We start from the raw sequence: 40,885 nt of genomic DNA, 5'->3' as shown, positions 1-40,885 counted from the left end.
ATGAAGGTCGTTCGCGAAGACCTCCACGGCACCCAAGTCCAGCGCCTCGTCGCCTCCGAATCCCATCCGCCCGACTACGTCGAGGGCGAGGTCGTCGGCTACTATTGCGCGGAGTGCCGGCAGACCGACGAGACCCGCGACCAAATCTGGCACGAGAAGACGTGTTCGCTCGCCGGCCAGCACGGCCGCGAGCACTACGACGGCCTCGAGCCAGCACCAGACGACCCAGCGCCCGAGCTCGACCCAGATACCGAGTTCATCGTCATCGAGAGTGCGGAAACCGAAGGCCGTGGCGGGCTCTGCGAAGGCGAGGTCCTCGGCTTCGTCTGCACCTGTGGAAACGCCGACGAGGACCTCTTCGAGATCGTCCACGACGAGACCTGCGCGCTCGCTGGCGTGCACGACCGCGTTGCGGCGAGTGACTGACCCTCGCCCGTTCAGTCCAGCGCGTCGCCTCTGTTCTGTTCTGTACCCGGAAATCCAACCTGTCTTTTTATACTGGGATTGCGTCACGTCACCACGAATGATAATTAAGCCCGAGGTGTTCGACGACCGCCGACTCCCCAGGGACCTCAAATACCGGGAGCCCGAGGTCGAAACTCTCTCGCGCGCCCTCGACCCCGCACTCGCAGGGCAACCCCCCGAGGACGTCCTCCTCGCCGGCCCCTCGGGCGTCGGCAAAACCGCGCTCGCCCGCCACACCCTCAGCCGGCTCGACGAGTTCACAGCCGTCGCTCACACCCACGTCCGCTGTCTCGGCGAAACCACCGGCGAAATCCTCCGCACCGCACTCCGCGAGTATCCCGGCACTCGCTCGGTCCCCGCGACGCTGTCGCTCAACGACACTCGACAGCAACTCGCGGACACCGTCGACCAGCCGTTCGTGCTCGTGCTCGACGAGGCCGACGACCTCCCCGAGACGGACGTCCTCGACACGCTCGCGTCGATCCCCTTGGTGTCTGTCGTCGCCATCTGTCACGAGCCCCAGCCGTGGCTCGCCCGCGCGCCCGACGACGTCCGCCGAGACATCATCGGGCCGGTCACCGTCGAGCGGTTCAGCGTCGACGAACTGGCGTCGATTCTCCGCGCTCGCGCAAATCAGGGCCTACGGCCGGACGTCGTCGACGACGAGCAGTTGCGCCGGATTGCTGACGAGGTTGCGGGGGTGGCGCGCGAGGGGATTCAGGCGTTGCGGGCGGCCGCCGAACTCGCGGGCGAACGCGGCCACTCACGGATTCGAGACGTTGATATCGCGGAGTCGTTCGCGCGCGCTCAGCACGAGATTCGGCAGGCGAATCTTTCGTCGCTCGCGTTCCATCATCACGTCCTCTACGCGGTGGTGTTCGAGGCCGGCGAGATCGGGGCGACGGAGCTGCACGACCGATACGATGACCTCGCGTCGAGCGTCTACTACGGCCGGCCACAGCAGGCGGTGGGGCGGCGTGCGCGTCGGTACAAGCTCTCGAAGCTCCGCGAGTACGACTTGATCGATTGGGATGACGACGCAACACCACGGACGTATCGTGTCGTCGACGAGTCGGTTGAGCCCCGGCTCGATCTGTCGCTGCCGTCGGCGTGACGTGGGTCGAGTTACGCAGCGGCGGGGTCTGCGCTCTCGGTGTCGAGCGAGACGTTGATGTCGATCTCATCGAACCGAACGACGGGACGCTTCGCGCGGCCGTCTTGCTCGAATTCGATGACGTTCAGGGCTTCGAGTTCGGAGAGGTTGCGATGGACTTCCCGGAAGTCGCGGTCGACGAGGTCGGCCGCAGCGCGCATGCTACTGGGGTCGTGTTCGCGGATCGCGCGCAAGAGCGCGAGGTTTTTTGGGCTGAGGAGTCGCTGCAGGTCGGCCCCGTCGTCGAGGACGAGGACGTGGCGGTCGGGGACGTCCTCGCCGCGTTCCATCGCGCGGACGTCGTCGAGGAGCTGGTCGTGTTCGTGGTCGGCGTCGCCGAGTCGGACTTCGAGCGTGGTTTTGGACATGGTGTATCACCGTATGGCACCCGATGACACTGGTTGCGCTCCCGTGGGTTACGGTGGGAGGGATTCGATTTCGCGTTCGAATCGCCGGATGAGGGCTTCCATTCCGGGGAAGTCTATTTGTTCGACCCCGTCTGGGGTGTGGCGTTCGTGGCCTTTGTGGCGTTCGTGGGCGTTGTCGTACCGGAGTAGGGTGTCGCCGTCGAGTGTTCCGTAGTGGAGTGCGTAGTCGTATCCGCACGGGTATTTGTCGTCAGTGGTCCGGCGGACGCGAATGTGTTTGATGTAGTCACCTGTTTTCTGGGTGAGTTCGCGTTCGGTGTCGTAGGGTGCCATCTACACTTGATGGTATGAGGCCCATCATAATAAAGGTGGTGGTCTTTACCCCATCATAGGGGGTCGGAAATACAAGGCCTTTTTAAGCGAGTTCGGCCCCTCGACCGACGTGTATGCCACAGACTGCACGAAAACTCGAAACGGTCGATGGCACCGAGGTCACCGTCGAACCCATCCGGCGACTCTCAGACGGCGAGTCTCGAATCGACATCGAGTCCGAAGACGGCCGGAAGTGGCGGCTCGACGTCACTCGCGCAGGAGAGTTCGAGGTAGTGGCGAGTTGGAACGTGGCCGGAGAGCTGGCAGATGTCGAGCGTCCGGACTGGGTCGAGAACATCGTTGCGAGACTCCAGCGAGCATAGGAGAGCGTGATGTCAGTTCGAGTCGTCGACCGGGTCGAGCGTGCTCGCGTCCAGTTCCTCGTCCAGATACGCTTGTCCCTTGTCGGTGATTCCGAAGAGCCCCTTCTCGATTTTGCAGAGGAGACCGTATCGAGCGAGTTCTCGGCACCGTTCTCCGGCATATTTCCGGCCGATATCGATACGCTCCTCTTTCCCTTCGCGGGAGAGAGCAAGCGGGGTCATGTTCCCCTTCTCTCGAATCACTTCGAGAATCCGGTCGTCCGTCGAAGGGGACATCCAATCGGCCGTTTTCCGCATCTGGTCGCCCAATGGGTGGATTGCACTCATATTAACACCGGTCTTGTTTCCACTAACATCCGAAGGGGTATATTTGTAACCCAACGGCAGCCACTAACTGCCGTTGGGTGACAAAATATAAGACGGTGGGGTGTCACAGTCCGGATTGGAAGCCAGTCCTCTCGGGGTACCGTCAAAAGGTGCCCGACGTGTTGGAGCACGTCAGGCTGGCTTCCGATCCCCTCACACGGGAATTACGAAAGCCATGTCGAACGACACTATCAGGGGTCTTAAGAATAAGGCCCATACGACAGCGGAATCAGAATCAGCCGGTCCCCGTGACCGAGACACCACCGACTCCTCCACGGAGTCCTCGCAGAAAACGCGTTCGCGCTGTCACGCGAGCGCACAGACGGGAGGTTGTTCACACCCGAGCCCCCGTCCAGTCGATACCGACGCATCCCGGCCGGAAAACGCTGCCGGCACGGAGAAACGACTCGTTACCGACGGCGGACGCGTCGGCACGTGGTGCTCGCACCCACGCGTCCGACGGTACGGCCGCACCGACGCACGCGGCGAGGCCGTGATCGAAGAGCGCTGCACGCTCTGCGGCGCGACCGTCTCGATGAGTGGAGGTGGGCGGTGATGCTGGATTGCAGTAACGAGGACTGCGACGAAGAATTTAGCTACGACGCTGGCTTCGACGACCCACCGGAAGGAGCCGGTCACATCGAGGTCACCCACAACCCGCCGGACGACCCCTCGTGGATGGTCGCAGAAACGTTCCACTACTGCTCGGTGTCGTGCCTTCGAGAGGACGGTCGAGCACCCGACTATCTCCTCGATAGCGACGAGGACGGTGATGCGTGATGGCGATTGTCGAGTTCAAAATCGCCTTCGACGACATTCGGAACGTCGAGGCAAAGAGCGAATCCGAACTCGAAGAAGAGATCGCCGAGCGAACTGGGATGCCGGTCGAACACGTCGACCTCGGGAGGATTATCGGATGAGTACGTACGGGCCCGAGGTCACGTTCGACCTGCCAAGCGGTGACGACCGCGTCCAGCAGCTCGTCGACGCGGCCGACCTCGACCACGGCGACACCCAGCACTACCGCGACGGACAGGCCGTCGACGACGACCTCCACGACGCGCTCGCCGGGGTGATCACCACCGCGACCCACGACCGCGTCGACCTCTCCGGGTTCGAACTCCACACCATCGACGTCGGCACGCGCGTCGAGATTACGGGCAGCTTCAGCCTCTCCGAGCCCGCGAGTGACTTCGAGACGTTCGCAACGGAGGGAGCGACGTGAGCGTCGCGAGCGAGTCGAGTGACTCGGACGCCGCAACGGCAGGTGGTCGCGATGACTGAAAGCGTCCCCAGCCTCCTCGCCGAGGGCGCGAGCGAGAATGCGCCCCTCGCGAGAGTCCTCCGGCACGTCCAGGACAAGCCCGTCGAACCCCGGCCCGAGGACTTCTACGCCGCGCTCAAGCTCGACGACCATCTCGTCGTCCGACTGCGCGAGGACATGCCCGGTGAACGCGAGATTCCCATCGACACGCGCTGGCGGAACGGCGCGGTCGAGTTCACCACCAAGTTCCGCGACGTCGGCCTCACCGGCCGCCGCCAGTTCCTCGACGACGTCTGGGACGCCGACGAGATCCGGGTCATCCTCTACGAGCACAGCCAGTTCGACGACGAATACCACTGCCCCACGTGTGGAGCACTGTCCCGCGACCCGGACTCCCGCGTCTTGGAGGGCGCGAACGAAGTCCGCGTGCGGTGTCCCGAGTGCGGCGTGGTCGACTACATCCCGCAGGGCAGCGAACCGCAGCGGGAGCCCCGGCACGACGATGAGGTGCTGACCGACGGCGGGACGTCACCGAGCGGAACTTCACGCACTCGTGGTACTCGTCGTGAACTCCCGACTGACGTTCCGGTTTTCGTTCACCGCGTCGGTGGTCGTGATAGTGACGGGTCTCAGGCGACGATTTCACGATGGACGTTTGAGGCTGAGCAGGTACGTTCGGTCGCTGAGGAGCATCTGCAGGGGCGCGTGCTGAACGCGACGGCGGGGAAGACGCGGCTCTCGCACGACGGCGACGTGGTGCGGAACGACATCAACCCGGAGATGCCCGCAGACACACACGTAGACGTGCAGGCCGCCGACGAACACTGGCCGTCTGAGTCGTTCGACAGCGTTGTCCTTGACCCGCCGTTCGACGCGGGACAGGCAGAAGCGCGGTACGGGGGCTGGCACGCGTCGGACTTCTCGGTCGCTCGCGATGCGCTTGAGCCACTCGTCCGGCCGGGCGGCATCGCTATCAGTCTCGGATGGACGACCTACGCGTTCGCAGAGCAATTCGCGCCCGACTGGGGGCGCGAAGAACTCCACATCTACCAGCGCGGCCCGGTCCATCCCGACGTCTTCCTGATGGTCGACCGGAAGACGCAGACGACACTCGCGATGGACGGCGGTAAGTACGACACGGAAACTGACCGCGACGAGGAGGTGGGCGATTGATGCAGACGACGAACATCAGCTGGGCGCACTACACCTGGAATCCCGTCACTGGCTGCAGTCACGCGGGCCCAGAATGCACGAACTGCTGGGCCGAGACGATGGAACACCGGCAGGCCGCTCGCGACGACCCACCCGAGCACGTCACCGGCGAGGACTGGACGCAACCCAACGCTCCGTCGGTGGTTTCCTGCCACGACGACCGCCTCCACGAGCCCGACACCTACACCTATCCCGATGGGCCCGGTCGCGTGTTCGTCGTGTCGATGGGCGACCTCTACCACCGCGAGGTCGGCCCCGAGTTCGCCCAGCGCGTCCTCGACATCTGCAGCGAACACCCCGAGCACGTCTGGATTAGTCTCACGAAACGCCCCGAGAACGCTCGCGACTGGAATCTCGACTTCCCCGAGAACGTCTGGCTCGGAACCAGCGTCGGCAGCGGCCCCGGCGGCGCGTTCCCAGATACCACCCATCGCATCGACCAGTTGCGCGACATCGACGTCGAGACGCGCTGGGTCTCGTTCGAGCCCCTCATCGAGCCCATCGGCGACGTTGACCTCTCCGGAATCGACTGGGCGGTCGTCGGCGGGGAGACCGGCTCCAAGGCCGACCGCCGCAAGATGGAGCACGCGTGGGCAGCCGATCTCCTCGAGCAGTGCCGCGATGCCGATGTCGCCTACCACTTCAAGCAGTCCAGCGCGCGGTATCCCGAGCGCGGGACCGAGCTCGCGGTCGAAGTTGGGCCCGGTATCTTCGAGCAACGCGAGATCCGGGAGTATCCTGACTTGCCGGAGATCGTCGAGCAGGCACGGTCACAGGAGGTGACCGCTTGATGGCGGCGACAGACTGGACCGACCAGCGGCGCGAAGACTGCGAGGAGTGCGACCGCCAGACGCCCCACGTCGTCCGCATCGAGATGCGGACCGAAAGCGAGAAACAGGAGAACGCGGCGTTCTCCCGCGAACCGTACCGCGTCACAGAATGTCGCGTCTGCGGAGCCGAGACTACGCGGAGGATGAACAATGCCTGAGGTAATTCCAGTCGCTAGCTACGGCGACCTCGTTCGGGACGACCAGCTCGACCTCGCGGCGGCCGACGCCATCGTGAGTGCGCTCGCCCAGTCCGGCGACGCCGTCGACGTAATCCATCTCCCCCGGCCGCTCGCCGAGGAGAACGTCCTCGACTCCGAAGAGGGCACCGACTCGGTGTTCGTCGTTGACCTCGACGCCGACCGAGAGACAGGCGACGCCTACTACGCCCGACAGGGCCGCCGGACCGCGTGGCTCCCGAAGGGCGCGACCAGAGTCTACGTCGAAGCGCGCGATGCAGACATCCTCGTTCCTGGACACGAACAGGAGGGGTCAGCGTAATGGAGCCCTCTGACATCGACTTCGACCAGTTCGACTCGGTCGAAGATGGCGGCGAGCGGCCCGACGGTGCCTTCTCGAGCCTCCTCTACGATTATAGCCGCCGACTCGCCGCCTGCCGGAACCACGGTTACGCCGAAGGCCACGACGTTCCCCCGCGAGCCGTCCTCGTGGGGTACGACCGCGCTCTCCACCCGTGGAGTCGCGGCTGGCGGCCCGGCGAGATACGGAACACGCTCCGCGCGAAGTATCGCTCTCTCAAGCAACGGCTGGCGGATGGTGAGACTGATGAGTAAAGCTGATTCCCCCTCTGACGATCCACGAGACGAACCGACCACAGCACAGGACGTCTACGACGAGTACGAGCACGCCGTCGACGCAATGGCCGAGCGCGACGACGAGATCGGCGCAATCATGCGCGCGGTCCAGCGGGCAGGAGGTGACGCCGATGGCGAGTAGGTCAGTTGAGGTCCTGGAGCTCTTCGAAGAGAATCGCCGCGAAGTCGGCGTCGTTCTCTGCGGCCTCGGCCGCCGCTGCTGCAGCACCACGCTTCGACCCGTCGCGTTCGTCGACCATGAACTCGCGGACCGTCCCGGACACGTCTTCCGAGGCGTCTTCTGCAGCCTGTGTGAGCGGCGCGGCACAGCCAGGGCAGAAGAGTTCCTCCCCTCGGAGGGACGTCCGGCACTGGGGGCAGTCGTCGAGGTCGGGGCCCGTCGACTTCTCGTCGTCTTCGGGATCTCCGATGTCGTAGTGGTTGAAGACGACGTCGTTGAACTGCTCGTCGGTCACCCGCGAGTAGACGCCGAACATCCGAGAGTCCTCGCTCCAGTCGGCCCGGTGCTTAATCGTCTGGTCACTCATTTCGTCGCGAATCCACTCGGAGATCGCGGTTCCCCGGAAGAGATGAGCATGGATTCGGTCCGGATCCAGACCTGCGGTCTCAGCAATCTCTTGGATTCGCCGGCCAGCGTACTGCTGGCGGAGTGCCCCGTCTTCGTCGTCACCCCACTGGCGGGTCTTGTGGATCAGGGCGGCCTCGGGGTCGTCCGGTCGAGGATGAACGTCGAGCCAGTTCGCCACGTACCCACGCGACCACGTAACGGGCTTGGGACCGTCGGCATCCTTGACGTTCGCGTCCTCGTTGATGGAGATCGTTCCGCGCCGGCCCTCGAAGTCGACGTGCTGGATTTGGAACGACAGAATCGCGCCGATGCGGAGGCCGGTGTCCCGGAGGAGCGCGATCAGCGCTTTGTCTCGCGCCGCGCTGTCGAACTCGCTGGCGGCGTCGAGCATCGCGTTCAGGTCGTCGCTCGTGATCTCCTCGTCGGGGTCGTGCTTGCGCTCGGGCGGACTACCGACTTTGACTGCTTCAGTCCACGGTTCGTCGTGATACCACTGGAGGAACTTCCGCATCGACTTCATGTAGTTGCGGATGCTGCCCTCGCTGAGGCCGTGGACGTCTTCGAGGTGGAGTTTGAAGGCGTCGACGTCCTCGATGTCGGTCATCTGGGTGATGGGGATGTGGGCGCGCTCGGCCGAGAGACGGCAGCGGTTGAGGTGGCCGACGACGGTGCCGAGCGAGTCTACATCGGGGTCGCTGGCGCGGAGGTGGACGACGAAGCGTTCGATGGCGTCGCGGTCGGCTTCGTCGATCTCGGCGTCTTCGAGGAGGGCTTGTTGGTTCTCGAATTTGGTTTGGTAGCCCTGGACGTCAGTGGTGTCGACCATCGTGAACTATCGATGGGGCGTTTGGATTATAGGGTTTTGCACAGTAATCCTGGTGGGACTACTCACTTTCCTCGGCCGTTCGCTCCGGATTCTCACCCGTTCACGCTCGTACGACGCAACCCCTTCGTTTCGACTGGAGATTCCCGGGCGGGCACCGGGAGTCAGCGCGAACTCGCGTCGGACTCGGCGTCGGCGTCGTCGTCGAGTTCCCCGAGGTCGCGCTGGTCGTTGTACTCCTCCGGTCCGGCGGCTTCGCCGGTGACCTCGTTGTAGATGGCCTCGCGGGCCGCCTCGGCCGACTCGAAGCGCTCGTCGACCAGTCGGTCGAACACGCTTCCGAGGCTCTCGGTCTCGTTCCCGAGGTCGAGCGGTTGGTCGCCGTACTCGGCCGCGAGTTCCTCGCTGGTCGTGGGGTACTTGTGTTCGCCGAGCATCCGGCCCGCCTCGCCGAGCATCCCCTCGACGCTCTCGGTCCGTTCGCGCTGGCGCTCGCGGGCGCGACGCTGTTCGCGTTCCGGGTCGGGGTCGTCGGGCATGGAACCGGGTACGGCGCTCACGTCCGTAACCCTGCTGGCTGGGTCGGTATGGTGGAGTCCCGTGAGAAGTCGAAGGAAATCACAGCGGTCGTGGGCGGATAGACTACGGCGGTGGGGCGTGGTATCTCCGCGTCACCACACGCGACTGACGCCATTTTTCGGAAAACGACCGCTTCGTCCGGTCACTTCTGGACGTCGAGCAGCGCGACTCGCTCGCGGACGAGGTCCGCGAGCGTCGCGTCGGTCGCGGCCAGTTCGGCCTCGCGCACGTCGAAGAAGTCCAACACCGCCTCGCGGTCGATGCGGTCGGCCGACGCCGCGTTCGAGTCGGCGACGTCGAGCAGGTCACGAACTGGGCTCGCGGCCTCGCGCTCGGCCGCGTCGTCGCCCGCCGACGAGTGGACGACCACCACCACGCGATTCTCGCCCTCCGAGACGCCCATCCGGAGCGCGCGGTTTATCTGGCGGCGACCGGCGGCGTACAACAGCATCTCGACCGCGCGCTCGCGGGCCACGTTCTCGTCGCGGTCGAAGGCGCGGTCCGCACGCTCGACGGCGGCCCGGAGGTGGTCCGGTCCGACGACGTAGTCGCCGTCGACCGCCTGCACCGCGCAGTCGAACTCGTCGCCGACCGCCCCGAGGTCGTCGAGGAAGGCGTCGAGGTCTGTGATTTCGGCGCGGCCCTCGACCAGTTTCATCGGCGACCACCGACCGGACTCGCCCTCACTCGAAATCACCCAGACTCTGCTGGCCGCTCCCGTCGTCTCCGCTCGCGCCGGCCGCGTCCTCGCTCGCGTCGCCCTCGGCCTCGACGCCGGTCAGGTCCGGGTCCTTGCGGCCGACGTTCTCGAGGATGGACTCGGCGGTCTTGCGCCGCCCCCGGAGCGCGCCGAGGACGACCGACTTGTCGGCCTCCCGGAGGTCAGCCCGGTTCTCGACGCCCGCCTCGTAGAGCCGGCGCGCGCGCTTGCGGCCGACGTTCCGGACGCCGGCGAGGTCGAGCAGCTCCTCGGCGACGCCGTACTCGACGCGCTTGCGGGCCTCCCGGATGGCGGGCCCCCACTCGAGGTCGAGTTCGCCGGCGAGGCGCTCGGCCGCGTTCAACAGCCACTCGGCGGTCTCGACCTTCCCCCGGATGTCGCCCGGCCCGACGCCGTACCGGTCGGTGATCGCGTCCTCGTCCAGCTCGGACGCCCAGTCTTCGAGCAGGCGGGCGGTCTTGAGCGCCGAGAGCCAGTCCTCGAACGCCGAATCCTCGAACTCCGAGGGCATCGAGCCGAGGAACTCGGTCTCGCGCTCGTAGGCGAGTTCGGTGTACTCCTCGCGGTCGCCCGACCGGAGGTAGAGTTCGTACATGTCCGGCGTGCGCGAGACGAGGTGGTAGAGGCCGAACGCCGTCGGGCGGTCGTCGGCCGCCCGGAGGCCGTGGACGATTTCGGCCGCGCTCATCGGGTCGACGTACAGCTGTGAGACGCGGTGGCCCAGCCCCGTCGCGCGCAGGTCGCCGTCCTCGCGTTCGAGGAACTCGTTGCGTTCGAGGTACTCCAGCACGTTCTCGGTCACGGTTTCGAGCCGGCCGGTCTCGTCGGTCTGGGTCGCGTAGAGCGTGCGTTCGAGGAACGAAACGAGTTCGTCCTCGGTGTCGGCGAAGCCCGAGGCCACCGTGGCGAGGATGTGAGTCCGGAGCGCGGGTTCGGCCGCCAGCTTCGAGCGGACCGGCTCGGGGTCGGCCCAGACGTAGCGGTCGAACAGTTCGTCGAGTTCGTCGTGGCTGTTGGCTATCAGGACCGCCTCGCCGTAGGGGTCGAGGCCGGGCCGGCCCGCACGACCGAACATCTGGTGGACCTCCAGCACGTCCAGCGGGGCCATTCCGCCGACGTCGCCGTCGTAGCGCCGCCAGTCGCGCACGATGACCCGACGGGAGGGCGTGTTGACCCCCGCCGCGAGCGTCGGCGTGGCGGCGATGACCTTCACCAGCCGGTCGCGGAACGCGTCCTCGACGAGTTCGCGGTGGTCGCTGGCGAGGCCCGCGTGGTGGAACGCCGCGCCCTTCGCGACCGCGTCGGCCAGGTCGTCGCTGGTCTGGGTGTCGCTGGCGTCCCGGATTCGGGCGGCGACGTCCTCCAGTCGCTCGCGCTCCTCGGGGTCGAGGTGGTCGCGGGTCACGTCCGAGAGCCGGCGGGCGGCGGCCTCGGCGTTCCGCCGGGAGTTGACGAACACGAGGCTCGACCCCTCGTCGGTCAGGGTGTCCTCGACCAGCGCGGCGGTCGCCTTCTCGTTGCCCCGCGATATCTGGGTCTGCGAGCCGTCGTCGAGGTGGAGCGCCTGTCCGTACAGCACCCCTTTCCGGAGGTCGATGGGTCGCCACGTCGAGTCGACGAGCGTGGCGTCGAGCCAGTCGGCGATCTCGTCGGCGTTGCCCACCGTGGCCGAGAGCGCGACCGTCTGGAGGTTCGCGTTCAGCTTGCGGAGCTTCGCGAGGGTGACCTCGAGCGTGGGGCCGCGATGGGAGTCGTCCACGAGGTGGACCTCGTCGGCGACCACGCAGGTCAGGTCGTCGACCCACTGGGCACCGTTCCGGACGAGCGAGTCGACCTTCTCGCTGGTCGCGACGATGACGTCCTTCTGGGCCAGCCAGTCGCCGTCGCTGTCGTAGTTGCCCGTCGAGACGCCCACGTCGACGCCGTACTGCTCGAAGGCCTCGAACTCGGCCTTCTTCTCGCTGGCCAGCGCCCGCAGGGGGACGATGTAGAGCGCCTTGCCGCCGCGAGCGACGCTGGTGAGCATCGCCAGCTCGGCGACGAGGGTCTTCCCGCTGGCGGTGGGGACGCTGGCGACGACGCTCTCGCCCTCGGCGACCCCGGCCTCGACCGCCTCGGCCTGGGGCGGGTACAGCTCCTCGATGCCCTGCTCGCGGAAGTGCTGGGCTACGCCCTCGGGGAGGTCGGGTACGTCGGCTATCTCGACGCTCACGCCGACCACCTCGGGCGCTGGCGGGCGAACTGGTTCATTACCCCGTCATTGGCTCGTCTTCTGGTTTAAACTGTCGGGTCGGGCGACGGGGCGAGTTCGACGTGTTCCGAACGATACACCACTCACGCCGGCGTCCGCCCGGTGATTTTTCGGGCTGGCGCGTGCTGGCCCGCGCGTTCATGCGCGGGCCAGCACGCGCGAGGGACGAGCATCGCAACGAAGTGAGAAGCGCAGGAGGCTGGGGAGGTTCGAGGCTCTCGCGACGCGGTTGCGGTGCCGTGGGGTGCGGATGGTTGCGGTCGCGGTACTCAGTGGCTCGAACAGAAGCTAGCTCCACGACTCCGAAGTTCCACGGATTCCCGCAAACCGGTGGTCCACTCCGGCAGGGATTAGGTCCCGCCCGCCGAATCCGGTCGTATGCGAGTCGAGTTCGACCGCGACACCTGCACCGGGATGTTCCAGTGTACCGCCGAGTGGGAGGCGTTCGAGGAGAACCGCGACGACGGGAAGGCCGACCTCCGGGACTCGGAGGAAGCCGACGACGCCGAGGACGTGTTCGTGCGCGAGGTGCCGGAGGACGCCGAGTTCGACGCCAAGATGGCCGCGCGCGTCTGTCCGGTCGACGCCATCGCGGTCTACGACGACGACGGCGAGCAGATAGTCTGACTCGGAACGCCGGCCGGACGAATCGAAGGAGACGGGCGTGGCTACGTCGCGTTCGGTTCGAGATTTCCAGACGAAACCGAGGCGTGTCGAGAATGCGTAGCGGTCCGCTCACTCGGTCGTCGGTTCCTCGACGCCGTCGTCGTCGGCGTCGGGGTAGAGCTGTTCCTCCCAGCCGTGGTCCGCGCGCTGGTTCCAGTTCACGGTGACTCGCCCGGTCGAACGTTCGACGTCGAAGGGAAAAACCGTTGTGTGAGACGCGAACGCACGGCTTGGACCGAGCTATCCTCCACGCGAACGTCGTCCGCGACGCCAGCGTCGTCCGTCATGCGAGCGTCGACCGCTACGCGAACGTCTTCTCGGCCCACGTCACCGCGTACTCCGCGCCGTGGTCGCGGTACGCCTCGGTGTCGAGCGCCGCGAACGGCGCGGGGAGTTCGAGCGCGTGCTTGACCGCCGCACAGGCGAACTCCGCCGCGTCGGGGAAATCGGTCTCCTCGCGGGCCATCGACCCGGCGAGTCCGTCGAGTCGGGGTTCGATTCGCTCGCCCGCGTCCTGCCACGCGTCGAACAGGCGCGGTCGGTCGTCCGCCCAGTCGGCGAAGGTCTCGCGGGTGTGAAGCCCGAGATAGGCGTCGTACAGCGCGGCCGCGACCTGATACGTGCCCCCGGCGTCGAACGGGAGCGCGGCGTCGAGGTCCCGGTAGCGCTCCGCGAAGAAGCCGAGGAACTGTTCGGGCTGGCCCGTCCCGACTTCGACCAGCGCCTCCGCGACGAGGAAGTCCACGAAGTCCTCGGGCGACCCCTCGACGCGGGGCTTGACCAGAACGGTGGGCGGAGTCGTCTGACGGGTCCACGCCACGCTGCCGTCGCCGGGCATCCCGACCGCGAAGTCGGGCGAGGCGAACCGCCGGAGGAGTTCCGGCGCGTCCTCGGGGAGCCACTCGTCCGAGTACGCGAGCGGAGCCAGCGACTCGACGACCAGCCCGAGGTTCTCGGCGCGCTCGGGGGCCAGCGTCTCGAAGTCCGAGTCGGCGTCCAGCACCAGCGCGTCGGGCGCGTGGGTCCTGCGGACTCCGGCCACCTCGTCGGGGAGCGACTGCTCCTCGAACATCAGGCCAGCAGCCACGCGTTCGCCACGAGCCCCACGCCGAGGACCGCCGCGATGCCGACCGTCGTAACCACGATTTTCGTTGCCGTGCTCATGGTCGGGGATTCGAGCGCGAGGGGTTAAAGGTCACGCGACTCGCGCTCCGCCTCGCACGCTCGACTCGCTCTCAGCTCGCCCCGGTCCCGGCACCGATGCCCGACTCGCGGGCGACCCGCGTCCGCTCGCCGGTCCAGAACCGGAAGCCGTTGACCGCCGCGCGGACGTACGTGTCGGCGACGTACACCGCGAGCAGCACCCAGCCGAGACAGGCGGCGAACCGCCAGCTACCGACCGTGAACAGCACCGCCGCGACGTGCAGTTGGGCGACCAGCGCCGCCAGGAAGAGGACAGCGCCGCAGAGAAGAGGACCGCGACGGCCTCCACCCGATGCTTGGCGGCGTCCAGCATCGGATAGGTCCGGTCGTCGGGAGAGGCGGTCACGGTCGTCTCGCCGCGCCGACTACCGCTCGACCGCGTCCCACGCGTCGGGCACCTCGATGACGTACTTGCCGTCCTCCTGGAGCGAGATGATGTACTCCTCGCGCTCGTACAGCTCCATCAGGTTGAGTTCGTACTGGCCGGGCTCGACGATGCGGATGCTCTCGAACTGGCTGTTGAGCTCCTCGCGGAGCTCCGCCAGTCCGGGATCGTCGTCGGGCGCGTCGACGGCGTCGGTCTCGTCCTCGCCAGTCCCGGACGCCCCGGGGACGCCGTCGGCCGCGGTCGGGGACTCGGTCGAGGTGGACCCGCCGGACGACCCCGAGACGTCGGTCGGGTCGGAAGTGTCGGTCGGGACGGGAGTGTCGGTCGAGGTGGAGGTCTCGGTCGAGCGCGGACCGTCCGGTAGCTCGGACCGGCTCACGACGTCGCTACGGGCGCTGGCCTGTGCCGAATCTTCGAGTGCCTGCGACGGGCCGTCGTCGGGCAGCTCGGACGGGCCATCGGGGTGCTCGCGCGGACGGTCCGAGCGGTTCCGCACGTCGTCGTCGCCGTCCGAGCCCACCCACTCACGAACCGTCGCCGCCGCGCGGTTCACCGCGCTACTGCCGTCGGTCGACTGGTCGCCTCCGTCATCGGTCGGGCGGCCGTCCCGGTTTCCGGGTGGGCCGGCGCTCGACGCGTCGGCGGGCTGTTTCTTCGCGGCGGTCGCGCCACCAGCGCCGCCTCCTCCCGGACCCGAGTCGGCGTTCCCGCCGTCGCCGTCGGCGGCGGGCCTGAACTGGAACTTGTTCCCGCCGCAGTCCGGACAGCCCGAGAGCATCTCCTTGGAGCCGTCCGCGAACGTCCGTCCGCAGGAAGTACACTGGTGGGGCATTGGTGGGAGCGGTCCTACTTCCGCGAGACGAGCGCGCTGATGAGGTTCTCGTCCTTGTGGAGCGTCTCGATCTGGTTCGCCGGCCCGATGACGGTTAGCTTCTGGGTCGACTCGTTGCCCATGAGCCGGTCGAGGAAGCTCCGGTCGGCGGTCTCCGAGCGCGGGTACGTCTCTATCTCGATGCCGTTGAACTCGTCGGGGCTGATCTCGGTCATCGTCACCTCGATGAGTTTGCTCTCCTCGTCGGGCGAGAGCCCGGTCTCGAGGATGACGATGTTGCCGTCCCGCACCCCGTCGAGTATCATCCGTATCTTCTCCATCGCGGCCATGCCCGACATCCGGTCGGCCCCGATGAGGTCGATCTGGACGCCGTCGTCCCCACCGTTTCCGGTCGAGCCGTCGCCCGGTGGCCCGTCGTTCGGCGAACCGTTACCGTTCGGAGTGTCACCGTTGGGACCGTTCCCTTTCACTTCCGGCATGATATCACCCGAAGTACTCCGCGATCTTCCCGTACACCTCGTCCATGTTGTCGCCCTCCAGCGCCGACAGCGGGATGGTCTCGTGTTGCGGGAACGCGTTCTGGATGCGCTGGACGCTCGACTCTTCGAGGTCCGTCTTGTTGGCGAGGATGAGGACGGGGAGGTCCTGGCTCTCGATGATGCCGATGAGCATGGTGTTGACCTGCGTGAACGGGTCCGTGGTGCTGTCGAGCACGTATATCACCCCGTCGACGTCCTCGCGGAGCCAGTGCATCGCCTCCGCGACGCCCTCGGTGGCCTCGCGCGAGCGACGCACGGCGTCGTCTTTCTCCATGTCGTGGTCAAGGAACTCCTCGTAGTCGACCTTGGTCGTCACCCCCGGCGTGTCCACGATGTCGATGGTCACCGTCTTGCCGTCGCGCTCGATCTCGACGTTCTCCTTTCGGCGGGCCCGACGCGTCTCGTGCGGGATGTGGCTCTCCGGACCGACGGCGTCGCCGGTCCAGTCCCGGGCGATGCGATTGGCGAGGGTCGTCTTGCCCGCGTTCGGCGGGCCGTAGATACCGATACGCTTCGGTTCCTGCGCGGAGAAGAGCTTGTCCGTCACGCGGGAAACGCTGTCTTTCAGGTTAGTGAACAATCCCATCCTTTCCTCCCAGACCCCATAACGGGAGTCGCGGCCGATACTGGGGCTGTTGGACTGACAACTATATCCCATCTACTTAAACCTACGTCAGACGCGTCCCGTCGGGCTACGTCGGACGTGCCGGGACGGAGTAGCCGGACGTGCCGGAGCAGCCGGACGTGCTGGGACGAATATCTGGACGTGTCGTGAGGACCACGACAATCGAGAGGACCACGAGAAAACGTTCGACGGTGCCACGTCGAAATATCCGACGCCGGGAGACGACGCCACGAGGGAGACGACGACGTCCTCGGCGTCGAGCGGCGACGTCACGGCGATGCGAGAGCTCGACGGAACCTGTCGAGTCTACCGGCTGCTCGCCACTCGACGGACAGTTTCGTGTGGAGAGCGTCCACGGTGAGTGGACCGCATGCGGCCGGAGTACCGCCAGAGGCAAGGTTTCCACTCGAAACGGCCGGGTACGACGACACCGAAGCGGAGTGGGAGACGACAGGGAGAATCGACAGCAACGAGCGAGAGTCGAAATGACGTGGCCGGAACCAACACGATACGGTTCACATTCGTCCGCCGTGTTCGCGTTCGTCGCCTGGGCGGTGAATCCCTTCGTCGCGTTCGTGGTCGTCCTCCGGTCGGCGGATCTTTCTGGGGTTACGAAGGTCGCCCGAATGAATCTCCCCAATGGAATCACCCCAATGGAAATGTGGATGGAACCACTCGGATAGAAACGCGGGTGGAACCACGGGGTCTCGTCGGGTGGAGCTTCGACGGACCCCCCACCCCTCCGTTTCAGGTGGAGCCGAACAGTTAGCGGTGGTGGGTGGTGTCCTGCAGTCGGAGCATCGGTAATTTACCTAGCTATATTACACAAACTAAACGCTAAATAATGGTTTGCAGATATTGTTATATCTACTTTGTAATAAAGGTGCGGGTATCTAGAACCCCGCCCCACCCGCCCCGGCCGTTTCGTCGCTCCACCCGAAACGATGGGGTGGGGGGGTGCCGTTCTGGACGCCGAACCCGTCCCTGTGAACGAACCGGTTCGTCTAAACCAGCTTTTCCGCCTATTTCGACTCGCCACCCTCGAATTTTCACTCGGGCGATTCCACTCGAAACAATGGGGTTACCGTGAGTTCGATGCCGGACAGGGACGTCACGAGCCGGCGACGGGCGTCGCAACGGTCCACCCGGTATCGGCGCACTGCGTCGGCGTGTCGGTACGGCTCGGCGTGTCGGTACAGCTCGGCGTGTCGGTACGTCTCGGTGTGCCGGTACGTCCCGGGAAGAGCGTCGAGTGAGTGGTGTCGCCCGACTACCGACCGGACCGCTACCCGAGACCGTCGTTCGGACCAGCCAGCCGGGGATTACGGTCGGTCTACGTCGAACGGATTACTCCGTGTTAGAGCGTTTCAAAACGTTCCCGGCTCGCTGAGCCCTCGTATTCGTCCGCGGTTGAAAGAAGAAAGAGTTTAATACGATGGTAGACCTTTGGTTCTCCTGCATCAACTGGACGCGCTCGCCAATTCTCGCCTCCGGCATCCCGACGCCTGATGTGGGTCTCGCCGGACATAATCACGCGCGCCGCGCGTCTTCCACCTGAAACGGAGGGGTCGGAACGACCGTATGACAGACGAAAACGCCAACCAGACGGACGACGCGGTGGACGTCAGCCCCGACCGCAGCTTCGAGAACGTCGATCTGGACGACGTGGTCCTCGACGAGGACGACGACGACCAGGGGCTGTTCGACGACCTGCTGTCCGGCGAACCGATATTCGAGAACAAGGAGGTCCTCCGACCGTCGTACACGCCCCACGAACTCCCCCACCGGAAGGACCAGATCAACAACATGGCGACGATTCTGGTCGCCGCGCTTCGCGGCGAGACGCCGTCGAACATCCTCATCTACGGGAAGACCGGAACCGGGAAGACCGCCAGCGCCAAGTTCGTCAGCAAGGAGCTCGAATCGACCTCCCAGAAGTACGACGTCCCCTGCAACGTCGAGTACATCAACTGCGAGGTGACCGACACCCAGTACCGCGTACTCGCGCAACTCGCCAACAAGTTCATCGAGAGCAACCGCGAGTGGGTCGACGACCGGGTCGAGGAACTGGAGACGCTTCGCGAGACGGTCGAGGCCGACCCCGACCGGCTCGACGACCCGGGGTTCGACGTCGAAGCACAGTTCGACACCTCCGGGACGTTCGACGTCTCCGAGGCGTTCGATACGGTCGAGGACATCGACGCACGCGTGGAAAAACTACGCGACGACCGCGAGGAGATGGAGTCGGTCCCAATGACCGGCTGGCCGACCGACCGCGTGTACAACACCTTCTTCGAGGCCGTCGACTACGAGGAGCGGGTGGTCGTCATCATGCTCGACGAGATCGACAAACTGGTCGAGAAGTCGGGCGACGACACCCTCTACAACCTCTCGCGGATGAACTCCGAACTCGACAACTCCCGGGTCTCGATAATCGGCATCTCCAACGACCTGAAGTTCACCGACTTTCTCGACCCTCGCGTCAAGTCCTCGCTGGGCGAGGAGGAAATCGTCTTCCCGCCGTACGACGCCAACCAGCTCCGGGACATCCTCCAGCACCGTGCCGAGGTGGCGTTCAAACCCGACGCGCTCTCCGACGACGTGATTCCGCTCTGTGCCGCGTTCGCGGCCCAGGAACACGGCGACGCCCGGCGCGCGCTCGACCTCCTCCGGACGGCGGGCGAACTCGCAGAGCGCGACCAGGCCGAGGGCGTCGACGAGAACCACGTCCGGAAGGCCCAGGAGAAGATCGAACTCGACCGCGTGGTCGAGGTGGTGCGGACCCTCCCGACCCAGTCGAAGCTCGTGCTCTTTTCCATCATCTCGCTGGAGAAGAACGGCGTCCACAACATCAACACCGGGGAGGTGTACAACATCTACAAGCGCCTCTGCGAGGAGATCGACGCCGACGTGCTGACCCAGCGCCGGGTGACCGACCTCATTAGCGAACTCGACATGCTTGGCATCGTCAACGCGGTGGTCGTCTCCAAGGGCCGGTACGGCCGCACCAAGGAGATATCGCTCTCGGTCCCAATCGACGAGACCGAGGCGGTGCTGATGTCCGACTCCCGGCTCGGCGACATCGAGAGCGTCCAGCCGTTCGTGCAGGCCCGCTTCGACAACTGACCCGACCGTCTCGATTCGACGGCGCTGTTCCACTCGAAACGACCGCCTCTCTCGGGGCGGAACCACCCGCCAAAGCAACGGCGTTCCGCGAAGAAGCTATCCTCGAACGTCCGCACAGCGACCTCAGTCACACAGCGGGTCACGCGGACGTACGACCGACGGCAAGGAGGCCCGGGACGGAGGCCCCGGCGACGGATAGACCGCCGGAAGACAGTCCGGGTGCGAGCGACGCCGCACCGGAGAACGTGAGCCGAATCCAGCCGAGCCACGGGACCCGGACCTCCGCCGTGCCCCTGATCCAACTGGGCTTGACCGGGTCCTTGCCCATGTAGTCTGACTGGTCGTAGCTGGGGTTGGCGTCACCCTTCGTGATGAATCCCGAGTTCGGAGCCGGACAGTTCCGAAGCGCCTCGCAACTGTCGGCCTGCAGGTACTGCTCGTTCGCCTCGTCGTACCAGTTCTCGCCCTTCTCGACCCAGAACATGGCCCGATGGATTATCGGGGTCTCGTAGGAACTGCCGTCGGGCCTGTACACGACGACGTCGCCGTAGCCGTCGAAGTTCCTGTAGTCGACGCGCTCGCCGGCGCGCGCGGTCACGATGCCGGTGTCGCCGTGGGCGGCGTCGGGTGCGAGACGACCCTCTTCCATGATGAACACGAGGTCGCCCTTCTGCATGTGGGGCTCCATGCTGCCGCTCTCGATGGCGACCATCGGCGGCCAGACCCCGCTGACCGCGAACAGGACCAGTCCGATGGCGAGCACGATGGCCACGCTGCTCAACATCTCTCGGACGAACACAACCGCGTCGTGGTCGCTCCGGCGGAAACGTCCCACGAGCGCGCGCGGACCGTACCCCTTCTCGGAGCCGCCCCCGTCGGACGCGGGGCGACGCGGACCGGATTTATGCGGTCCGCGCTCGTCCGAACCGCGCTCGCCGGCGTCCGCGGACGCGTCGTCAGACCGCAGATTCGACGAGGCTCGCGACCCGTCGTCGGGACCGTTCCGGTCCGAGGACCCCGGCCGGGGGTCGTCGTCACCGGAGGCCCCGCCCGCGGGGTCGTCCTCGTCGGGAGCGGAACCGCCTCGGGGAGAACTCATCGGACCCACCTTGCCGTTCGGTGGTTGTCAATTTTCCGGGTGCGGGACGGGTCGGGCCGCTGCAGGGGAACTCGACGGGAGGTGTCGCCGAAAGCCCGACCACACGGCGCGCCCGAACGATGCGCTTTTGACGAATCGCCGAATTGTAGGGACCGTGCCGCTGGAGACCCCCGCCCGTATCGTCAGCGAACTCACGAGTCGGGGGTACAACGCCGACCCCGAGGCCGTGACGCTGCTCGCGGGAGCCGACGACCCGGACGCCGCGCTCGCCGCCGCCGTCGAGCGCGCGCCCGAAGACGCCCTCAAGCTCTCGCCCGACCACGTCCGGGGCGTCCTCGACGGGGGCGGCGGGCGGGAATCGAACGGCTCTGACGCGGAAACCAACGTTTCGACTGGACGCGAAACCCCGGATACCTCGGAGCAAGCGGCGACGCGTCCAGACGAAACGAAGGGGGTAGCAGAACCGGAGGGAATCGACGGCGGAGCAAGCGTCACCGAGGTCTCGACGCCCGACGAGTCGGTCCGCGACCCTGACTTCGACGCTCGGTCGCTCGACGTGTCCGACGACGTGACCGGTCAGAGCACCGGGACCGGCGAGTACGAGGACTTCGTGAGCGTCTTCCGCGACCGGTTCGAGCGGCTCGGCCAGCAGCTTCGCGGCCGGGTCAACGCTCGCCCCACTTCGGCGGTCGCGGACATGCCCGGCGGCGGCGAGACTGCAATCGTCGGGATGATAAGCGACATCCGGTCGACCGCGAGCGGGCACTGGCTCGTCGAGTTGGAAGACACCAGCGGGACCTTCCCGTGTCTCGTGATGAAGGACCGCGAGTTCGCCGGCGCGGTCGAGGAACTGCTGTACGACGAGGTGATCGCGGTCGAGGGCACCCTCTCGGACGACAACGGCGACGGGGACGGCATCCTGTTCGTGGACTCGCTGCACTTCCCCGACGTACCCCGGACCTACGAGCCCTCGACCGCCGACCGCCACGTGCAGGCCGCGCTGGTCAGCGACGTCCACGTCGGCAGTCAGGAGTTCATGGCCGACGCGTGGTCGCGGTTCGCCGACTGGCTCCACACCGAGGAGGCCAGCGCCGTCGAGTACCTCCTGCTCGCAGGGGACATGGTCGAGGGCGTCGGCGTCTACCCCGACCAGGACGAGGAACTCGACATCGTCGACATCTACGAGCAGTACGAGGCGTTCTCCGAGCACCTCAAGGAGGTGCCGGGCGACCTGGAGATTCTGATGATTCCGGGCAACCACGACGCGGTCCGGCTCGCCGAACCCCAGCCCGGTTTCGACGAGGAGCTCCGGGACATCATGTCGGCCCACGACGCCCGCATCTCGGGCAACCCCTCGACCGTGACGGTGGAGGGCGTCGACGTCCTGATGTACCACGGCGTCTCGCTCGACGAGGTCATCGCCGAACTCCCCGACGAGAAGGCCAGTTACGACGAACCCCACAAGGCGATGTACCAGCTCCTCAAGAAGCGCCACGTCGCGCCACAGTTCGGCGGCAAGACCCGGCTCGCGCCCGAGGAGCGCGACTACCTCGTGATGGACACCGTGCCGGACGTGTTCCACACCGGCCACGTCCACAAGCTCGGGTGGGGCAAGTACCACAACGTGCTCGCGGTCAACTCCGGCTGCTGGCAGGAACAGACCGCGTTCCAGAAGTCCGTGAACATCGACCCCGACGCGGGGTTCGCGCCCATCCTCGACCTCGACACGCTCGACATGACGGTCCGGCAGTTCAGCTGACCGCCGAGCCAACCCAACCCAACCCAACCGCGTCGTTCCACCTGAAACGGAGGGGTCCGAGGAGTCGAGTCCGGTCGACCGCCGCTCACTGCTCGGCGGAATCGAGCCTGTACTCGTGGGTCCGACTTCCCCCGAACCGGGGTCCGGTTCCGGCCCGGCGGAACCCGGCGTCCTCGACCACCTCGGCCGTCACCGTCTCGCTCTCGGGCACCAGCACCTCGACGTCCATCCCCTCCTTGCGCGCGAACCGTATCGGCTCGTCGAGCAGGTGCTCCCGGGCGGTTCGCGACCCCCGGAGGTAGGTGACCCGAACGGTCCCCGGCATCGCGTCGAAGCCCACGAAGCCGACGACCTCGAGGTCTTCGCCGTCGACGTCCTCTCGGTCGTCCCCATCGGCTGCCGGCTCGCGTCCGTCGTCGGGCGCGCGCTCGGCCACCCGGACCGTCCGGTCGTGGACCACGTTGCGCATCACCTCGGCCGGCGCGTCGGCGAGGTCGCCGAGCGCCTCCCCATCGGCTTCGACTGCGTCGCGCACGCGCATCGGTCACCTTTCGACCGCCGACGATGTTAAAGCCCGTGGGGTGTGAGAACCGTCGGCCGACTCGGGTAGAACTCGCGGGCCCGCGTCCCCGAGCGAAACTTGGGTGCGGCAAGCTTCTCAGACATGAAAGCAGTTATCCCCGTACCCCAGTTACCGTCTGCCATGCACCAGTCTCGCGAGTGGGGGTCCCCGAACCGGCGGTCGGCACGGCGACGCGCGGCGTCGTCGACCCGACGACCCGTCGCGTCGAAGGTGGTACGATGCGCGTAGTGGCGAAGTTCGGCGGGACGAGCCTCGGAAGCGGCGACCGCATCAACCGGGCGGCCGACTCGATTGCGGACGCGGTAGCCCAAGGGCACGAAATCGCGGTGGTCGCGAGCGCGATGGGCAACACCACCGACGAACTCCTCGACGAGATCGAGTTCGACGCGGGCGACGCCGACCGCGCCGAGATCGTCAGCATGGGCGAGCGCACCAGCGTCCGGATGCTCAAGGCCGCGCTGGCCGCTCGGGGCGTCGAGGCGGTCTTCGTGGAACCGGGGAGCGACCGCTGGCCGGTGTTCACCGACGAGCGCGGTGAGGTCGACGCCGAGCGGACCCGCGCGGCGGCCGCCGACCTCGCGGCCGAGCTCGACGGCGTGGTCCCGGTCGTCACCGGGTTCCTCGCCGAGGGCCCCGAGGGCGGCGTCACGACGCTCGGGCGCGGCGGTTCGGACACCACGGCCGTAATGTTGGGCAACTACCTCGACGCCGACGAGGTGGTCATCGTGACCGACGTCGAGGGCGTGATGACCGGCGACCCCCACGTCGTCGAGGGCGCGCGCAACGTCGCGGAGATATCCGTCGACGAACTCCGCAACCTCTCGTTTCGCGGCGCGGAGGTGGTCGCGCCCAGCGCGCTCTCGTACAAGGACGGCGACCTCGACGTGCGCGTGGTCCACTACCAGCACGGCGACCTGCTCACGGGCGGGACCGACGTCGTGGGCGAGTTCGAGAACCTCGTCGACATGCGCGAGAACCCCCTGGCCTGTCTCACCGTGGCGGGCCGGGCCATCCGGAACCGGTCGGGCATCCTCCAGGAGCTCTCGTCCGCGCTCGGCGACAGCGACATCAACGTCGACGCGGTGGCCAGCGGCATGGATTCGGTCACCTTCTACGTCGACGAGACGGTGGCCCAGCGCGCCGAGAACATCCTGCATCAGGAGGTCATCGACCAGGACTCGCTGTCCAGCGTCACCATCGACGACGACGTGGCGGTCGTCCGCATGATGGGGGGCAAACTCCCCAACCAGCCGGGCGTCATCCGGAACTTCGTCGACCCCATCGCGGACGCCGGCATCAACATCCACGACCTCATCACGAGCGCGACCAGCGTCGCGGTGTTCGTCGACTGGGACGACCGCGAGGAGGCGCTCGACATCATCCAGGCGGAGTTCTGAACCGCGCTCGTCGCGTCGATTCGGCTCCGCCGGTGGTCAGTTCGCCGGCTCCAGACAGTAGAGGCTCACGTCGCTGTCCTCGCTCCCTTGGCACGAGGCGAACACCGCACCGTCCCCGACGGCGAGTCCTTCTGTCGCACCTGCCGGCGTGGGATGGGACCACCGCTTCGCGTCGAATCGGTGGCCGAACGCGCCCCAACTTCCGCCGTCGAGGGCGAAGGCGTGGACCGCATCGCGGCTGCTCGCGTAGAGCGTGTCGCCGGCCGCGACCGGACCCGTGGCGTCGAAGCGACCGCCGAGTCGCCACGTCGTGTCGCTGTCGTAGTCGCGGAACGCGGTGAGGCTCCCGTAACCCGCCGCGAAGAACGTGTAGTTCGCGGCGACGGGAGCCGAGTTGGCGCGTCGCTGGTCGACGGTCCACCGGGTCGTCCCGGCGTGCGCCCCGTCCTGCAAGCAGTACAACGGGTCGCCGAACGTGTGGACGAGGACGCCTTCCCCGCTCGGAAGGACGGTCCGGACCGCCGACCCGACCTTGCGCCGCCACGCTTCGTCGGGTTCGTCCGCGCCGTCGACCGAGTCGACGAGGGCGTACACCTCGCCGCCTCGAGTTCCGACGTAGAGCTGGGGCAGTCGATAGCCGAACGCCGAGACGCTGCCGAACAGGTCGGTGCGCCAGGTCTCCTCGCCCGTCGCAGCGTCGAGCCTGACGAGTCCGCCGTTCTCGCCGCCGGCGTAGACGACCGGCTCGGAGACGTATTCGCCCGCCAGCAGGTGGACGCCCCCGCGAGCGCCGCCGGCGTCGGCGACCGACCAGACCGCATCGCCCGAGCTCGCGTCGATGGCGTAGACGCCCGAATCGGTGACGCCGGTGACGTACGCCGTCCCGTCGTGGACCACCGGCGGTGCGGTCCAGGGCTGCCCGTCGGGGGCGAACCGCCACTGCTCCTCGCCGGAGGCGGCGTCGAGCGCGACCAGCGCCTCGGCGGTCGGGAGGAAGACGGTCCCGTCCGCCACCGCGGGGGGTCCGGTCGCGAATCCGCCCTCGTAGGTCCAGCGCTCGCGGACGCTCTCGCGGGGGGCCTTCGCGTCGGGGCTGTACGCGGTGTTGGTCGGGTCGAAGCGGGGCATCGGCCAGTCGGCGTCCGCGTCCTCGCCCGGCGAGTAGTCGGCTCCGTCCCCGCCGACGCACCCGGCGAGCGCCGCGGTACCGGCGCTCCCGACACCCGCGAGAACCTGTCGTCTGGAGGGCATGTCCGAAACGGTTCCGCGGACGGGAGAATAAGCCTTCGGGTCAGTGACTCGCCCAGTCGAGCCCGTCGTCGAGGTCGTCGGTCTCGTAGGTCTCGATATCGTCGGGGAGCTTGCTGGCTATGGCCATCGTCTTCGTCTTGCCCGCCACGATGGCCCATCGGTCGACGCCGTGCTGGAGACCCAGAGTTCCAGCTTGCTCGATGGTACCGAACGTCTCGTCGTCGAAGTGGTCGTCGGCGTCGAGGTGGAGGACGTGGGTGTCCACCTCGCCCTCGGAGATGAGGGGCTGCCACTCCTCGACGATGGCCTCGCCCTCCTCGGGGCTGATGTCCCCGTGGTACTCGATGATGGTGGCGTTGTCCTCGACCTTCATCGTCCAGTTGTCGGATTCCGCCGCACTAACCTGCTCCATAGTCCGAATAGATTCTTTCATTGTTGTGTTATAATGTTTTTGCTATGGAATTATCTTCGATGGGGTTCGGACGATACCCCGGAACGCTTTTCACGGACTACGGACAACTCCCGGACATGCCATCCGAATCCCGGTCCGGCGAGAGCGCCCGTCAGCCACGGCACGCGCGCACGGGGTTCGGTTTCTTCTTCGCGTCCTGACCGGACGGCGGACTCCCGGGCCGGGCGAGGACCCCGACTGGGACGAAACCGTTCGCGCGCGGTCGGCGAGAGCCGTCGACGCGAGCTCGGGCGACCGCGCTTCAGAAGCGATAAACGGGCGCACGGGGACGTAACGACCAACGACGACCACGGACATGAAACTACCAGAATCACAGGTCGCGGTGCTACAGGCCGCGAGCGCGAACGACGCACGGACCGTAGAGCAACTGGCCGACGAGACGGAACTCAAACCCGAGACGGTGACGGGCGCGGCCTTCGAGTTGGAGTCGGCGGGACTCGTCGACGTCGCCGAGTCGACCGCCGAGTCGGTCGCACTCACCGACGAGGGCCGCGAGTACGTCGAGGCGGGCCTCCCGGAGGTCCGACTCTACGAGACAGCTATCGACGCCGGGGCCGACGACGAGCCGGCGGAGATGGGCCGAATCGTCGGCGAGTCCGGGCTGGCGGGACCGCAGGTCGACATCGCGCTGTCGAACTACGCCCGGAAGGGGTACGGCACCATCGAGGGGGGCGAGATTACGGCCGACCCCGACGCCGACCCCGACGGCGACGCCGAAGCGGAGGCGCTCGCGGCCCTCGACGCGGGCGAATCGGTCGCCGACGGGAGCGTGCTGGCGCAGTTAGAGAGTCGCGGGCTCGTCGAGCGCTCGGAGTCGACCGTGCGCTCGGTCACGCTCACCGACGAGGGCGTCACGGCGCTGATGGAGGGCGTCGAGGCCGCCGAAACGGTGGGCCAGCTCACGCCCGAGATGCTGACCACCGGCGAGTGGCGGGCGGTGGAGTTCGCCGAGTACAACGTCGAGGCCGACGCCGAGCGCGTCGACGGCGGCAAGACCCACATTCTTCGACAGACCGCGAATCGGGTCAAGGACACCCTGGTCGGCATGGGCTTCGAGGAGATGGAAGGCCCCCACGCGGACGCCGAGTTCTGGATCAACGACGCGCTGTTCATGCCCCAGGACCACCCCGCGCGGACCCACTGGGACCAGTTCGCGCTGGAGAACCCCCGGCGGATGGCCGAGGACGCCGGCGACTTCCCCGAGGAGTTGGTCGAGCGCGTGAAGTCGGCCCACTTAGACGGCGTGGGCGAGGACGGCGAGGGCTACCACTCGCCGTGGACCGAGGAGGTCGCGCGCGGTATCGACCTGCGCGGGCACACCACCTCGCTGTCGATGCGATATCTTTCGGGCCACGAGGTCGGCGAGTTGGAACCGCCCCAGCGGTTCTTCAGCGTCGAGAAGGTGTACCGCAACGACACGCTCGACCCGACCCACTTGCTTGAGTTCTTCCAGATCGAGGGCTGGGTGATGGCCGAGAACCTCTCGGTGCGGGACCTGATGGGCACCTTCGAGGAGTTCTACGCCGAGTTCGGTATCACCGACATCGAGTTCAAGCCCCACTACAACCCCTACACGGAGCCGAGCTTCGAGCTGTTCGGCACCCACCCGACCACGGGTGAGATGGTCGAAATCGGCAACTCCGGGATGTTCCGACCCGAAGTGCTCGACCCGCTCGGCGTCGACTGCGACGTGATGGCGTGGGGGCTCGCGCTCGAACGCCTGCTGATGCTGATGTACGGCTTCGAGGACATCCGGGACGTCCACGGGACGCTCGCCGACCTCGAACTGCTGCGGGAGACGGAGGTGCTACACTGATGCCAGTCGTCGACGTGAACCCCGACGAACTACGCCAGTTGACCGGCCACGACGAGAAGAGCGACGACGAACTCGTCGAGGACCTGTTCGCGCTCGGCCTCGAATTCGAGGGCCGGACCGAGGAGGGCGACCTCCAACTGGAGTTCGCGCCCGACCGACTCGACCGGCTCTCGGTCGAGGGCGTGGCGCGGTCGCTGCGCTACCAGTACGGCGACGACCGGGGCGTCTACGTCCCGGGGACCAACGACGCCGACTGGTCCATCGAGGTCGACGAGAGCGTCCCCGACGAGCGCCCGTACGTCACCGGCGCGGTGATTCGGGGCGTCGACCTCGACGACGACGCGCTCGACTCGCTCATCCAGTTGCAGGAGAAACTCCACGCCACGATGGGCCGCAAGCGCGCGAAAGGTGCCATCGGCATCCACGACCTGACGATGCTGAAAGGGCAGGCCGCCACTGCGGAGGGCCGGACCGAGGTGGGCAACTCCATCACGTATCGCGGCATCGACCCCGAGGGCGACACCTTCGTCCCGCTGGACGCCGACGCCGAGATGACGCCCGACGAGGTGTTGCGCGCCCACCCCACCGGCGAGACCTACGCCGACCTCGTGGCCGACTACGACCGGTACCCCGCCATCTACGACGACGTCGGACTGTTCTCGTTCCCGCCGGTCATCAACGGCCGCCGGACCGAGGTCTCGACCGAGTCGCGGGACCTGTTCGTCGAACTCACGGGCACCGACCAGTGGACCATCGACCGCATGTGCAACGTCATCTGCTACGCGCTCGACGCCCGGGGCGCGACCGTCGAGGAGGTCGCGGTCGAGTACCCCGACCGGACGCTCGACCGTCCGGATTTCGAGGTCAAGCGCAAGACGGTGAGCCACGAGCGCATCGAGGGGATGCTCGGGGTCGATTTGAGCGCCGAACGCGTGCTCGACCTGCTTGAGCGGTCGGGGCTGGACGCCGAGACCACCGAGGTCGGTGACGACGAGCTCGCCTACGAGGTCGAGATTCCCCCCTACCGCGTGGACGTACTTCATCCCGACGACGTGGTCGACGACGTGGGCCGGGCGTACGGCTTCAACGACCTCGAACCGCGCTACCCCGACGTGGGGACGGTCGGCGGCCGCCACGACCGGTCGAACCTCGAAGACGCCGCGCGCGCGGTGCTGGTGGGGCTGGGCTTCGAGGACCTGCTGAACTTCCACATGATAAGCGAACCGGAGAACTTCGACCGGATGGGCGTCTCGCCTGACGACGACGCTCTGGGGGCCGACGAGCCCGCGACCATCCTCGAACCGTACAGCGAGGACTACACCATGCTCCGGACGTGGGCGCTCCCCTCGCTGCTGATGGTACTGGAGAACAACACCCACCGGGCGTACCCGCAGGACCTCGCGGAGATAGGGCTCGCCGCCCGCGTCGACGAGCGCGAGGACACCGGCGTCGCCGAGCGACGGACGGTCGCGGGCGTCCTCGCGCGCCACGACGCCTCCTACGAGGACGCCAAGGCCCGCCTGCAGGCGGTCGCGCGCAACTTCGACGTCGACCTGGAGACGCCCGCGACCGACCACCCGACGTTCATCGACGGTCGCGCGGCCGAGGTCGTTATCGACGGCGAGGCGGCGGGCGTCCTCGGCGAGGTCCACCCCGAGGTGCTGGTCGAACACGACCTCGAACTCCCCGTGGCCGCGTTCGAGTTCCGGCTGGACGCGCTGAAGTGAAGATTCGGGGCCATTCGCTCCCCGGATTTCGTTTCCGGTCGCGACGTTCCACTTCTGATTCCGTACGCGAAGGTAGCGCGCGGCGGCGGCCGTCGCCGAGGCTGATGGAGGTGAGGCTTTCAGGTCGTCGTATTCGCAGCGCTGAGCGGTTGCTGTGCAGTGGTGTTTCCCTCAGTCGCGCAGTAGCAATCTCGGATTCGTCGTAACGAGGATACGTCACCGAAGCTAGCTACTCCCGAAGCCGAGGAGACCCCGCAACAGCACCGCGACCGCGAGGCTCACACCTCCCAGCCTCCGCTCACTGCGTTCGTCCTTCGCGCGAGTCCTTCCCTCGTTACGCCGGTCGCTCCCGCGCGCCGGTGGTGGTGTTCGGGTGGACGGGCGGAGTCGGGAAGAACGAGCGGGAGTTCGCCGAAGAAGACGTAGTCAGTCCACGTCCACACCGACCGCGTCCGCCACCGAGTCGAAGCCGTCGCGGTCGAGCAGGTCGAGCAGCCCTTCGTTGATGTCGCGCGCGATGGACGGTCCCCGGTAGACCAGTCCGGTGTACAGTTGCACTACGCGTGCGCCCGCGCGTAGCTTTCGGTAGGCGTCCTCGGCCGTGAACACCCCGCCGACGCCGACGACCGGCACGTCCACGCGCTCGGCGACGAACCGGACCATCCCGGTCGCGCGCGCTTCGATTGGCTTGCCCGACAGCCCGCCGCCCTCCGCGCGGTTGTGGCTCCGGAGCGACTCGGGGCGGTCGGTCGTGGTGTTCGCGGCGATGACGCCGTCGAGGTCCAGTTCGGTCACGAGGTCGAGCGCGTCCTCGACGGCCGGGTCGGGGAGGTCCGGCGAGAGCTTGACGAGCAACGGACTCGCGCCCGCGTCCTGCAACTCGGTGAGGATGGCCGCCATGGAGTCGCGGTTCTGGAGGTCGCGGAACCCCTCGGAGTTGGGGCAGGAGACGTTGACCACGAAGAAGTCCCCGCCGTCGGCGACCCGCTGGTAGGTGTAGCGGTAATCGGCGGGCGCGTCCTCGGTGGCGACGCGCTCGGACTTGGCGAGGTTGACGCCGACGGGGACGTCCGCAGCAGGAGCGGTCTCCGCGAGTCGCTCGCCCACCGCGTCCGCGCCGTGGTTGTTCAGCCCCATGCGGTTGACGATTCCCCGGTCCTCGCGGAGTCGGAACATCCGCGGCCGGGAATTTCCGGACTGGGGTTCGGCGGTGACGCCACCGACTTCGACGTGTCCGAAGCCGAGACTCCCCAGTATCGAGGGCACCTGTCCGTTCTTGTCGAACCCGGCGGCGACGCCGACCGGATTCGGGAACCGCTGGCCGAACGCGGTCACGCCGAGGCGGTCGTCGTCGACCGCGTACCGCGAGCGGAGCGCGTCGGCTACGGGCGTCCCCTGGGCGGCGCGCAGTCCGGCGTGGACCACGTCGTGAGCGGTCTCCGGCGGGAGCGAGAACAGCAGTGGTCTGGCTAACTCGTAGGCGTCCATCGTGAAGTAATCGCGTTCGTGGCGTACAAAGCCCTGTTTAGAACTCGTGCTCGACCTCGTCCTTGTCGGCCTTCTGGATGATGATTTTGTCCTCCCTGACGCGCACGAACACCTCGTCGCCGATGTCCATGCCGGCGACGGCGAGTTCGTCCTCGTGCAGGTTGATGTGGACGTTGTGGTACTCGCCGTCCTCGCCTTTCGCGCCACTGGGGCTGAGCTTCTTTTTCCGAACCATCGCGGTATCGTGCGCGTACGTTCGCCCCAGCTTATACTTAAGTGTTTTCTACCGCCGGGTGCTCTCGCGTGGCTGTCCGGCGCGTCCCGACGTTTTCGACCCGAATCCCACACGGTGACTGCGCGTTTCGTCCGGAAATCGCGCGACTGCACGACCTCGCGTATATAGTTTTCGACCAAAACGGCTCACATCGGCGATATATTTATAGTGGGTCCTGTGCTGGATTGGCATGGAGGAGAAAACCATGGTACGTGAGGACGGTAAGCGGAACTTCGCGCTGCGGGAATCGACCGGCGACGAGAGTAGCGTATTCTCGGGCAACACTCCCCGGCAGGCGGCGCTGAAAGCGGCCCGGCGGCTCGACCCCGCATCCTCGGAGGACGCGGCCGACCCGACAGAGATTCGGCTCCGGGAGAAGGGAACGGACAAGGTCCACATCTACGAGGGTTGGGCGTGGCACGAACAGGCCCCGGACGACAAACCCGATTGGATGCCGGACGAGATTACCGAGGCCAACGTCTCGAAGCAGGGTATCGAGCACCTCGATGAGTAGCGCGGACGGAACTACTTACTCCCCCTCGTTTTACAGTCGACGTCTCGAGCCCGAACATCAGGAGTTATTGTGGCGCCGCCCCGTCCGTTCGAGTGCGCGGGTACCATTCGCCGGGACGACGCGTACGACGCGCAGGATGACCGGCCCGTTCTCCGCCCGCGCCACATCCAACCCGACGTAGTTCTATCCGAGGTGCTCACCGGTGGAATCGCGGGACGGTAGTGCCACGTCATCCCACCACGAACCCGTCTCGGTTCGATGCCCTTATGTATGGACCGGGCATTCCGTTTGAGTGCGAACGAGGCCCTGCGGCTCGAGGCCTCCGGACGTGGCGAGTACCGACGCCCATCGGGCGTCTCTGCTACAGTCCGAGTTAGTCCGATTCGACACCTTTCAATGAGAGGGGCTCTGGATTCGGTCGTCGACGCCGTCCCGCGGTCCGGGACGACCGAGACGTCCCGATTCGATACCCTTAAGTGTACGAGGGGGCTCGAGTGGGAATGCGAACGACGCCCTGCCCCGCGGCGGGGCGGTCAAAACGGACCCAATCCAATGCCCTTAAGTGTATAGGGGTGTTCGGATTGGGTGTCGGCGGCGTCCTGCGGTTTCGGACGTTTGCTACACGCCCAATCCGACGCCCTTAAGTGTATACGGGTGCTCGGATTGGATGCGAACGAGCCTTCGGGGGTCTTCCCACCGAAGGACGAACGCGGTTCGACGCCCTTAAATAATCGGGGTGCATTGAACCGTAATGCAGAGAAAGACACGACGCGATTCGCGGGGCGTTCGATTCGTCCCGCAATCTCGGACCTCGAACGCGATTCGATGGGTTTAATACCCGTCGAAGCATACGTTCGGGTCCGGAGGAAATGAGGATTCCACCCCTGCGGTCCGCCGTAAACGATGGAATCTGATGTTAGCCTTGGCAGTTCGGTGACACCCGGCCAACGACGCGGCTCGGGGTCGTCGAACTGACGGACCACACACGACACGATATCAGTGTCTCCGCCAGAGACCCACCGAGCATTGTGCTCGGCAACCATTCCGGTTGATCCTGCCGGAGGCCATTGCTATCGGAGTCCGCTTTAGCCATGCTAGTCGCACGGGTTAGACCCGTGGCGGATAGCTCAGTAACACGTGGCCAAACTGTCCTATGGATTGGGATAACCTCGGGAAACTGAGGCTAATCCCGAATAAGGCTTCCACTCTGGAGTGAGGGGAGCTGGAAACGCTCCGGCGCCATAGGATGTGGCTGCGGCCGATTAGGTAGACGGTGGGGTAACGGCCCACCGTGCCGATAATCGGTACGGGTTGTGAGAGCAAGAGCCCGGAGACGGATTCTGAGACAAGAATCCGGGCCCTACGGGGCGCAGCAGGCGCGAAAACTTTACACTGCACGACAGTGCGATAAGGGGACTCCGAGTGCGAGGGCATATAGTCCTCGCTTTTCTGTACCGTAAGGTGGTACAGGAATAAGGGCTGGGCAAGACCGGTGCCAGCCGCCGCGGTAATACCGGCAGCCCGAGTGATGGCCGCTATTATTGGGCCTAAAGCGTCCGTAGCCGGCCAGACAGGTCCGTCGGGAAATCCATCCGCTTAACGGATGGGCGTCCGGCGGAAACCAGCTGGCTTGGGGCCGGAAGATCTGAGGGGTACGTCCGGGGTAGGAGTGAAATCCCGTAATCCTGGACGGACCGCCGGTGGCGAAAGCGCCTCAGAAGGACGGACCCGACGGTGAGGGACGAAAGCTAGGGTCACGAACCGGATTAGATACCCGGGTAGTCCTAGCTGTAAACGATGCCCGCTAGGTGTGGCGCTGGCTACGAGCCAGCGCTGTGCCGTAGGGAAGCCGAGAAGCGGGCCGCCTGGGAAGTACGTCCGCAAGGATGAAACTTAAAGGAATTGGCGGGGGAGCACTACAACCGGAGGAGCCTGCGGTTTAATTGGACTCAACGCCGGACATCTCACCAGCTCCGACAGTAGCAGTGACGGTCAGTTTGATGAGCTTACCTGAGCTACTGAGAGGAGGTGCATGGCCGCCGTCAGCTCGTACCGTGAGGCGTCCTGTTAAGTCAGGCAACGAGCGAGACCCGCACTCCTAATTGCCAGCAGTACCCTTGTGGTAGCTGGGTACATTAGGAGGACTGCCGCTGCCAAAGCGGAGGAAGGAACGGGCAACGGTAGGTCAGTATGCCCCGAATGAGCTGGGCTACACGCGGGCTACAATGGCCGGGACAGTGGGACGCCACTCCGAGAGGAGGCGCTAATCTCCTAAACCCGGTCGTAGTTCGGATTGAGGGCTGAAATTCGCCCTCATGAAGCTGGATTCGGTAGTAATCGCGCTTCAGAAGAGCGCGGTGAATACGTCCCTGCTCCTTGCACACACCGCCCGTCAAAGCACCCGAGTGAGGTCCGGATGAGGTCACCGCACGGTGATCGAATCTGGGCTTCGCAAGGGGGCTTAAGTCGTAACAAGGTAGCCGTAGGGGAATCTGCGGCTGGATCACCTCCTAACGAACGGGACTGGGGCGACGCCCCAGCCCACACCTGTCCGTCGCTTCGCGACGGACGAGAGGGTTCCTCGACGACCTCGACCGCTTCGGTGGTCGGGCACCTTCGGACTGCCAAGGCTAACGTTCACACCTCCCCGTCCGGGGAGGGGGCCCATAGCTCAGCGGTAGAGTGCCTCCTTTGCAAGGAGGATGCCCTGGGTTCGAATCCCAGTGGGTCCATACTCCCGGGCCGGAACGAAACCGCTCCCCTTAAGTGGGTGGCGGCGGAACGTTCTGGTCCGGAAGACCGATGCACCACTCCGTGAAAGCGCGGGTGGGAAGGGTTCGATGCACGCTCTCGCGACCACCGAGACGTGGCGATGACGACCGTATGTAAGTGCAATCCAGGCGTCCACTGGATCCGAGTTTACCGGGTCACAGTGCGATTCCAACAGCGTGGCTACTGTGCCAGCTGGTGGATGGCTCGGCTCGAGCGCCGATGAAGGACGTGCCAAGCTGCGATAAGCCTGAGGGAGCCGCACGGAGGCGAAGAACTCAGGATTTCCTAATGGGAATCCCCTCGCAATTGCTTTGCGCAATGGGGAACGCCGGAAATTGAAACATCTCAGTACCGGCAGGAAAAGAAACCGAATGGGATGTCGTAAGTAACTGCGCGTGAAAGCGACCCAGTCCAAACCGAAGCCTTCGGGCAATGTGGTGTTCGGACTGACTCTCATCGCCTGAACGTTTTCGTGAAGTCTCCTGAAACGGAGCGCGATACAGGGTGAAAGCCCCGTAACGAAGGCAAGTAAGGCGTGCGTCAGCTCCAGAGTATCGGGGATTGGAAATTCCTCGTGAACATGGCCAGCATCGATGGCCAAGACTAAACACGTCTCGAGACCGATAGCGAACAAGTAGCGTGAGCGAACGCTGAAAAGCACCCCAAGAAGGGGGTTGCAATAAAGCCTGAAATCAGTTGGCGATGGAGCGACGGGGCACGAAAGGTCTCGTAGAAAACGACCGAGGCGCGAGCCTCCAGTAGGACCTACGAGAAGCCGGTGTTCCGTCGTACGTTTTGAAAAACGAGCCAGGGAGTGTGTTGGTTTGACGAGTCTAACCGGAGTATCCGGGAAGGCGTAGGGAAACCGACATGGCCGCAGCGCTTTGCGTGAGGGCCGCCGTATTCAAGTGCGGGGAGTCAAACCGACACGACCCGAAACCGGATGATCTACGCGAGGGCAAGGTGAAGCGTGCCGAAAGGCACGTGGAAGCCTGTTAGAGTTGGTGTCCTACAATACCCTCTCGTGACCTTCGTGTAGGGGTGAAAGGCCCATCGAATCCGGCAACAGCTGGTTCCAACCGAAACATGTCGAAGCATGACCTCTGCTGAGGTAGTCCGTGGGGTAGAGCTACCGATTGGAGGCGTCGACTCCGAGAGGAGTCGACCCTCCTGTCGAACTCCAAACCTACGGACGCCGTCGACGCAGGGAATCCGGTGTGCGGGGTAAGCCTGTGCACCGTGAGGGAGACAACCCACAGCTGGGTTAAGGTCCCAAAGTGCGGACTAAGTGCGATTGAAGGTGGTCCCGAGCCCTAGACAGCCGGGAGGTGAGCTTAGAAGCAGCTACCCTCTAAGAAAAGCGTAACAGCTTACCGGCCGAGGTTCGGGGCGCCCAAAATGATCGGGGCTCAAGTCCGCCACCGAGACCTGGCCGCACCCGTGACAGGGTGATCGAGTAGGTTGGCACTCCGTTCGGATGGAAGCTCGGGTGAGAACTCGAGTGGACCGAATGGTGACGAAAATCCTGGCCATAGTAGCAGCGTTAGTCGGGTTAGAACCCCGACGGCCTAACGAGCAAGGGTTCCTCGGCAATGCTGATCAGCCGAGGGTTAGCCGGTCCTAAGTCTCGTCGCAGTTCGAGCGAGACAAAAGGGAAACGGGTTAATATTCCCGTGCCACCGTACAGTAGAAGTTGACGCCTCGGGGTACGTCGAGCCGGGCTATCGCCCGGTCGAACCGTCCAAGTCCGTGGAAGCCGTAACGGCACGAAGCGGACGAACGGCGGAATAGCGGAAGTCGACTCAACCTGGGGCCCGTGAAAAGACGAGTACGGTGTCCGTACCGAGATCCGACACAGGTGCTCAGGCGGAGAAAGCCAAGGCCTGTCGGGAGCAACCGACGTTAGGGAATTCGGCAAGTTAGTCCCGTAAGTTCGCGATAAGGGATGCCTGCCCCTGATAGGGGCAGGTCGCAGTGACTCGGACGCTCCGACTGTCTAGTAACAACATAGGTGACCGCAAATCCGCAAGGACTCGTACGGTCACTGAATCCTGCCCAGTGCGGGTATCTGAACACCCGGTACAACGGGGCGAAGGACCCGTTAACGGCGGGGGTAACTATGACCCTCTTAAGGTAGCGTAGTACCTTGCCGCTTCAGTAGCGGCTTGCATGAATGGATCAACGAGAGCGTCACTGTCCCAACGTTGGGCCCGGTGAACTGTACGTTCCAGTGCGGAGTCTGGAGACCCCCAAGGGGAAGCGAAGACCCTATAGAGCTTTACTGCAGGCTGTCGCTGGGACACGGTCGCTGATGTGCAGCATAGGTAGGAGTCGTTACACAGGTACCCGCGCTAGCGGGCCACCGAGACAGCATTGAAATACTACCCGTCAGTGACTGTGACCCTCACTCCGGGAGGAGGACACCGGTAGCCGGGCAGTTTGACTGGGGCGGTACACGCTCGAAAAGATATCGAGCGTGCCCCAAGATTTCCTCATCCGGGTCAGAAACCCGGAAAAGAGCGCAAGAGCAAAAGGAAGTCTGACAGTGTCCTGCACAACAAGGGACGCTGACGCGAAAGCGTGGTCTAGCGAACTCATGAGCCTGCTTGATGCGGGCCATGGACGACAGAAAAGCTACCTTAGGGATAACAGAGTCGTCACCCGCAAGAGCACATATCGACCGGGTGGCTTGCTACCTCGATGTCGGTTCCCTCCATCCTGCCCGTGCAGAAGCGGGCAAGGGTGAGGTTGTTCGCCTATTAAAGGAGGTCGTGAGCTGGGTTTAGACCGTCGTGAGACAGGTCGGCTGCTATCTATTGGGGGTGTCAAGGTATCTGACGGGAACGGTCGTATAGTACGAGAGGAACTACGACTGGTCACCACTGGTTTACCGGTTGTCCGAGAGGGCACGTGCCGGGCAGCTACGTGACACGGGGTAAGAGCTGAACGCATCTAAGCTCGAAACCCACCTGGAAAAGAGATACCACCGAGACCACTCGTACAAGACGAGGTCGATAGGCTCGGGGTGTACGCGCCGAGGCAACGAGGCGTTCAGCCCGCGAGTACTAACTGGTCGAGCCAACACTCATATCGCATGGGATCCGCACTGCGCCCGGTAACTCGGGTCCAGGCGCTATCTGGATTGCACTTACGTACGGTCGTCGCATCGAATCACCGACAACTGGTGTGCGTTCGCGGTTCGATTCCGCGAGTCGGCGTTAAGGCGGCCATAGCGGTGGGGTTACTCCCGTACCCATCCCGAACACGGAAGATAAGCCCGCCTGCGTTCCGGCGAGTACTGGAGTGCGCGAGCCTCTGGGAAAACCGGTTCGCCGCCTACCATTCATACTTCATTCAACCCTCGAACAGCAGTTGCGCTGTTCGGGGGTTGTTTGCATGTACTCGGTCCCCTCCGGCGCTTGCCGCCGGGGACCGCTATATTTAACCTCGGTGAGCGAATACGACTACGTGCGCCAAGGTGGCAGAGTCCGGCCGAACGCAGCGGCCTGCAGAGCCGCCTACCGCCGGTTCAAATCCGGCCCTTGGCTTCGTCCGTGCCTCACAGTTCGACCAATACACCGACCAGCGACGTCAGCGTCGTTCGGACCGTAGTCGCTGTAGGATGGGAATCGCCGCGATCTGCTCGTCGGACAGGTCGTCCCACGAGACGTCACTGGGTTTGGAGTCCGGCGCGCTCGTCCGAATCGAGCGCTCGGGCGTCAACACCCGGTCCATCGGTACGTCGTGGTCCGACGTCGGAATCCCGTCGTCGACGACCTGCAGTTCGTGGACGGTCGTGACTGTCGTCGTCGCGTCGTCGACGAGTCCGAACGCTCGGAGAATCGCGAATTCGAGGTCGCTGTACCCTTCACCTTTGCCGACGCGCCCACCCCGGTCGTCGACCGCGACGCTGCCCGAGACGATCAGGTCGACCCGCTCCATCTCGTCGGGGCCGACCTGCGTGCCGAGTTCGGAGGAACCACCGACCGTCGTCGCGTGGTCGACGTCGTCTATCTCGTCCGGGTCCAGCCGGAGGAAGCATCGCTCGTCCCGGAGGCGGGGGACGGCCATGTAGACAGTCTTCCCGGCTCGGAGTGCGGCGCGCCGAACCGGTAGTTGCGGAGCGTCCGGGTTCGACTTTATCGCGTCGGCCTCGCGCCACGCGTCGGTGGACGCGAGCCGCTCGGCCGCCTCGTCCGCGCCCGCGAAGTTGGGGATGCGGCCGTGGGGCGGGAAGGGAAAGCGCGCTTCGCCGCTCTCGTCTAACCCGTCCCAGACGCGCTCGCGGAGTCGCTGTTTGTCCATGAGTCGCCTCTCGCTCGCCCGCCTCAAAAAGCACACTTCCGCGACCCGAACGAATCGACGACCGCTTCGCGCCGTTCGAGACGTGGTCGCGGGCGTCGCGCGCGCATCGGAAACTCTCCGGCGAAAGGTAATCGTTAAACGGTGCGCGTCCAACGTTTCGGATATGCAACGACGAGCCGCGACGGTGTACGCCGTCCTCTTTCTCGTCATCGCCGCAGGAGCCTACTCGCTCGTCGGCGTGGCGGACAGTCCCACCATCGACCTCGATGGGGAGACGTACACCGAGAACGAGAGCCTGCCAGTCGCCGGATACGAGTACACGGTCGCGTCGGTCGGGGACGGCGAGGGGACCCTGACCCGGGTCAACGAGTCGTCGGTGTACACCGCGACGCTGGACAACGACACGACGGTCGACCTCGACGACGAGACCTATCGAGTCCTCATCGCGAACACGTCGGACCCCGACGAGTTCACGCTGCGCGAGGAGTTCGATCTGGGCGAGAACGTGACGAACGTCACGCAGGACGGCACCGAGTACATCGTCCGCAACGAGAGCGACGGCAACCGCACGCTGGTCCCGAGAAGCGAGTACGAGCGCCAGCGGTTCGGCGAGCCCGACACGCGGACGTACGCCGAGAACGACACCTTCGACTATCAGGGCAACGAGACCACCGTGACCAACGTCACCGCCGACGCGGCACAGCTCCAGTACGTCGCGCCCGCGACCGAGGAGACGTCGCTGGCCGAGGGAGGAAACGTCACGCTCGGACCGAACGGCGAGGAGGCGTTCGTTGCGCACTTCCCCGAGGAGGGCGTGGTCCAGCTCTCGACCGACCTGGAGGGCTACGACGAGCAGGTCGAGGAAATCGACCGGTTCGACGAGCGTATCGCGGGCCTGTGGGGCGTCGCCATCCTGAGCGGCCTCACGCTAATCCTGCTGGTCGGACTGGCGTTCCTGCCGAACAAGTAGTCACCCCGACGTGGGGTCCCTTTTCGCGTCCGGTTCTTGCGGGTCCTCCGCTCGGCTTATTGCCGGACGAGCCACGCCAGCCCCGCACCGATGGCGACGGCGGCTATCGCGCCGAACGCCTGGCCGACCGCGAGCGCGGTTCCGGCCGACTTGTAGCTCCACGGGGTGCCGATCACGGTCGCGACGCCGACGAGGACGAGTAGGACGCCGAAGCCGACGCCGAGCGGTTCGAGTCTATCTGCGAGTGCAGCGGCCATGTCCGAGAGGTTTCGTCCCGCTCGGTTAACTCTTTCCGGGTCGGCTCGACGGCGGGCAGGCGGTCGCCTTGGCCGGGCTTTAGGTGGACCGACTGCGAACGTCTCGCCGAGTCGATGCAACGCTCGGTGCCCACCCGCCGCACGCTCGCGCTCGTCGGACTGCTCGTAGTCGGCGTGGCGTGTAGCTTCGCGTTCCACGCCGCGCTGGCCGGCACGGAGATAACCTACGACGCGACGCAGGTCGGGTCCGGCGAGGACCCCGCCCGGGTCGCGGCGGCCGACTCGGACGTGGTCGCCCTCGACCGCCGCCTCGACGGAGTCCCGGCCGAGGACCGCCGGCCGGTCCGACGCGCCGCGAGCGACGGCACCTTCGAGGGGAACGTCACGCCCGACCTCGACGTCGCGCTCGACGACGTGGAGGCGGCCTACGTCGTCTACGAGGGGTCGTACTACCGCTGGAACCGCACCGCCGACGCCGAGACGACGTTCCTCCGGATCGAGATGGCTCGGACCGACGCCGCGGCGGTCCTCGACGACGTCGCGGAACCGTACGGGACGGCTCCCCCGGACGTGAAGACCGCCGTCGAGTCCGGGTCGGTCACGGCCGACTCGGTCGACCGTGGCGTCTACCGCCGCGGGGACGCCTACTACGCCGTGGCTCCCGAGAGCGGTGCGGCGGTCGCGACCACGCTCC

At 65.7% G+C, this 40,885-nt stretch carries 42 protein-coding genes, 2 tRNA genes and 3 rRNA genes (1 of these 47 cut by a window edge); 26 read left to right on the top strand and 21 right to left on the bottom strand.

The window, feature by feature from the left end; all coding sequences use genetic code 11:
* Together EPL03_RS20120 and EPL03_RS14250 are read left to right on the top strand one after the other, a co-directional pair.
* Nucleotides 1-426 (top strand): hypothetical protein (locus tag EPL03_RS20120; RefSeq protein WP_168216274.1); only part of this gene is annotated, 426 nt, incomplete at its 5' end.
* Nucleotides 427-523: 97 nt separating this feature from the next.
* A complete protein-coding gene (locus tag EPL03_RS14250; RefSeq protein WP_135829993.1) occupies nucleotides 524-1,579 on the top strand; it encodes a Cdc6/Cdc18 family protein in 1,056 nt (351 codons plus the stop codon).
* A gap of 11 nt (nucleotides 1,580-1,590) precedes the next feature.
* On the opposite strand, the gene EPL03_RS14245 is transcribed toward EPL03_RS14250, so the two are convergent.
* Both EPL03_RS14245 and EPL03_RS14240 read right to left on the bottom strand, forming a co-directional pair.
* Nucleotides 1,591-1,986: an HVO_A0114 family putative DNA-binding protein gene (locus EPL03_RS14245; protein ID WP_135829992.1), complete on the bottom strand. Its 396-nt coding sequence runs from the start codon at nucleotides 1,984-1,986 to the stop codon at nucleotides 1,591-1,593.
* A gap of 48 nt (nucleotides 1,987-2,034) precedes the next feature.
* Entirely contained in the window at nucleotides 2,035-2,319 is a 285-nt protein-coding gene (locus tag EPL03_RS14240) for a toxin-antitoxin system TumE family protein (protein WP_135829991.1), read from the bottom strand.
* A 113-nt stretch (nucleotides 2,320-2,432) separates the two neighbouring features.
* On the opposite strand from EPL03_RS14240, the gene EPL03_RS14235 reads away from it, so the two are divergent.
* On the top strand, nucleotides 2,433-2,681 hold the full coding sequence (locus EPL03_RS14235; protein ID WP_135829990.1) for a hypothetical protein: 249 nt from the start codon (nucleotides 2,433-2,435) through the stop codon (nucleotides 2,679-2,681).
* A 12-nt stretch (nucleotides 2,682-2,693) separates the two neighbouring features.
* Here EPL03_RS14235 and EPL03_RS14230 read toward each other — a convergent pair whose 3' ends face one another.
* Entirely contained in the window at nucleotides 2,694-3,008 is a 315-nt protein-coding gene (locus tag EPL03_RS14230; RefSeq protein ID WP_244605275.1) for a PhiH1 repressor, read from the bottom strand.
* A 594-nt stretch (nucleotides 3,009-3,602) separates the two neighbouring features.
* On the opposite strand from EPL03_RS14230, the gene EPL03_RS14225 reads away from it, so the two are divergent.
* The 9 genes from EPL03_RS14225 to EPL03_RS20110 are packed head-to-tail and all read left to right on the top strand — an operon-like array spanning nucleotide 3,603 to nucleotide 7,307.
* Nucleotides 3,603-3,827, top strand: coding sequence for a hypothetical protein (locus EPL03_RS14225; RefSeq protein ID WP_135829989.1), 225 nt, complete (start codon nucleotides 3,603-3,605; stop codon nucleotides 3,825-3,827).
* Nucleotides 3,827-3,967 (top strand): hypothetical protein, encoded by a 141-nt coding sequence (locus EPL03_RS20115; RefSeq protein WP_168216273.1) that lies wholly within the window; start codon nucleotides 3,827-3,829, stop codon nucleotides 3,965-3,967. The genes EPL03_RS14225 and EPL03_RS20115 overlap by 1 nt, the downstream gene beginning before the upstream one ends.
* On the top strand, nucleotides 3,964-4,272 hold the full coding sequence (locus EPL03_RS14220; protein WP_135829988.1) for a hypothetical protein: 309 nt from the start codon (nucleotides 3,964-3,966) through the stop codon (nucleotides 4,270-4,272). The genes EPL03_RS20115 and EPL03_RS14220 overlap by 4 nt, the downstream gene beginning before the upstream one ends.
* 51 nt (nucleotides 4,273-4,323) lie before the next feature.
* Nucleotides 4,324-5,484, top strand: coding sequence for a TFIIB-type zinc ribbon-containing protein (locus EPL03_RS14215; protein ID WP_135829987.1), 1,161 nt, complete (start codon nucleotides 4,324-4,326; stop codon nucleotides 5,482-5,484).
* Nucleotides 5,484-6,314: a DUF5131 family protein gene (locus EPL03_RS14210; protein ID WP_135829986.1), complete on the top strand. Its 831-nt coding sequence runs from the start codon at nucleotides 5,484-5,486 to the stop codon at nucleotides 6,312-6,314. The genes EPL03_RS14215 and EPL03_RS14210 overlap by 1 nt, the downstream gene beginning before the upstream one ends.
* A complete protein-coding gene (locus EPL03_RS14205) occupies nucleotides 6,314-6,511 on the top strand; it encodes a DUF7835 family putative zinc beta-ribbon protein (protein ID WP_135829985.1) in 198 nt (65 codons plus the stop codon). Before EPL03_RS14210 ends, EPL03_RS14205 begins: the two co-directional genes overlap by 1 nt.
* Nucleotides 6,504-6,851: a hypothetical protein gene (locus tag EPL03_RS14200; protein WP_135829984.1), complete on the top strand. Its 348-nt coding sequence runs from the start codon at nucleotides 6,504-6,506 to the stop codon at nucleotides 6,849-6,851. The genes EPL03_RS14205 and EPL03_RS14200 overlap by 8 nt, the downstream gene beginning before the upstream one ends.
* The gene (locus EPL03_RS14195; protein WP_135829983.1) at nucleotides 6,851-7,144 is read left to right on the top strand and encodes a hypothetical protein; all 294 of its coding nucleotides are present in this window, start codon (nucleotides 6,851-6,853) and stop codon (nucleotides 7,142-7,144) included. The genes EPL03_RS14200 and EPL03_RS14195 overlap by 1 nt, the downstream gene beginning before the upstream one ends.
* Entirely contained in the window at nucleotides 7,137-7,307 is a 171-nt protein-coding gene (locus EPL03_RS20110; RefSeq protein WP_168216272.1) for a hypothetical protein, read from the top strand. Before EPL03_RS14195 ends, EPL03_RS20110 begins: the two co-directional genes overlap by 8 nt.
* A 1-nt stretch (nucleotide 7,308) precedes the next feature.
* On the opposite strand, the gene EPL03_RS14190 is transcribed toward EPL03_RS20110, so the two are convergent.
* From EPL03_RS14190 to EPL03_RS14175, 4 genes are all read right to left on the bottom strand, one after another.
* Nucleotides 7,309-8,580 (bottom strand): tyrosine-type recombinase/integrase, encoded by a 1,272-nt coding sequence (locus EPL03_RS14190; protein WP_135829982.1) that lies wholly within the window; start codon nucleotides 8,578-8,580, stop codon nucleotides 7,309-7,311.
* A gap of 161 nt (nucleotides 8,581-8,741) precedes the next feature.
* The gene (locus EPL03_RS14185; protein ID WP_135829981.1) at nucleotides 8,742-9,116 is read right to left on the bottom strand and encodes a DUF5789 family protein; all 375 of its coding nucleotides are present in this window, start codon (nucleotides 9,114-9,116) and stop codon (nucleotides 8,742-8,744) included.
* A gap of 182 nt (nucleotides 9,117-9,298) precedes the next feature.
* Nucleotides 9,299-9,814 carry a KEOPS complex subunit Cgi121 gene (gene cgi121 / locus EPL03_RS14180; protein WP_135829980.1) on the bottom strand — a complete coding sequence of 172 codons (516 nt, stop codon included), beginning with the start codon at nucleotides 9,812-9,814 and terminating at the stop codon, nucleotides 9,299-9,301.
* Between the two features lie 25 nt (nucleotides 9,815-9,839).
* Complete coding sequence (locus EPL03_RS14175; RefSeq protein ID WP_135829979.1) at nucleotides 9,840-12,089, bottom strand: ATP-dependent DNA helicase; 2,250 nt, start codon at nucleotides 12,087-12,089, stop codon at nucleotides 9,840-9,842.
* Between the two features lie 417 nt (nucleotides 12,090-12,506).
* On the opposite strand from EPL03_RS14175, the gene EPL03_RS14170 reads away from it, so the two are divergent.
* Entirely contained in the window at nucleotides 12,507-12,755 is a 249-nt protein-coding gene (locus EPL03_RS14170; protein WP_135829978.1) for a ferredoxin, read from the top strand.
* 340 nt (nucleotides 12,756-13,095) lie between these two features.
* On the opposite strand, the gene EPL03_RS14165 is transcribed toward EPL03_RS14170, so the two are convergent.
* From EPL03_RS14165 to EPL03_RS14150, 6 genes are all read right to left on the bottom strand, one after another.
* Complete coding sequence (locus EPL03_RS14165; protein WP_135830016.1) at nucleotides 13,096-13,866, bottom strand: DUF7089 family protein; 771 nt, start codon at nucleotides 13,864-13,866, stop codon at nucleotides 13,096-13,098.
* The gene (locus tag EPL03_RS20845; RefSeq protein WP_449272225.1) at nucleotides 13,866-13,958 is read right to left on the bottom strand and encodes a hypothetical protein; all 93 of its coding nucleotides are present in this window, start codon (nucleotides 13,956-13,958) and stop codon (nucleotides 13,866-13,868) included. Before EPL03_RS20845 ends, EPL03_RS14165 begins: the two co-directional genes overlap by 1 nt.
* A 71-nt stretch (nucleotides 13,959-14,029) precedes the next feature.
* Nucleotides 14,030-14,206, bottom strand: a complete 177-nt coding sequence (locus tag EPL03_RS20105) for a hypothetical protein (RefSeq protein ID WP_168216271.1) — start codon at nucleotides 14,204-14,206, stop codon at nucleotides 14,030-14,032.
* A 156-nt stretch (nucleotides 14,207-14,362) separates the two neighbouring features.
* Nucleotides 14,363-15,217 (bottom strand): OapC/ArvC family zinc-ribbon domain-containing protein, encoded by an 855-nt coding sequence (locus tag EPL03_RS14160; RefSeq protein WP_135829977.1) that lies wholly within the window; start codon nucleotides 15,215-15,217, stop codon nucleotides 14,363-14,365.
* 14 nt (nucleotides 15,218-15,231) lie between these two features.
* Nucleotides 15,232-15,555 carry a DUF2073 domain-containing protein gene (locus tag EPL03_RS14155; protein WP_244605277.1) on the bottom strand — a complete coding sequence of 108 codons (324 nt, stop codon included), beginning with the start codon at nucleotides 15,553-15,555 and terminating at the stop codon, nucleotides 15,232-15,234.
* Nucleotides 15,556-15,700: 145 nt separating this feature from the next.
* On the bottom strand, nucleotides 15,701-16,342 hold the full coding sequence (locus EPL03_RS14150) for an Era-like GTP-binding protein (protein ID WP_135829975.1): 642 nt from the start codon (nucleotides 16,340-16,342) through the stop codon (nucleotides 15,701-15,703).
* Between the two features lie 1,620 nt (nucleotides 16,343-17,962).
* Between EPL03_RS14150 and EPL03_RS14145 the strand changes: the two genes are divergently transcribed.
* On the top strand, nucleotides 17,963-19,507 hold the full coding sequence (locus EPL03_RS14145) for a Cdc6/Cdc18 family protein (protein WP_135829974.1): 1,545 nt from the start codon (nucleotides 17,963-17,965) through the stop codon (nucleotides 19,505-19,507).
* 139 nt (nucleotides 19,508-19,646) lie between these two features.
* Here the strand turns inward: EPL03_RS14145 and EPL03_RS14140 are convergent, their stop codons facing one another.
* On the bottom strand, nucleotides 19,647-20,606 hold the full coding sequence (locus EPL03_RS14140) for a S26 family signal peptidase (RefSeq protein ID WP_135829973.1): 960 nt from the start codon (nucleotides 20,604-20,606) through the stop codon (nucleotides 19,647-19,649).
* Between the two features lie 154 nt (nucleotides 20,607-20,760).
* Between EPL03_RS14140 and EPL03_RS14135 the strand changes: the two genes are divergently transcribed.
* Complete coding sequence (locus EPL03_RS14135; protein ID WP_135829972.1) at nucleotides 20,761-22,365, top strand: DNA-directed DNA polymerase II small subunit; 1,605 nt, start codon at nucleotides 20,761-20,763, stop codon at nucleotides 22,363-22,365.
* 85 nt (nucleotides 22,366-22,450) lie between these two features.
* Here EPL03_RS14135 and EPL03_RS14130 read toward each other — a convergent pair whose 3' ends face one another.
* The gene (locus EPL03_RS14130) at nucleotides 22,451-22,906 is read right to left on the bottom strand and encodes a hypothetical protein (RefSeq protein ID WP_135829971.1); all 456 of its coding nucleotides are present in this window, start codon (nucleotides 22,904-22,906) and stop codon (nucleotides 22,451-22,453) included.
* A gap of 260 nt (nucleotides 22,907-23,166) precedes the next feature.
* Between EPL03_RS14130 and EPL03_RS14125 the strand changes: the two genes are divergently transcribed.
* Entirely contained in the window at nucleotides 23,167-24,345 is a 1,179-nt protein-coding gene (locus tag EPL03_RS14125; protein ID WP_135829970.1) for an aspartate kinase, read from the top strand.
* A 36-nt stretch (nucleotides 24,346-24,381) separates the two neighbouring features.
* Here the strand turns inward: EPL03_RS14125 and EPL03_RS14120 are convergent, their stop codons facing one another.
* Nucleotides 24,382-25,596 (bottom strand): outer membrane protein assembly factor BamB family protein, encoded by a 1,215-nt coding sequence (locus EPL03_RS14120; protein ID WP_135829969.1) that lies wholly within the window; start codon nucleotides 25,594-25,596, stop codon nucleotides 24,382-24,384.
* 40 nt (nucleotides 25,597-25,636) lie between these two features.
* On the bottom strand, nucleotides 25,637-26,008 hold the full coding sequence (locus EPL03_RS14115) for an STAS/SEC14 domain-containing protein (RefSeq protein ID WP_135829968.1): 372 nt from the start codon (nucleotides 26,006-26,008) through the stop codon (nucleotides 25,637-25,639).
* A 355-nt stretch (nucleotides 26,009-26,363) separates the two neighbouring features.
* Between EPL03_RS14115 and pheS the strand changes: the two genes are divergently transcribed.
* On the top strand, nucleotides 26,364-27,884 hold the full coding sequence (gene pheS / locus EPL03_RS14110) for a phenylalanine--tRNA ligase subunit alpha (protein WP_135829967.1): 1,521 nt from the start codon (nucleotides 26,364-26,366) through the stop codon (nucleotides 27,882-27,884).
* Nucleotides 27,884-29,611 carry a phenylalanine--tRNA ligase subunit beta gene (gene pheT / locus EPL03_RS14105; protein ID WP_135829966.1) on the top strand — a complete coding sequence of 576 codons (1,728 nt, stop codon included), beginning with the start codon at nucleotides 27,884-27,886 and terminating at the stop codon, nucleotides 29,609-29,611. The genes pheS and pheT overlap by 1 nt, the downstream gene beginning before the upstream one ends.
* A gap of 426 nt (nucleotides 29,612-30,037) precedes the next feature.
* Here the strand turns inward: pheT and EPL03_RS14100 are convergent, their stop codons facing one another.
* A complete protein-coding gene (locus tag EPL03_RS14100) occupies nucleotides 30,038-31,099 on the bottom strand; it encodes a quinone-dependent dihydroorotate dehydrogenase (protein ID WP_135829965.1) in 1,062 nt (353 codons plus the stop codon).
* Between the two features lie 37 nt (nucleotides 31,100-31,136).
* On the bottom strand, nucleotides 31,137-31,334 hold the full coding sequence (locus tag EPL03_RS14095) for a hypothetical protein (protein WP_115798291.1): 198 nt from the start codon (nucleotides 31,332-31,334) through the stop codon (nucleotides 31,137-31,139).
* Nucleotides 31,335-31,578: 244 nt separating this feature from the next.
* Between EPL03_RS14095 and EPL03_RS14090 the strand changes: the two genes are divergently transcribed.
* The 6 genes from EPL03_RS14090 to EPL03_RS14065 all read left to right on the top strand — a co-directional run bounded on the left by EPL03_RS14090 (nucleotide 31,579) and on the right by EPL03_RS14065 (nucleotide 38,207).
* A complete protein-coding gene (locus EPL03_RS14090) occupies nucleotides 31,579-31,887 on the top strand; it encodes a non-histone chromosomal MC1 family protein (RefSeq protein WP_135830015.1) in 309 nt (102 codons plus the stop codon).
* A gap of 1,041 nt (nucleotides 31,888-32,928) precedes the next feature.
* Nucleotides 32,929-34,399: ribosomal RNA gene (locus EPL03_RS14085) — 16S ribosomal RNA — on the top strand.
* Nucleotides 34,400-34,547: 148 nt separating this feature from the next.
* A tRNA-Ala gene (locus EPL03_RS14080) sits at nucleotides 34,548-34,619 on the top strand.
* Between the two features lie 211 nt (nucleotides 34,620-34,830).
* Nucleotides 34,831-37,747, top strand: a 23S ribosomal RNA gene (locus tag EPL03_RS14075).
* A gap of 131 nt (nucleotides 37,748-37,878) precedes the next feature.
* Nucleotides 37,879-38,000: ribosomal RNA gene (gene rrf / locus EPL03_RS14070) — 5S ribosomal RNA — on the top strand.
* Together the 16S, 23S and 5S rRNA genes with 2 tRNA genes alongside form the textbook arrangement of a ribosomal RNA operon.
* 131 nt (nucleotides 38,001-38,131) lie before the next feature.
* Nucleotides 38,132-38,207, top strand: a tRNA-Cys gene (locus EPL03_RS14065).
* A 43-nt stretch (nucleotides 38,208-38,250) separates the two neighbouring features.
* Here EPL03_RS14065 and EPL03_RS14060 read toward each other — a convergent pair.
* Nucleotides 38,251-38,964, bottom strand: coding sequence for a 5-formyltetrahydrofolate cyclo-ligase (locus EPL03_RS14060; RefSeq protein ID WP_135829964.1), 714 nt, complete (start codon nucleotides 38,962-38,964; stop codon nucleotides 38,251-38,253).
* 163 nt (nucleotides 38,965-39,127) lie between these two features.
* Here EPL03_RS14060 and EPL03_RS14055 point away from each other — a divergent pair, with 163 nt between their 5' ends.
* Nucleotides 39,128-39,934: a hypothetical protein gene (locus EPL03_RS14055; RefSeq protein WP_135829963.1), complete on the top strand. Its 807-nt coding sequence runs from the start codon at nucleotides 39,128-39,130 to the stop codon at nucleotides 39,932-39,934.
* Between the two features lie 56 nt (nucleotides 39,935-39,990).
* On the opposite strand, the gene EPL03_RS14050 is transcribed toward EPL03_RS14055, so the two are convergent.
* Complete coding sequence (locus tag EPL03_RS14050) at nucleotides 39,991-40,191, bottom strand: hypothetical protein (RefSeq protein WP_135829962.1); 201 nt, start codon at nucleotides 40,189-40,191, stop codon at nucleotides 39,991-39,993.
* Between the two features lie 114 nt (nucleotides 40,192-40,305).
* Here EPL03_RS14050 and EPL03_RS14045 point away from each other — a divergent pair, with 114 nt between their 5' ends.
* Nucleotides 40,306-40,885, top strand: the 5' portion of a protein-coding gene (locus EPL03_RS14045; protein WP_135829961.1) for a hypothetical protein. It continues 446 nt past the right edge of the window; the window shows 580 of its 1,026 coding nt (coding positions 1-580); the start codon lies at nucleotides 40,306-40,308; its stop codon lies beyond the right edge, outside the window.

The sequence above is a fragment of the Halorussus halobius genome (assembly GCF_004765805.1).
Taxonomy (GTDB): Archaea; Halobacteriota; Halobacteria; order Halobacteriales; family Haladaptataceae; genus Halorussus; species Halorussus halobius.
The sequence above is the reverse complement of the archived record's forward strand: the minus strand, read 5'-3'. Positions and strand labels throughout refer to the sequence as shown.

Bases quoted from the DNA above. Each gene is read 5' to 3' on its own strand.
- EPL03_RS14250 (WP_135829993.1), top strand. From the start codon at position 524: ATGATAATTAAGCCCGAGGTGTTCGACGACCGCCGACTCCCCAGGGAC.
- EPL03_RS14245 (WP_135829992.1), bottom strand. From the start codon at position 1,986: ATGTCCAAAACCACGCTCGAAGTCCGACTCGGCGACGCCGACCACGAA.
- EPL03_RS14240 (WP_135829991.1), bottom strand. From the start codon at position 2,319: ATGGCACCCTACGACACCGAACGCGAACTCACCCAGAAAACAGGTGAC.
- EPL03_RS14235 (WP_135829990.1), top strand. From the start codon at position 2,433: ATGCCACAGACTGCACGAAAACTCGAAACGGTCGATGGCACCGAGGTC.
- EPL03_RS14230 (WP_244605275.1), bottom strand. From the start codon at position 3,008: ATGAGTGCAATCCACCCATTGGGCGACCAGATGCGGAAAACGGCCGAT.
- EPL03_RS14225 (WP_135829989.1), top strand. From the start codon at position 3,603: ATGCTGGATTGCAGTAACGAGGACTGCGACGAAGAATTTAGCTACGAC.
- EPL03_RS20115 (WP_168216273.1), top strand. From the start codon at position 3,827: ATGGCGATTGTCGAGTTCAAAATCGCCTTCGACGACATTCGGAACGTC.
- EPL03_RS14220 (WP_135829988.1), top strand. From the start codon at position 3,964: ATGAGTACGTACGGGCCCGAGGTCACGTTCGACCTGCCAAGCGGTGAC.
- EPL03_RS14215 (WP_135829987.1), top strand. From the start codon at position 4,324: ATGACTGAAAGCGTCCCCAGCCTCCTCGCCGAGGGCGCGAGCGAGAAT.
- EPL03_RS14210 (WP_135829986.1), top strand. From the start codon at position 5,484: ATGCAGACGACGAACATCAGCTGGGCGCACTACACCTGGAATCCCGTC.
- EPL03_RS14205 (WP_135829985.1), top strand. From the start codon at position 6,314: ATGGCGGCGACAGACTGGACCGACCAGCGGCGCGAAGACTGCGAGGAG.
- EPL03_RS14200 (WP_135829984.1), top strand. From the start codon at position 6,504: ATGCCTGAGGTAATTCCAGTCGCTAGCTACGGCGACCTCGTTCGGGAC.
- EPL03_RS14195 (WP_135829983.1), top strand. From the start codon at position 6,851: ATGGAGCCCTCTGACATCGACTTCGACCAGTTCGACTCGGTCGAAGAT.
- EPL03_RS20110 (WP_168216272.1), top strand. From the start codon at position 7,137: ATGAGTAAAGCTGATTCCCCCTCTGACGATCCACGAGACGAACCGACC.
- EPL03_RS14190 (WP_135829982.1), bottom strand. From the start codon at position 8,580: ATGGTCGACACCACTGACGTCCAGGGCTACCAAACCAAATTCGAGAAC.
- EPL03_RS14185 (WP_135829981.1), bottom strand. From the start codon at position 9,116: ATGCCCGACGACCCCGACCCGGAACGCGAACAGCGTCGCGCCCGCGAG.
- cgi121 (WP_135829980.1), bottom strand. From the start codon at position 9,814: ATGAAACTGGTCGAGGGCCGCGCCGAAATCACAGACCTCGACGCCTTC.
- EPL03_RS14170 (WP_135829978.1), top strand. From the start codon at position 12,507: ATGCGAGTCGAGTTCGACCGCGACACCTGCACCGGGATGTTCCAGTGT.
- EPL03_RS14165 (WP_135830016.1), bottom strand. From the start codon at position 13,866: ATGTTCGAGGAGCAGTCGCTCCCCGACGAGGTGGCCGGAGTCCGCAGG.
- EPL03_RS20845 (WP_449272225.1), bottom strand. From the start codon at position 13,958: ATGAGCACGGCAACGAAAATCGTGGTTACGACGGTCGGCATCGCGGCG.
- EPL03_RS14160 (WP_135829977.1), bottom strand. From the start codon at position 15,217: ATGCCCCACCAGTGTACTTCCTGCGGACGGACGTTCGCGGACGGCTCC.
- EPL03_RS14155 (WP_244605277.1), bottom strand. From the start codon at position 15,555: ATGTCGGGCATGGCCGCGATGGAGAAGATACGGATGATACTCGACGGG.
- EPL03_RS14150 (WP_135829975.1), bottom strand. From the start codon at position 16,342: ATGGGATTGTTCACTAACCTGAAAGACAGCGTTTCCCGCGTGACGGAC.
- EPL03_RS14145 (WP_135829974.1), top strand. From the start codon at position 17,963: ATGACAGACGAAAACGCCAACCAGACGGACGACGCGGTGGACGTCAGC.
- EPL03_RS14140 (WP_135829973.1), bottom strand. From the start codon at position 20,606: ATGAGTTCTCCCCGAGGCGGTTCCGCTCCCGACGAGGACGACCCCGCG.
- EPL03_RS14130 (WP_135829971.1), bottom strand. From the start codon at position 22,906: ATGCGCGTGCGCGACGCAGTCGAAGCCGATGGGGAGGCGCTCGGCGAC.
- EPL03_RS14125 (WP_135829970.1), top strand. From the start codon at position 23,167: ATGCGCGTAGTGGCGAAGTTCGGCGGGACGAGCCTCGGAAGCGGCGAC.
- EPL03_RS14120 (WP_135829969.1), bottom strand. From the start codon at position 25,596: ATGCCCTCCAGACGACAGGTTCTCGCGGGTGTCGGGAGCGCCGGTACC.
- EPL03_RS14115 (WP_135829968.1), bottom strand. From the start codon at position 26,008: ATGGAGCAGGTTAGTGCGGCGGAATCCGACAACTGGACGATGAAGGTC.
- pheS (WP_135829967.1), top strand. From the start codon at position 26,364: ATGAAACTACCAGAATCACAGGTCGCGGTGCTACAGGCCGCGAGCGCG.
- pheT (WP_135829966.1), top strand. From the start codon at position 27,884: ATGCCAGTCGTCGACGTGAACCCCGACGAACTACGCCAGTTGACCGGC.
- EPL03_RS14100 (WP_135829965.1), bottom strand. From the start codon at position 31,099: ATGGACGCCTACGAGTTAGCCAGACCACTGCTGTTCTCGCTCCCGCCG.
- EPL03_RS14095 (WP_115798291.1), bottom strand. From the start codon at position 31,334: ATGGTTCGGAAAAAGAAGCTCAGCCCCAGTGGCGCGAAAGGCGAGGAC.
- EPL03_RS14090 (WP_135830015.1), top strand. From the start codon at position 31,579: ATGGTACGTGAGGACGGTAAGCGGAACTTCGCGCTGCGGGAATCGACC.
- EPL03_RS14060 (WP_135829964.1), bottom strand. From the start codon at position 38,964: ATGGACAAACAGCGACTCCGCGAGCGCGTCTGGGACGGGTTAGACGAG.
- EPL03_RS14055 (WP_135829963.1), top strand. From the start codon at position 39,128: ATGCAACGACGAGCCGCGACGGTGTACGCCGTCCTCTTTCTCGTCATC.
- EPL03_RS14050 (WP_135829962.1), bottom strand. From the start codon at position 40,191: ATGGCCGCTGCACTCGCAGATAGACTCGAACCGCTCGGCGTCGGCTTC.